The following is a 57,335-nucleotide window of genomic DNA, read 5'->3' as shown; positions in this document are numbered from 1 at the left end:
GCAAAACCGGTAGGAGCGGCTTTTGTGGGTGAAGACGTGAATGAACAGTTTGCCGTCCTCCCGCAGCCAACTGCGCGTCCTTTCAAACAGCGTGCGCCAGTTCGACATGTGTTCGAACATCTCGACGGAGACTATTCGGTCGTAGCTCCCAGATGGTGCAAAGTCATTCATGTCTGCTGTGATGACAGTCAGATTGCGGATGCCATGACGCTCCGCCTCACCAAGAATATAGGCGCGTTGTGACGCAGAATTGGAGACGGATGTGATGCGTGCATTGGGAAACTGGCGTGCCATGTAAAGCGAAAGCGACCCCCAGCCGCAACCCAGTTCCAAGATGTCCATGCCGTCGGTGAGATTCGCATGCTTGACGGTTTCGGCCAAGGCTGCCGTTTCAGCGTCGTCCAGCGTCGTGTTGGCGCTGGGGTAATAGCAGCAGGAGTATTTTCGCTGTTGTCCGAGTACCAGAGAAAAGAATTCTGCCGGTACCTCGTAATGTTGGCGATTGGCGTCGTCCGTGTTGGTCGCAACGGGAAAATCCGTCATCCTTTGCGTGAATGTCTGCTCTTCCTCTTGGGGAGATTTTTCCAGCTTCCGCTTGGTGCGGGCGCAAAGAAAATCGATGCCAGCCAGCGTCAAGCTGTCAGAAAGCGGTGCCCGTTCCGCAGCGTTGATGGCGAAAGCCAACATGTTCATCCTATTCCTCCTCTTTTCGTGGTCCAGGAAAGAACGCGTTCACGCGTCTTTGCAAGGATTTGAATTTCTCACCCCGCGAGCGCAGCATGTGCTCTTCCAGCGGCGGGATGCCTGACGCGTGCACGAGCAGCCAGTACATCAGCGCAGGTGCGAGCAACGAAGCCCAGCTCAATGGTGAGGGTCCCGTGAGGGCCATCAGCGGCCAAGAACACCAGAACAGCCACTCGAAAAAGTAGTTGGGATGACGAGAGTAGCCCCACAGACCTTCTTCACACACCTCGGTTTTCGCTTCGGGCGTTTTGCGGAAATGCGCAAGCTGCCGGTCCGACACGGCTTCGCCCGCAAGTGCGACGAGCGCAAGCATTATGGCGGTGATGTCCAGCCATGTGGGGAATGGTGATGGATTGGAGGCGGCGAGATAGATCGCCAACACGAGGATAAACCCTGCCAATGCCTGTATCTGTAGAAACTGGAACAGGCGTTTGCCAGCTTTGCTGCCCCAGTCTTCTACCAGCTTGGCATAGCGCGGGTCTTCGCCGCCGCCCTTTGTGCGGGTCCCGATATGACTACCAAGCCTGATCGACCATATGGCGATGATGATGAAAGCCGCTATGCGCCGCTCGAATGTGCCTTGCGCGGCCAAAGCGGCAACAAGTCCGCCGATCCCCACGGCGAAGGACCAGATGGTGTCGATCCAACCGCTGGCGCCGGTCTTTCGCTGTATGGCCCACGCGGACGTCATGGCAAGACTGAGCCCAATGGCAATCAAGATCATCAAACCGTAGTTCATCGGGACATTCTTCCGCACTGATATGTTTCTGCTTTCAACAGACTACGGCGAAGAACACCCCCTGGTTTGGTCGGGAAAGAAAAAAACCGATAAGACGTTTTCGGGTGATCCAATGAAACTTTTCCACCGTTCTAGCCTTCAGTACATCACGACACAGTCAAACTGTCGGAGGAGACGGTGATGAAAACAGCATTCCCCTACGCCATCTGCATGGTCCTTTTTTCTATGGGCGCCGCTTCGGCCGCAGACATCAACGGTCAGTGGTCGCGCGGCGATGGCAACGCCAAGGTTCGCGTCGCGCCTTGCGGCGGCGATATCTGCGCCACCAACACTTGGATCAAACCCGGTACGCCGACAGAGAAAGAGGGTGACAAGCTGGTCATGAGCATCAAGCCGACCTCTGACGGAGAGTATGCTGGAACCGCTTTCGACCCGCAGCGCGATCTGACCTACAAACTGACGGTGTCGGTCAAGGGCGATACGATGACAACCAAGGGCTGCGTTCTTGCTGGCGTTATCTGCAAGGGCGTCGAATGGTCGCGAATCAACTGATGATTTTCGGAAATTGGGGCTAAGATGAAGAAACGCGCTGTAGCTTATCTTTCGACGCTGGTGGTGTTTGTCGCCATCGATTTTGTGTGGCTGAGCGTGATGGCAGATGTGCTCTATCGGCCGACATTGGGGCCGATGCTGGCGCCGGAGTTTCGGCCCATCCCCGCTATCCTGTTCTACTTTATCTATGCCGCAGGACTGACCTTCTTTGCCGTGCGCCCGGGCCTTGTTACAGCCAAGCTGGGGACGTCAACGCTTTATGGCGCAATGCTCGGTTTCATGGCCTATGCGACCTATGACCTGACCAACCAGGCGACGCTCGTCACCTGGACGACAACGTTGACGGTTGCCGATCTGATCTGGGGCTCGCTGCTGTCGGGCGTTTCGGCTTGTGCAGGTCATTGGATCACCGAGAAGTTTGGCGGTCGCATCGCTCGTTGAAGGACGCGGATGTCTGCTTCACGCGACGTCGAGCCGACGGGTTCGTTTTTCGTCACGCCTCTCTATTTCAGGTTCATCATGGCATCTCGTTTAGTGACTGTGTTCGGAATTTCTATCGCAATGATGCTCGGAGGTGGGGCCTTGGCGTCGGAAAAGATAAAGTCTTCGGTCAAATCAGGCGAGGCTAGAGTCGACGTCGGTGGTTTCAAGCTCAACAGCATTCTCCTGCCAGCCAAGAAAGGCGCAACGCTTCCGCCTCTCGTCTTCATTCACGGCGCCAGCACTAGCCTTTATGACCCGATGTATGCGTTCCGTGAAAAGCTGGAGGGCAAAGCGACGTTGCTGTTCGTTGACCGGCCCGGTCACGGCCGCTCCGATGTGGGGCCGAAGGCAAATGTCTCACCCGATGCACAGGCAGATGCCATCGCGGAACTTATGAAAAAACGGGGCATCCGCAAGGCGATCATCGTCGGCCACTCCTTCGGCGGCGCCATCATCGCCGCCTTTGCCGTGCGTAATCCAGACATGGTAGAAGGCCTTGTTTTTCTGTCTCCGGCGCTCTACCCGTGGCCGGGCGGGGTTTCCTGGTATTACGATGCAGCACGGCTACCCTTCGCCGGGGTTCTGTTTAGCACGCTCATCGCGCCTCCAGCCGGCGCATTCGCCATGGATGCCGCTGTTAAATCTGTCTTTGATCCCAACCCACGCCCGTCGGATTATATATCGAAAACAAAGGCGTATCAGGCGTTGCGGCCCATCGCCTTCCGTCACAATGCGCAGGAAGTGGGTGGCTTGAACGCATGGGCAAAGACGGCGTCTCCAGCATTTCGCGACATCAAGGCAAAGACCGTCATCATTGCGGGCGATGCCGACAAGGTTGTCTCAACCGATATCCATTCGCGCCATCTCGCGCGTGATATCAGAGGCGCCGAACTCATCGTCGTCCATAATCTCGGCCATAAATCCGATTTTGTTGCAAGCGAGCTCGCCATTGCAGCCATGGAAAAGATTGCGGGCAAAAAGCGGAACCTCAAGGCCATTGCGAAGTCGTTAGAGGCGAAGATCGCCAGTGACGGAAAATAATCTTCCGATCGGCTGGTGGCTACCAGGGAATGTCGCTGCCGTCATAAGCGATGAACGTCCCGGATTGCTCCTGATGCAATTTGTCCAGTGACGACAGCATCGCATGAGCGGCCTCTTCTGCAGAGACGGTATTGTGGCCACGCGAGTACGGATCTGACAGGCCGGTCCGCACCGTTCCCGGATGGATCGACACCACGACCGCCAAAGGGTGTGTGCGTCGGTACTCTATTGCGCAGGTGTGAACGATCTGGTTCAGCGCCGACTTTGCGGCGCGGTAGGACATCCACCCGCCCAGTCGGTTATCGCCGATAGAACCGACGCGTGCCGACAGGAACGCCGCGATGGAACGCTGTTGTCTGTCCAGCAGCGGCAAAAAATGCTTGGCGATCAGCGCTGGTCCCACTGCGTTCGTTCTGAATTGCTCCAGCATAATGTCAGGGTCCAGGTATTTCAGCGATTTTTCCGGCGATACGCCGTTCGTCGTCAGAATGCCGGTCGCGCAGACAATAAGATGAACGGGACCGCCGGAGACCGCTGCTGCCGCTGCCTCGACGCTTTTCTCGTCATGCAGATCAAACCCGTCAGCCCTGCGTGAAAACGTGAAGAGTTCGCCAAGCTGCGGCTGTTGCTCCACCAGACCAGCAATTGCTGACCCTACGCCTCCACTTGCCCCTAGGACAATGGCGCGGAAGTTTGGTGGCAGGGAGGATAGAACGGGCGAGGGCAATGTTTCCATGTGTTATAAACACCCAGCGCAGCAAGAGGTTCACGTGATTGCTGATGGGTATTAAAGTAATTCATTCATGCCTCTCGGCAAGGCGTATCTTTGTGATCCCGATGGAAACAATCTGACTGTGCGTACGTTTTCGCCAAACTGATCTCACCATTTGGGGCGTAGGTCGTTTTAACGATAGAATATTCTGGAATAGCAGATGGCAAAACATCGCGACAAATCAAACCTGCCTTCAAAGATTTGTCCGGTTTGCGGCCGGCCGTTTTCATGGCGAAAGAAGTGGGAGAAGAACTGGGACAGCGTCAAATTTTGTTCGCAACGGTGTCGGGAGACGAAAGGAAGATCGTGAGGCCATCACGATAACGGAGGGCGTCAATTGAGCTGGTGTTGCAGGGCTTCTATCGCAGCTTTAGTGTCGCCATGATGGCCCAGCACGATGTGTTCGGCCGAGGTAGGGAGGGGGTGCTCTTGTCTCAGGACGCACTCTCTCAATCTCCATTTTCTAGAGAGGACTACTGAAGGTGTTTTCGGAAAGCCCGCGCCCGGTACCAGCGTCTTTCTACTTGTGTTCTCGTAATCTCAGGAGCCAAGAAGGGTCGTCGTTTCGATTGATCGCGCCGCTGATTTAATTTTATCTGGTGGCAACCGGAGGCGATGATGGATGATTTGAAGAATGCGCTTAAGGCGATGAAAGCGGCCCACGATTCGGCTTCGGCAGTCAATGGAGACATGCTTGCACATCTGATTGAGATGGCGATCCGTCAAGCTGACTAAGAAATCATGCAGGAGAAGAAAACGAAGGTACGGCCTTGAGGAAGATCAAAAGACAGCCAGAGCGTAAGCGCCGCATATGGCCGTGGCTGGTTTTGTTCGCTGTTACGCTTATGACAATTTATGCCTATGGGACGGCCGTCACGGCTTGGGAAGATATGTCGAGGACTTGGCGGGATCTGGTGCAGCTTTTCTGGTGGATTATACCCGATGAAAAAACTTGACGGCTAGCGGTGGGATCGCGTGGCTGTAGGCATGGGCGCAAAATAGGGACCGATAAAGACCCAGCGTTAAGCCGAGAGTTTTAGAGCCCAATTGAAAACATTTGCGCAATTTCTCTCTCGATATGACTTTTTTAAAGGCAAGGCCATTGTGGTGCCGAGATAGAACAAGCTTCCCAACCTGATGCTCGCAGCGCTATTTCAAGCTTATAAAACTACTGAACCTGTCAACAACGGCATCTTGGTAAATTGCACCCAAGGCACCAACAACGAAAAAGCCAAAAATAGATATTGCTAGAAATCGCCTTCTCGCAGCAGCTCTTTTGCCTCTTCCTATTTGAATTTCGTATTTAGGAAGTAGGTAGCCGATCAAATTAATTGCAATGAAGATAAAGCCGAGCGTGATTAACACTGACGCCAACGCGTCCTGTGTGTGCTCATATGCGGCGAGCCCGAACACTGCGATCACCGCTCCGCCAACGTGACCGCAGTACCGTTGTGAGTGCAGCGGCGCAATGTACGTTTTGATGGAGCTTGTAAGGGCCAATATCTCCCTTTCGAGCAAGATGCACCGCTCGCGCTGCCCCGAGATCTGCAGTGCAACCCTTCGAAACAAAAAGTCAGAAAACCTCAGTTGCACGCAAGTGTCGCCATAGGCACCGCTGTCAATAACGATGCTGTTAACAGTATGAGCTAGGAGCCATGGACTCCCCAAGAATTCGTTCTCATCGGAATAACGCTCTTTGTGCCCCGTCGAGTATTCAGCGGTCAATGAAACTGGCTTCTCTGTAGCTTTTCTAATTCGTTCGCAGAACTGTTGCAGGAATTCGCTAGTCACTGCATAGGATCCGCTTAGCAAGTTCTCGATGATGTACGGAGATGTCATTGATTGCCGCTCGCGCCCGCTTCCTATGTGCTTTCTGTGAAGAAAATCTGAGACTTCAAAGCGTCAACAATTTACTGAAAACTATGGCGCACCCGACAGGATTCGAACCTGTGACCTTTGGAATCGGAATCCAACACTCTATCCAGCTGAGCTACGGGTGCATCCGTGCGGGCAATGAATCGCCGCTGGTTGTGATTGGTTCTTAGCCTAGCTTGTCCTGCGCATCAATGCGTAAAATTAGAGTGGGGATTGGGATAGGGGATCATCTTTCTCCAGACGCATCTGCATGTGCACTTTCATTCTCCTAAAACGTGTGCATTTGCTCGCGAAATGAGCGCTTCCGCTCCACAGTTCATCATCGTGTCTGCGACTTTTTTTGGGATGCACGACAGTCGTTGAACCGTCATTCCAGATGGAAAAAGATTTTTCCTGGCTCTTAAAACATGACTTGGAACGCTAAGTCGTTGCAACTTATCCTTTATTTTGATCACCATTTTAATGGCGATTAATTAGGAGTGGAAAGTTTTATATCGTTGCTTTATATATTATTAAATCTTGTTCTAATACACCTAATTCGGTAGTTTACTACAATCTTGGAACGAATCAATGGAGGCTATACGTGACTGAAGGTCTCGCATTCGACTATCGCGTTGATGAAACAAAATATATGTATGCCGCTGCCGCGTCCTCAACACCAAAGGTGGATATCGATTACTCGATCCTATCTGACGCCGTCGTCTACAGGCTCCGACGAGCACAGCTTTCGGTTGTGTCCGAATTCAACGATAGTCTGTTGACGCTCGGTTTGCGACCAGCCGATTTTTCGGTTCTCATCCTCGTCGCCAACAATAGCGGCTTAAAACAGAGCGATGTCGCAGAAGCACTCGGTATCCAGCGTGCCAACTTCGTGGCCATCATTGATGGTCTTGAGGACAAGAAGCTCATTCAAAGACGTCGATCCATGTCAGACCGTCGCGTTCACTATCTGGATATGACGCCTGAAGGTCATGTTGTGGTGGAAGAGGTGTCCCGTCTCTGGCAGGAGCACGAAAACAAGCTGATTGATCGCTTGGGCGGCGAAAAGGCGCGCGATCAACTGGTGAAACTTCTGCGACGCATCAAGGACTGAAGATCGATCTTACGATGTGTGGGCGTCAGCCGTCTGCACACCGTGTTTCATTCCTAAAGATCCAAGGGTGCGTTTGGCTGCACCCTTGGGATGGATGATCAGGGCCTCATTGCGCCTGGGCCGGGCGTTGCTCCTTCGGGTACCTTGCCCAGAATGATCATGCCCAGCACTTCGTCCTTGGTCACGTCCTGCGTTCTTGCATGGCCGACGACCTTGCCGTTTTTCATCACGAACACACGGTCTGCGAGATCGAAGACGTCGTGAATGTCGTGGCTGATGAGGAAGATGCCGATTCCTTCTTTCTTGAGCTCCTTTACCAGATCACCCACCTGCGCGGTTTCCTGCGGTCCAAGTGCGGCAGTGGGCTCATCCATGATGAGAATGCGGGCATCGAACAGAATGGCGCGTGCAATGGCGACGGATTGCCTCTGTCCGCCGGATAGCGCCTTCACCGGCTCCTTGAAGCGCTTGAAGTTGGGGTTGAGACGGCCCATCACTTCGCGAGCGGAGGCCTCCATGGCCACATCGTCCAGCGTACCCCAAGGGGTTCGTAGCTCACGGCCGAGATAGAGGTTGGCTGCGGCATCGACATTGTCGGCGACGGCCAGGGTCTGATAGATGGTCTCGATGCCGAATTTCTTGGCGTCGCGCGGATTGCGAATATCGACGTCCTCGCCGTTGATCAGGATATCTCCGCCATCGCGACGATAGGCGCCGGACAGAATCTTGATCAGCGTTGATTTGCCTGCGCCATTGTGGCCGAGCAATGCCACGACTTCGCCGCGATGGAGATCGACAGAAGCATTTTCCACCGCGTGGATGCCACCGAAGGAAATGGAAATATTGCGCATTTCCACAAGCGGAGTGGATTGGTCCGTCATATCGGAAACTCCTCTTATTCTTACTTGGCTCTGGCGCGGTAAACGGTATCCAGCCAGACAGCCAGAACGAGTACCATTCCGATGACGATGCTTTGCAAGGGCGTATCCATGCCCAGCAGCACCATGCCGGAATTGAGCGATTGCATGACAATGGCGCCCAGAATGGCGCCGGCAATGGTGCCAGCACCACCGGCAAGCGATGTGCCACCGATGACAGCTGCGGCTATCGTGTAAAGCTCGTCCAGTGTGCCCTGAGCGTTTGTCGCAGCGTTCAGACGCGCGGTGGAAATAGCGGCTGCGATGGCGCACAGGGCTCCCATCAGCGCAAAAATCCGCACCGTCACCCAGCGGGTCTTGATACCTGCGAGAACCGCTGCCTCCGGATTGCCGCCGATGGCAAAGACATAGCGGCCGAAGCGGGTGCGATTGGTGATGAAGTTCATGACGATGGCGATGCCGAGCGCGATTAGCACCGGTATGGCAACGCCCAGCGAGATTTCGAGGCCCGCATCCGGCCAGACCATATTGTTGGCTTCGGCGTATTTTCGCGCGAGATTGACCGGCATGTAGTAGCTATTCAGAACCTTCACAGCTCCCAGCACGATACCGCAGCCAACGAGGCCCATGAAAAACTCGGCCCAGATGGGCTTGAGCGGAAAACCGAAACGCTTGCGTTGTCTGCGTGAATTGATGATCGACAGGACAATGAGGACGCAGGCTATGATGCCCACGATCCAGCTGGCCGTTGCGCCGATCGATCCATCTGCACCGCCGCCCATCAGGCGAAAGCGGGTGTCCATGGGTGCAACTGTTGCGCCACTCGTCACCATCCATGCCGCACCGCGCCAGACAAGCAGGCCACCGAGCGTGACGATGAAGGATGGCACGTTCATAAAGGCGATGATGACGCCCTGAAAAGCCCCGATGGCAGCACCCAGCGCAAGACCGACGCTGAGCGCGAAGACCCAGGACATGGGGTGGTCGTAACCCAGCCAGCCGGGCAGAAAGCGTGTTTGTGTCACCGCCATGATCATGCCGACGAAGCCGAGGATTGAGCCGACCGAAAGATCGATATTGCGGGTCACGATGACCAAAACCATGCCGGTTGCCATGACGGAAACCGATGCAGCCTGAACGGACAGATTCCACAAATTGCGCGATGTCAGGAAGAGGCCGCCGGAGAGGATGTCAAATCCGACCCAGATGGCAAACAACGCAACCACCATGCCCAGAAGCCGAGTGTCGACTTCCGTCGCGTTTATGAAACGTCGAAATGGGTTGCCCTGTTCTGCCCGTGCGCCGGGTGACGATGCGACAACGGTTTGGTCCGTCATGTGTCCTGTGCTCCCTGAAACCTATCATGCCTCGCATATGCGGGACCGTCGCAAGCTTGCCTGCGGCGGCGCCGTCAAAGACGAGGTGAAACGTTGACTTTGCGGCCTTTTCGTTTCACCACGCCAAATGCGGGGTTATTTGCAAGCGGCGACGGTTCCGCCCTTCACGCCTTGGCAAAGTTCGCTCTTGGTGATCCACTTTGCGTCCAGAACCACGTTGAGGTTGTCTTTTGTGATGGCCTGCGGCTCAAGGAAATAAGAGCTCATCTCGACACCATTGGTGCCTCCCTTGAACTTGATGGTGCCTTCCAGCGTTTCCATCTTAGTTCCCTTGGCCAGCGCGACAGCGACTTCGCCGGCCTTTTTGCCCAGCTTGCGGCTGTCTTTCCATACAGAAACCGTCTGGGTGCCGAGCGCTACGCGGTTCAAGGCAGCCTTGTCGCCATCCTGACCGGAAACAGGAACGGAGCCGGCAAGCCCCTGTGCTTCCAGTGCTGCAACTACGCCGCCTGCCATGCCGTCATTGGACGAGACGACGGCATCGACCTTGTTGTTGTTGGCGGTCAGAAACTGCTCCATATTCTTCTGGGCAATTTCGGGCTTCCAGCCATCGGTATAGGCTTCACCGACATTCTTGATCTTGCCGGAATCGATGGCGGCTTTCAGCACCTCCATCTGGCCGGAAAACACGAAGTCCGCATTCGGGTCGGTCGACCCGCCCTTGATGAAGACGTAGTTACCCGTCGGCTTGATCTTGAAGACTTCCTTTGCCTGCAGGCGGCCGACTTCCTTGTTGTCGAAGGTGATGTAGTAGGTGCTGGGGTTTTCGATCAGACGGTCGTAGCCCACGACAGGAATGCCTTCGGCGGCAGCCTTTTCAATGGCGGGACCGATGGCGCTCGAGTCCTGGGCCAACACGATCAGCGCGTTCGCCCCCTGTGCGATCAGGCTTTCGATGTCGGTCAGCTGTTTCGCGGCCGAGGTCTGAGCATCAGCGGAGATGTATTTTGCGCCAGACGCCTTGAGCGCGTCCTTGATCGCGGCTTCGTCGGTCTTCCAGCGCTCTTCCTGGAAGTTGGACCAGGACACGCCGACGACGAGATCGGCAGCGACAGCCACCGTGTGCAGAGAAACGAGTACGGCTGTACCCGCCAATAGCTTGGCAAAAGAATTCATGAAGTCCTCCCGGGTAACGACGAAGCGCGAAGCACCTCCATGCCCCTACGATCGCCACGAAACCTGCCAAGCAACGCCAAAAGCATTTTTTCTCGACAGTCGAGAAATTAAATGTCAGAGAATCCAGAGGCTGTCAACAGAACTCGGCGTGGCTTTCTACAGGGTTGGTTGCGGCCTGATCCCTTAGGGTCTATGGCGGTGAAAACAGGCGAAGGAACTGAATTGCAATGTCGGGCATAGCGAGCACAGAGCTGGTCCGGCAGCAAAACAGTTTACGGGTTTTGAGCGCGTTGCGACGCCACGGTAATCTCTCGCACACCGACCTTGCGGGATTGACTGGCCTTGCCTCCGCAACCGTGTCGGCCATTACCGCAGATCTTGAACGTTTCACCCTCATCGAGCGCACCGAGCAGCAGGCAGCATCGGGCAGAGGTCGACCGCGGGTTCTGTTTCAGCCAAACAGGCATTTCGGCTATGTGGCGGTGGTCGTCATATCCTCGGATGCGGTTCAGTATTCACTCGTGGACTTCACCGGCAAGCTGATGGACCGATTCGGGGAGGCGCGCACGTCCGGCAAGGCGGAGGATTTTGCGCTGTCGGTCTTGAGCGGCTTGCTTCGTCTCGTTAACCGCTCCAAGATCGTTTCCAATTCAGTGCTGCATATCTCCATCAGCAGCAAGGGGTTGGTCGATCCGGCCAGTGCCATGCTTGTATGGTCACCGGTACTGGGCGAAGGGCAGGTCGATTTTCGACAGATATTATCACCGCATTTTCGCGCCCGGATTTATCTCTATAATGAGACGTTACTGGTCGCCGAGGCCTTGTGGATGCGCCAACGGTCTGAGACACCGCCGCCCTCCTCGCTTGCCGCCCTCTCGCTCGGCCACAGCATCGGCCTGGGCGTTGCGCGCGACATGGGGGAGGGCCGCGCGGCGGTTGAGGCACCCAATTTCGGGCATATGCTGCATATGCCGGATGGTGCGCTGTGCCGCTGCGGTGCGAAAGGCTGCGTCGAGGCCTATTGCGGTTTTTACGGTATTTTGCGCACGGCATTCGAAGTGCCGACCAATACGATACCCGCGAAATTCGTGCCGTTAGCGGAGGTCGACAAGATCGCAGCATCCGCCCGTTCGGGAAACCGCATGGCGGCTTTCGCATTCCGGCAGGCGGGACTTGCTTTGGGCAATGGGCTTTCGAGGCTGTTCAGCCTGCATGGTCCGATGCGCGTTTTTGTGACAGGACCAGGAACGCGGTTTTTCGATCTTCTCAAGACCAGCATTCAGGACGGCATGGTACAGACAAATGCCATCCGTATTGGTGGGATGCCACAGATCACAATCGAGCCAGATGAGCAGAGTCTGGTGTTCGATGGGCATATGGGACTTGCATTATCGCGTCTGGACGGAGATATCCTGACGTCTGGTACGGCTACAGCACAAACATAATCGCAGCCGAAGACGCGCAGGGAGACACTATGCTGTTTATCGACACCAATCATCCGATCTATCAGCCTTTGTGGGTAAGGCTGTTGATTGTCGGTCTCTGCGCGGGCTGGGCCATCATCGAATTCGTCAATCACGAGATTTTCTGGGCAACCCTCATCGGCGGCATCGCAGCGTATTCTGCCTACGTCTTGCTGATTACCTTCAAGCCAGCGCCCGAAAAGACCGAAGAAACGATAGTGCCGACCTCACAGGACGACGCTTGATCACCGCGTGATGAAGCGGATTGCCTGATCGATCAACAGATTGGCGGCCGTCATGCGCAGATTGGCATTTTTGCGAAACTGCGGGCTCACCATATCCGGGTGGTTAAACCGCGCAAAGTTGCGGCGCTTCTCGCTCAATGTCTCCACGGTATCCCTATCGTTGATCGCCAGTTCGTCAGACACGTCGGAAAGTGCCGTTCTCTCCAAATGCGGTGGCATGATCTCCGGCTCTGGCTCAGGCGCAGCGTGGGCAACTGGATGCTCTACAAACCCCAGATACGATTCAAGATGGCGATTGGCCGCCAAAGGGTCGTGAGTTGCGGTCTCGAAAACGAGGCTGGCACTGAAACTGTTGATGTTGGATCCGGATCGCGGTGTTTCCTCGGGCAAATCGCTTTCATTTTCACGCTCCAGGCGCTCCACGACGGATTGAAAGACGGATTGTCCAAACAGCATGCGACGGTCCCTGATGATGGGGTTACACGATCATATCAACATGGCGTCTGGCTTGCGCCTCTCAATTCCATGTCAGATTGCGGCTCTCCTCCAGAACGAGGTCGTAGAGCAATTGGGCGCTTGGCGGCAAAGCCCGGTCTTTCGTGATGATCAGGCTGTAGGGTTTGACGCTCAATTCGAAATCTGTCGGAAGAATGCGGATATCGCCCATCGGCGAATGCTGACCGGAAACGAATTGTGCCATTTCGAATGCAAGCGGAGCGATCGCGTTGGTTTGCGTAACGATCGCGAGTGTCAGAACGACGGATGGCGTATTGATGACGTTTCGGGGCAGCGCTACGCCCTGTGACAGAAAGACATCTTCCATCGTGCGCCGCAAGAGGGCACCCGGCGGCTGGAACACCCAATCATACTGCGATAGATCCTCGAGCTGGGCCGGGGAACCATTCAACAGCGGATGGTCCTTGCGGACGAGAAGGCAAGCCGACTCGATGCCGATTTCATGCGCGCTGAAGAGTGCGGGATCGAGATCATCAGGGATGCGACCGATCACGAAATCATGCCGGGCGGCCAGAAGTTCGCGTGCCAGCACATTGCTTGTTTCAACCTGCACATTGATCTCGATGCCGGGATAGGTGTCCATCGCTTTGTGCAGGGCAGGGACGACAAGGCTGATGGCAGGCGCCGTCACCGAGCCGATGAAAACTGAACCGCCATTGCCCGATTTCATCTGCGCCAATTCGCGACTGGCTTCGCGAAGCTCCAGAAGAATCTTCTTCGCGCGCTTGGCAAGTGCTTCGCCAAATTCGGTCAGGACGACCCCGCGCGAGGCGCGTTGGCAAAGAGGGCTTTTAACAATGGCCTCCATTTCTGCCAGCATGCGCGAAGCGGCGGGTTGCGTCATGTTGAGTGTGGCAGCGGCGGCGCTGACCTGACCATGCTCTTCGATCGTCACCAGCATGCGCAGATGAGCCATTTTAAGCCCAGCGCGTAGCAGGGGATTGTCTTCTGTCAACGAGAGAAATTCGAATGTGTTCGTTCCATTTCGTTCCATGGATGTTTCCATTTGCACCGTGAAAAAAGTGGTCGGGCGATAATATCGATTTAATATACCAAAAATGACATAGGAAAAGCCGCATATTCTATTTGACAGTTATATGATTTCAGAACAGTTTGCGCCTGTGCCGAGGGGGAGTGGCGAAAGATCGGATTGTATTCGCGGTCCAGTCGAGTAAGCTAAAACTCCATTGCTCGGGCAGTGGATTTGAAGGCGGATTGTCGATAGACAGCGCCGGCAAGAGGGTTCAAGGGAGAGAGTTTATGAAATCCATCATTTCGTTGGTTGCGGCCTGTGCCATCGGCGCTGCAGCATTTGCGTCGCCGGTCTGGGCGCAGGATAAGGGCACAGTTGGTATCGCGATGCCAACGAAGTCGTCTGCACGCTGGATCGATGACGGCAACAACATCGTAAAGCAGCTTCAGGAAGCTGGTTACGCGACAGATCTGCAGTACGCTGACGACGATATTCCGAATCAGCTGTCCCAGATTGAGAACATGGTTACCAAGGGCGTAAAGGTCCTCGTGATCGCATCGATCGACGGCACCACGCTTTCGGACGTGCTAAAGCAGGCTGGTTCGCAGGGCATCAAGGTAATCGCTTATGACCGCCTGATCCGTAACAGCGGCGACGTCAGCTACTACGCAACCTTCGACAACTTCCAGGTTGGCGTGTTGCAGGCAACATCCATCACCGACAAGCTTGGCCTGAAGGACGGCAAGGGCCCGTTCAACATCGAGCTGTTCGGCGGTTCGCCAGACGACAACAACGCGTTCTTCTTCTACGACGGTGCGATGTCTGTTCTGAAGCCTTACATCGACAGCGGCAAGCTGGTCGTGAAGTCCGGCCAGATGGGCATGGACAAGGTCGGTACGCTACGTTGGGATCCTGCAACGGCTCAGGCCCGTATGGATAACCTTCTGTCTGCATACTACACAGACGGTAAGGTCGATGCGGTTCTGTCGCCTTACGACGGTATCTCCATCGGTATCATCTCTTCGCTCAAGGGCGTTGGTTATGGTTCTGGCGACATGCCGCTTCCAATCGTTTCCGGTCAGGATGCTGAAGTTCCGTCCGTCAAGTCGATCATGGCTGGCGAACAGTACTCCACGATCTTCAAGGACACACGCGAACTCGCCAAGGTTACCGTTGGCATGGTCAATGCAGCGATGCAGGGCAAAGAGCCTGAAGTTAACGACACAAAGACCTATGAAAATGGCGTCAAGGTCGTTCCTTCCTACCTCCTGAAGCCAGTTGCCGTGACCAAGGACAACGTCAAGCAGGTTCTGGTTGACAGCGGTTACTACAAAGAAGACCAGCTGAAGTAATTTTATGATCGTGGCGGGGATGGATACTGTATCCATCCCCGCTTCTTCAAATAAGAACGCCGGATTGTACGGCGCTGGATTGCGATATGGACAATACCATTCTCGAAATGCGGAATATCACCAAGACCTTCCCGGGCGTGAAAGCGCTTGAGAATGTGAACCTCAAGGTTCGCCAGGGTGAGATACACGCACTCGTCGGCGAAAACGGTGCTGGAAAGTCGACCCTTATGAAGGTCCTTTCAGGCGTTTATCCCGCCGGCACCTATGACGGCGAAATTCACTATGAAGGTCAGTTGCGGAACTTCCGCGCGATCAACGATAGTGAAGACGTGGGCATCATCATCATTCACCAGGAACTGGCCCTCGTGCCGCTTCTGTCGATTGCTGAAAACATTTTCCTCGGAAACGAGATTGCCACCAATGGCGTCATCAGCTGGCAGCAGACGTTCAACCGTACGCGCGAGCTGTTGAAGAAGGTCGGCCTCAAGGAATCGCCTGAAACGCTGATCACCGACATTGGTGTGGGCAAGCAGCAGCTCGTGGAAATCGCCAAGGCGCTCTCCAAGAGCGTCAAGCTGCTCATTCTGGACGAACCCACCGCGTCCTTGAACGAAAGCGATTCGGAAGCCCTCCTCAATCTTTTGATCGAGTTCCGCAAGCAGGGTCTGACGTCCATCATCATCACGCACAAGCTCAACGAAGTGCGCAAGGTGGCAGACCAGATCACGGTTCTGCGCGACGGGATGACCGTCAAGACGCTGGACTGTCATAACGAAGAGATCAGCGAAGACGTCATCATCCGCAACATGGTGGGCCGCGATCTCGAAGACCGTTACCCACCACGCGACGTGCCGATCGGCGAAACCATTCTGGAAGTGAAGAACTGGAACGCCTATCACCAGCAGCACCGCGATCGCCAGGTATTGCACGATATCAACGTCAGCGTCCGCAAGGGCGAGGTCGTGGGTATTGCGGGTCTGATGGGTGCGGGGCGCACCGAATTTGCGATGAGCGTGTTCGGAAAATCCTATGGTCACAAGATCACCGGCGACGTTCTGATCCATGGCAAGCCCGTTGATGTCAGCACCGTGCGAAAGGCCATCGACGCCGGTCTCGCTTATGTGACCGAGGACCGCAAACATCTGGGCCTCGTGCTCAACGACAATATTTTGCACAACACGACACTTGCCAATCTGGCCGGTGTGTCGTCTGCCAGCGTCATCGACGATATCAAGGAAATGACGGTCGCGAACGACTTCCGCAAGCGTTTGCGTATCCGCTCTTCCGGCATCTTTCAGGAGACGATCAACCTTTCCGGTGGTAACCAGCAGAAGGTTGTCTTGTCGAAATGGTTGTTCTCCAATCCTGACGTCCTCATTCTTGATGAGCCGACACGCGGCATCGACGTCGGTGCAAAATATGAAATCTACACCATTATCAACCAGCTCGCCGCCGAAGGAAAAGGCGTTCTGATGATCTCATCGGAAATGCCCGAACTGCTTGGCAATTGCGACCGCATCTACGTTATGAACGAAGGACGGATTGTCGCCGAATTGCCGAAGGGAGAGGCGAGCCAGGAAAGCATCATGCGCGCTATAATGCGCTCAGGGGAGAAGAACTGATGAGTTCGGCCAACACATCCACCGAAGAGAGCAACGTCGTATCCGTCGGCTCGTATATCCGGGCCAATATCCGCGAATACGGCATGTTGATCGCGCTCGTCGCCATCATGGTTTTCTTTCAGTTTTACACGGGCGGTATTCTGTTTCGCCCTGTTAACCTGACGAACCTGATCCTTCAGAACTCGTTCATCGTCATCATGTCGCTCGGCATGTTGCTGGTGATCGTGGCGGGACATATCGACCTTTCGGTCGGCTCCATCGTCGCCTTCGTCGGCGCGGTCGCGGCAATTCTGACCGTGCAATGGGGTATGAACCCGTTGCTGGCAGCACTGATCTGCCTTGGCGTCGGGGGTCTGATCGGGGCTGCACAGGGTTACTGGATCGCCTATCACCGCATCCCGTCATTCATCGTGACGCTGGCTGGTATGCTCGTGTTCCGCGGTCTGACGCTGTTCGTTCTCGGCGGCAAGAATATCGGTCCGTTCCCGGTCGATTTCCAGGTCGTTAGCACCGGCTTCTTGCCTGATATCGGCGGTATCGCCGGTTTCAATACGACGTCCATGGTTCTGACCGTTGCTATCACCGTTGTCCTGTTCGTGTTTGCGCTGCGCCGCCGCAAGGTGAACCAGAGTCACGGCATCGATGTCGAGCCTTTCGGTTTCTTCATTGCTCAGCACGCCCTGATTTCGCTTGCCATTGTCTTTCTGGGCTACCAGCTGTCGACGTATCGCGGCCTTCCGAACGTCTTGATCGTCATGCTCGTGCTGATCGCTGTTTACAGCTTCGTCACGCGCCGCACGACCATCGGTCGTCGCATTTACGCCATGGGTGGCAATGAAAAGGCGACGAAGCTGTCCGGCATCAACACCGAACGCTTGAGCTTCCTGACCTTCGTCAACATGGGTGTTCTCGCTGGTCTTGCTGGCATGATCATTGCGACGCGCCTGAACTCGGCAACGCCTAAAGCGGGTGCTGGCTTCGAACTGGACGTGATCGCGGCCTGCTTTATCGGTGGCGCATCGGCATCCGGCGGCGTTGGCAAGATCACCGGCGCTGTTATCGGTGCCTTCATCATGGGTGTCATGAACAATGGCATGTCGATTGTCGGTCTCGGCATCGACTTCCAGCAGATGGTCAAGGGCCTCGTGCTGCTGGCTGCCGTGTTCTTCGATGTCTACAACAAGAACAAGGGCTGATCGCCAGATCGCCGCCAGATTTTGACAAGAACAAGTGGCCGGTTTCCGGCCACTTTCATGAGATGCAGGCGTCAGATCGTCTTTGAAAGGAACTACCGTGCTGATTTCTCAAATCAAGGATGCGAGCGGAAACATCATTGTCGCCGTTCGTGAAGAGGGTGGCCAGGCGCGCACCGTCAACAATGCCGGATCGGTCTATGCGCTGGCCATGGAAGCTGCCAACACCCAGAAGTCGTTGGCCGAAGTGATCGAGGCCAAGGGCTACGGCGAGGCGGTCGATCTTGAGGAAGTCTATGCCGAAGGCCGCTTTCTGCCGCCGATCACGCATCCCGACCCTGCGCATCTGCATCTGACCGGCACCGGGTTGACCCATCTGGGTTCGGCCGCCACACGCGATAGCATGCACAAAAAGACCAGCGAGACATCTGACGAGAGCCTGACGGACTCGATGAAAATGTTCAAGATGGGTCTCGAAAACGGCAAGCCGAAGCCCGGCCAGACCGGTGTCCAGCCTGAATGGTTCTACAAGGGCAACGGCAATGTCGCCGCTGCACCCGGTGCTGCGCTGCTGTCTCCGTCTTTCGCGCTGGACGGTGGCGAAGAGCCTGAGATGGCTGGTATCTATGTCATCTCTGAGACGGGCGAAGCCGTCCGTGTCGGCTTTGCGGTCTCCAACGAGTTCTCCGATCATGTTACTGAACGGATGAACTACCTGTATCTCGCCCACTCCAAGCTGCGTCCGGCAAGTTTCGGTCCGGAAATCCGGGTGGGTGAACCGCCCTCCGACATTCGCGGGACATCCCGCATTCTACGCGATGGTAAGGTCATCTTCGAAAAACCGTTTCTGTCGGGTGAGGACAACATGTCCCACACCTTCGCCAATCTGGAATACCATCACTTCAAATATGGTTTGTTCCGGGCCCCCGGCGAAGTGCATGTCCACATGTTTGGCACTGCCACGCTGTCCTTTGCCGATGGTGTGAAGCCGGAAGCCGGCGACGTGTTCGAGATTGAGGCGACCGGTTTCGGTCTGCCGCTGCGCAACACGCTCAAGGTGGAAATGGAAGAGACTATTTCGGTCCGCCAGCTCTAAGCGTATCAAATCGTTCAAATCAAAAAAGGCCCTGAACCTTGTGGTTCAGGGCCTTTTTTGATTGAGGCGTCAATCAAGAACGATCAACATTCCAACGAGGGGAGAGGGCGTCTTGTAAAGAGCGTTCCTGCGGTGACCTGGATATGACCATGGTAATGTGTTTCTGCTTGGCTTGGCGCGATCGCATACGGTGAGTCAAAAAATAAAAAAACGGCGCGGGGTGAACCGCGCCGTTTCAATGTCGAGATGTCTAACTTTGGTTATCAGACGTTGTTGTATGCAGTGATCACTGCGTCCACCTGTGCGCTGTCGAGTGCTTGCACCTGCTGTGTGGTGAAAGCATCCAGTGTCGTGTCGCTCAACCCTACGATGGCAGAGGTCGTAAGACCAGCAAGCGCCTTGATGTCCAGAGCGGCAATCTCGGCCGTTTCGAAGCTGTTGAGTTCGGCAGAGCTCAGTGTCAGCACCTGTGCTGCAGTGAGGGCAGCGGCCTGCTTTGTCGTCAGCGCAGCAATGTTGTCCGAGCTAAGTGACTGGAACTGATCGCTGGTCATGGCAGCGATCTGTGTTGGAGCGAATGCTGCAACCTGAGTGCTGTCGAGTGCGGCCAGAGCCGATGTTGTGATCGTCATGATCTGTAGTGCGGTCAGTCCGGCGATCTGGCCTGTGGTCAGAGCGTCAAGCTGTGTGGATGTGACGGCACCGATCTGTGCTGTGGATAGCTTTGCGACCTGAGCGGCGCTGAGGGCTGCAAAGTTGGCTGTCGAGAGGCTTGCCAGTGTCGAGGAGTCGATACCGGAGAGGGACGCGACGTTGAGGGCTGCAATCTCGGCTGTTTCGAAGCTGTTGAGTTCGGCAGAGCTGAGGGTCGCGACCTGTGCGGCGGTCAGGGCAGCGGCCTGCTTTGTCGTGAGAGCTGCGATGTTGTCGGAGCTGAAGGACTGAAGCTGGTCGGTGGTCATGGCAGCGATCTGGGTTGGAGCGAATGCTGCAACCTGCGTGCTGTCGAGAGCGGCCAGAGCCGATGTTGTGATGGTCTTGATCTGTGCTGCCGACAGTCCGGCGATCTGGCCTGTGGTCAGAACGTCAAGCTGTGTGGATGTGACGGCACCGATCTGAGCTGTCGAGAGCTTTGCGACCTGAGCGGCGCTGAGGGCTGCAAAGTTGGCTGTCGAGAGGCTCGCCAGTGTCGAGGAGTCGATACCGGAGAGGGACGCGACGTTGAGGGCTGCGATCTCGGCTGTTTCGAAGCTGTTGAGTTCGGCAGAGCTGAGGGTTGCGACCTGCGCTGCGGTGAGAGCGCCAGCCTGTGAGGTGGTGAGGGCTGCGATATTGCCCGAGGTGAACGCCTGCAGTTGATCGGTGGACAATGCGACCAGTTGCTTGTTGGAGAGCGCAGCGACCTGCTCTGTCTTCAAGGTTGCGATAGAGGATGTGGTGATGGCCGCAACCTGATTGGCGGTGAGGGCCTTGATCTGGTCGGTTGTGAGTTCCTGGATCTGGTCGGACTTGAGCGAGGCGATCTGTGCTGTGCTCAGTGTTGCGACCTGTGTTGCACTGAAGGCGGTCAGGGCAGCCGTGGTGAGGCCTGCGACGGCATCGGTTGTCATGCCGGACAGAGCGCCTGCGGTCAGAGCCTTGATCTCGGCTGTTTCGAAGCTGTTGAGTTCGGCGGAGCTGAGGGTTGCGACCTGTGCGGCGGTGAGAGCAGCAGCCTGCTTTGTCGTCAGCGCAGCGATGTTGTCGGAGCTGAAGGACTGAAGCTGATCGGTGGTCATGGCAGCGATCTGGGCTGGAGCGAATGCTGCAACCTGAGTGCTGTCGAGTGCGGCCAGGGCCGATGTTGTGATGGTCTTGATCTGTGCTGCAGACAGTCCGGCGATCTGGCCTGTGGTCAGAACGTCAAGCTGTGTGGATGTGACGGCACCGATCTGAGCTGTCGAGAGCTTTGCGACCTGAGCGGCGCTGAGGGCTGCAAAGTTGGCTGTCGAGAGGCTCGCCAGTGTCGTGGAGTCGATACCGGATAGGGACGCGACGTTGAGGGCTGCGATCTCGGCTGTTTCGAAGCTGTTGAGTTCGGCAGAGCTGAGGGTTGCGACCTGCGCTGCGGTCAGGGCAGCGGCCTGCTTTGTCGTGAGCGCTGCGATGTTGTCGGAGCTGAAGGACTGAAGCTGGTCGGTGGTCATGGCAGCGATCTGGGTTGGAGCGAATGCTGCAACCTGCGTGCTGTCGAGAGCGGCCAGAGCCGATGTTGTGATGGTCTTGATCTGTGCTGCAGACAGTCCGGCGATCTGGCCTGTGGTCAGAACGTCAAGCTGTGTGGATGTGACGGCACCGATCTGTGCTGTGGAGAGCTTTGCGACCTGAGCGGCGCTGAGGGCTGCAAAGTTGGCTGTGGAGAGGCTCGCCAGTGTCGAGGAGTCGATACCGGAGAGGGACGCGACGTTGAGGGCTGCAATCTCGGCTGTTTCGAAGCTGTTGAGTTCGGCAGAGCTGAGGGTTGCGACCTGTGCTGCGGTCAGGGCACCAGCCTGTGTGGTTGTGAGGGCTGCAATGTTCGTCGAAGTGAAGGCCTGCAGTTGATCGGTGGACAATGCGACCAGTTGCTTGTTGGAGAGCGCAGCGACCTGCTCTGTCTTCAAGGTTGCGATAGAGGATGTCGTGATGGCCGCAACCTGATTGGCAGTCAGTGCCTTGATCTGGTCGGTTGTGAGTTCCTGGATCTGGTCGGATTTGAGCGAGGCGATCTGTGCTGTGCTCAGTGTTGCGACCTGTGTTGCACTGAAGGCAGTCAGGGCAGCCGTGGTGAGGCCTGCGACGGCATCGGTTGTCATGCCGGACAGAGCGCCTGCGGTCAGAGCCTTGATCTCGGCTGTTTCGAAGCTGTTGAGTTCGGCGGAGCTGAGGGTTGCGACCTGTGCGGCGGTGAGAGCAGCAGCCTGCTTTGTCGTCAGCGCAGCGATGTTGTCGGAGCTGAAGGACTGAAGCTGATCGGTGGTCATGGCAGCGATCTGGGCTGGAGCGAATGCTGCAACCTGAGTGCTGTCGAGTGCGGCCAGGGCCGATGTTGTGATGGTCTTGATCTGTGCTGCAGACAGTCCGGCGATCTGGCCTGTGGTCAGAACGTCAAGCTGTGTGGATGTGACGGCACCGATCTGAGCTGTCGAGAGCTTTGCGACCTGAGCGGCGCTGAGGGCTGCAAAGTTGGCTGTCGAGAGGCTCGCCAGTGTCGTGGAGTCGATACCGGATAGGGACGCGACGTTGAGGGCTGCGATCTCGGCTGTTTCGAAGCTGTTGAGTTCGGCAGAGCTGAGGGTTGCGACCTGCGCTGCGGTCAGGGCAGCGGCCTGCTTTGTCGTGAGCGCTGCGATGTTGTCGGAGCTGAAGGACTGAAGCTGGTCGGTGGTCATGGCAGCGATCTGGGTTGGAGCGAATGCTGCAACCTGCGTGCTGTCGAGAGCGGCCAGAGCCGATGTTGTGATGGTCTTGATCTGTGCTGCAGACAGTCCGGCGATCTGGCCTGTGGTCAGAACGTCAAGCTGTGTGGATGTGACGGCACCGATCTGTGCTGTGGAGAGCTTTGCGACCTGAGCGGCGCTGAGGGCTGCAAAGTTGGCTGTGGAGAGGCTCGCCAGTGTCGAGGAGTCGATACCGGAGAGGGACGCGACGTTGAGGGCTGCAATCTCGGCTGTTTCGAAGCTGTTGAGTTCGGCAGAGCTGAGGGTTGCGACCTGTGCTGCGGTCAGGGCACCAGCCTGTGTGGTTGTGAGGGCTGCAATGTTCGTCGAAGTGAAGGCCTGCAGTTGATCGGTGGACAATGCGACCAGTTGCTTGTTGGAGAGCGCAGCGACCTGCTCTGTCTTCAAGGTTGCGATAGAGGATGTCGTGATGGCCGCAACCTGATTGGCAGTCAGTGCCTTGATCTGGTCGGTTGTGAGTTCCTGGATCTGGTCGGATTTGAGCGAGGCGATCTGTGCTGTGCTCAGTGTTGCGACCTGTGTTGCACTGAAGGCAGTCAGGGCAGCCGTGGTGAGGCCTGCGACGGCATCGGTTGTCATGCCGGACAGAGCGCCTGCGGTCAGAGCCTTGATCTCGGCTGTTTCGAAGCTGTTGAGTTCGGCGGAGCTGAGGGTTGCGACCTGTGCGGCGGTGAGAGCAGCAGCCTGCTTTGTCGTCAGCGCAGCGATGTTGTCGGAGCTGAAGGACTGAAGCTGATCGGTGGTCATGGCAGCGATCTGGGCTGGAGCGAATGCTGCAACCTGAGTGCTGTCGAGTGCGGCCAGGGCCGATGTTGTGATGGTCTTGATCTGTGCTGCAGACAGTCCGGCGATCTGGCCTGTGGTCAGAACGTCAAGCTGTGTGGATGTGACGGCACCGATCTGAGCTGTCGAGAGCTTTGCGACCTGAGCGGCGCTGAGGGCTGCAAAGTTGGCTGTCGAGAGGCTCGCCAGTGTCGTGGAGTCGATACCGGAGAGGGACGCGACGTTGAGGGCTGCAATCTCGGCTGTTTCGAAGCTGTTGAGTTCGGCAGAGCTGAGGGTCGCGACCTGTGCGGCGGTCAGGGCTGCGACTTGTTTGGTGTTCAAAATTTCGATTTCATCAGACGACAGGGCGCTGAACTGGTCCGTGCTCAATACGGAAATCTGGCCTGCTGTAAGGCCAGTCATTTGCGAGGACTCGATGGCTTGTAGCTGGCCGACCGTCAGGCCGATCACCGCTTTGGCGGTGATGGCGCTGATCTGCCCGCTATCGAACGAGTTGATCGCGCTTGTCGAGAACGCGTTGAGTTGCGCTGACGAGAGTGCGGCGATCTGGTTGCTCTTCAGAGCATCCACGTCCGTGGATTTCAGAGTGGCAATGGAGGCGGTCGAAAGTGACGCGATTTGTTTTACAGATAGCGAAGAGATAATAGAAGTCATGGACACGTGCCCCCGTTGATAACTGGCCAAAGTGCCATTCACCACCCCAATTGCGCAGCGCAGCCCTAAGGCCGCATCCGATCCCCCGGATGCGCTTTTGCGCGAATTGACGCAGTGCCTCATTCGTTCGATGTACACACCGACCGGTTGAGCGTCCGTTCTGGACAATAGCAATATTTAAGCAGGACATGGCTCGAGAGAGCCGGCGCATCGGAAGGGCATCATGCGTACAGAACCTTGGACAGTTCTGATCCCCACGCCATTGGACATTAGAGCTTCGTTTTTAGCACGAGACTTTTGGTAAAAGCGACGCACCGGAAAGGCACATCACGCGCACCTCACATGACCTGTGTCACTATCATCCATGAAGTGTAAAATTTTGATTAACAGTGGCCTCGGTCTTATGTCTCGTTGAAGTTAGCACGGAGTCTAAATCCGTCACATATTCTTAATATGAAAAATAGCCACTGGTTGTAATGGATCGTTTCGAACGGCTTTCTTGATATATGGGCAAGACTTGAGGTTTTTATTTGCCTTCCAAGAAAAGAAGGGGGAGCGCTTCGTCGCTCGCGACTTTTTTTGGTTTTTCATGGATTTTGGAGCCGAAGTCGACCGATTAATAGTCGCATTGACAAGCATCACCAGCAGCTCCGCAATTTTTTTATATCCATATCGCTGTGATTTGAGTCTCGCAACAATATGAACTTGAGGCCGCAAGTTCTTCTGGGTATTCACAAGTACTGTCAAATATGGAATTGAGGCATTCTTAATACAGCTGTCGTTTCGCTTCGATCGCTCGATATGACGATATTAGCTTTGGGACTGAGACTGGCTGTGCGTTTCTTGAACCGTCACCGATACGGTAAGGCTTTCGCCGGAGAGCCCAACGCGCATGCCTGAGACGGGAGCGCAGTCCCGATAGCACAGTCCGCTGGCGATACGCACATAGCGTTCGTCCGGGCAAAGTTTGTTAGCTGCATCGAAGCCAACCCAGCCAAGCCCCGGAACATGGACTTCTGCCCAAGCATGGGTGGCGACCTGTTCGGCGACATCTTCCATCATCAGGTAACCGGAAATGTAACGCGCAGGGAGCCCCATTTGCCGCGCGGCTGAAATGAGAATGTGGCTGTGGTCCTGACACACTCCCTTGCCTGCTTCCAGTGCCTGTTCAGCCGTGGTTGCCGTTCCCGTCGATCCTGTCACGTATTCGACTTCAAGGTGAACGAGGGCCATCAATTCATGCAGGCGCTCAAGCGGCGTATCACCCGTCGCCTGTCGTGCCAGCTCACGAATGAGTTTTCCCGGCTTTGTCAGAGGCGTTTCACGCATGAAGAGCCACAGCGGAGCATTGCCGATATGGGGACCAAAAACGCCGGCTTTGTCTATCGTTTCCACTTCGCCGCGGGCGATGACCTTCACCGCGCTGCGCGGTCCCTCGGTCTCGACCAGCTCGACACGGTTGCCAAAATGGTCGTCGTAGCGCACTTCGAGCTTGGCACCATCGACGGTCACGTCCCAGTCGGTTACCGTCTGCGTGGGACCGCTGGCCGGCGTCAGTCTCAACCGTTGCAGGGAGTATGGCACCGGCTCGTCGTAGAGATACTCGGTCGTGTGGTTGATGTTCAGACGCATACCGTATCCTCGTCTCACCGCTTATTGGTAGAAGCGGTAGCCTTCCGTTATTTCCTGCCCCAACTGTCCGTTCTTGTGAATGAACAGTTCGAGGAATTCGTGCAGGCCCTGATCCATGACACGGCTTATCGTCGTTTTCTCAAGCGTCGCCCTGATGGCCTCAGCCGTTTCATGCGCCTTATGGCGGTCTTCATATTCGTGCGCCAAATAGCCGAGGTTACTGACGATCTTATGATAGCAGTAAGCAAGTGAGCGGGGCATACGGCCGTTGAGAATGAGAAAATCTGCGATGTTGGATGGTTTGTACTCCGCGTCATAGACCCAGCCATAGGATCTGTGAGCAGAAACAGAGCGCAGGATCGATTCCCACTGCGCGTTGTCGAGCGAAGAACCCACTTGTACCGCCGCTGGCAACAGGACGTAATACTTCACATCCAGAATGCGGGCCGTGTTATCGGCGCGCTCGATAAAGGTGCCGATGCGTGAAAAATTGTAGAGATCGTTGCGCAGCATCGAGCCATGAAACGCACCGCGTACCAGCCCGGCTCTGTGTTTGATCGCATCGATAACCTGGGGCAATTCAGCGGCTTTTTGCTTTCGACTGAAGATCGTCTTGAGTTCCATCCAGAACTCATTTGTTGCTTCCCACGTCTCGCGGGTGAGCGCGGTGCGCACCATGCGGGCGTTGTTCCTGCCGAACTCGATGCAGGACATGACGCTTGATGGATTGGTCTTGTCACGCAGCATGTAGTCGATGGCATCCGCCGTCGTGACCTTTTCGTGCCGTTCGAGAAATTCTTCGCGCGCGCCTGCGCTCTGCAGCACGCCATCCCAATCTTCGTCAGCGCTTCCGCTGCGGGTCAGCGAAACCCGCATTCCGGCATCCACCAGCCGGGCAATGTTTTCCGCACGTTCGATGTAGCGGAACATCCAGTAGAGTCCGTTCGCCGTTCTTCCCAGCATGGCTTAGTCCTCCAGTACCCACGTATCCTTGGTGCCGCCGCCCTGGCTGGAATTCACCACGAGCGATCCCTGTTTGAGGGCAACGCGTGTCAGCCCGCCTGGGATGATCTTGACCTTATCCGAAACCAGAACATAGGGGCGAAGATCGACGTGACGCGGCGCAATTCCATTTTTCACCATGATCGGCACCGTGGACAGGGAAAGCGTGGGTTGTGCGATGTAGTTAGAAGGTCGAGCGCGCAGTTTGTCTGCAAACAATGTGCGCTCCTTCTTCGATGCCGTAGGTCCGACAAGCATTCCATAACCGCCGGATCCGTGAACCTCCTTCACGACCAGTTCGGCCAGATTGTCCAATACATATTTCAGGCTGTCCGGCTCCGAACACCGCCATGTTGGCACGTTCTCGAGCAGCGGCTTGCGGCCCGTATAGAACTCGACGATCTCAGGCATGTAGGAATAGATCGCCTTATCGTCTGAAATTCCTGTTCCCGGCGCATTGGCAATGGTGATGTTGCCGGCACGGTAGACATCCATGATGCCGGGAACACCAAGAGCGGAATCCGGGCGGAAGGTGAGGGGATCGAGGAAGTCGTCGTCGACGCGGCGGTAGAGAACGTCGATAGCCTCGTAGCCGCGGGTCGTCCGCATCTTAACCTTGCCGTCCATGACGCGAAGGTCGGAACCCTCCACCAGTTCCACGCCCATCATGTCGGCCAGGAATGAATGCTCGTAATAAGCCGAATTGTGTATGCCGGGAGTGAGGACCGCAACGCGTGGCTTGCCTTTACATCCCGGAGGCGCAAGCGATGCGAGCGATTGACGAAGTTGATAAGGGTAATCCTCGACCCTCTGCACCTTGTTTTCGTGAAACAGTTCCGGAAACATCTGCATCATTGTTTCACGGTTTTCCAGCATGTAGCTGACACCGGACGGCGTACGGGCGTTGTCTTCCAGAACGTAGAACTGGTCTTCACCGGTTCGCACGATATCCGTGCCGACGATGTGTGTGTAGACGCCGCCAGGAGGTTTGAACCCGATCATCTCGGGAAGAAACGCCTCGTTGCGCTCAATGAGTTCACGAGGAATACGCCCGGCACGGATGATTTCCTGCTTATGATAGATATCGTCGAGAAACGCGTTGAGAGCAAGGACACGCTGTTCGATACCCTGTGCCAGTTTGCGCCATTCGCGACCGGAGATGATGCGGGGGATAATATCGAAGGGGATGAGCTTTTCGGCGCTGTCGGCGTGGCCGTAGACGGCAAAGGTAATACCCGTCTTTCTGAATATGTTCTCAGCGTCCCTCGATTTCTGGATCAGGTGCGCTCGGTCCTGACGACTATACCAGTCGTTGTATTTCTCATATGGGCTTCGCGGCGTTGAGTCCGCATCTATCATTTCGTCAAATGCCAACTTGTGGTTCCCCATTTTTGTCCATTTGAATACAATGGCGACAGCAATGCAAGAACCATGCGTCACCTCGCAGCAGATTTTTTGAAAGTATGATGTTGCTAAATATCAATAAAATAAGCATTTTTCCGCACTCATGAGTAAAAATGCGCCAGAGACGGAATGGTTTCATCGCTAGCGGGTTTTGAAAGGGTGTTTTTCCTTCTTCTAAATTCAAACTCTGGACAATTACGCCGTTTTTTGAGGCAAGACAGCTCAACCTATTTATTCGACTGGATGGTGCCTGGGTTAATAGGTGCTCTCCGCAATTTAGGGTTTGTTAACTATAAAATTATACCTGTTGTTAATCTAAGGATTTTCGACCGGGGGTCATATGTCTATTTCGCGTCGTGGTGTGCTTTTCGGAATGCCACTCTTCCTCGCTGGCTGCGCGAGTACCAATTTCGTCCAGCAGAGACAGAATTACGCAGCCGTGCCTGACGAGAAATTCCCGCTCAAGGCCATGGAACTGGAAAAAATCAAGCCGGAACTGCGCCGTCAGGAAGTCGCCTATGAGACCACACATCCGGCAGGCACTGTGGTTGTCGATACACCGGCGCGGCGTTTGTATTATGTGATGGGCAATGGTCGGGCGATGCGCTACGGCGTTGGCGTCGGACGCCAAGGTCTCGCCTTACGGGGCAACGCCTATATCGGTCGCAAGTCGGAATGGCCGAGCTGGACACCGACACCAAACATGATCCGTCGCGAACCGCATAAGAATCTGAAATACGCCGGTGGCATGCCCGGTGGTCCGAACAATCCACTCGGCGCGCGCGCACTTTATCTCTACCGCGAGGGCAACGACACGATGTTCCGTCTGCATGGTACCAACCAGCCGCAGTCCATCGGTCACGCCATGTCGAGCGGCTGCATTCGCATGCTTAACCATGACATTATCGACCTCTATGAGCGTGTGCCGGTCGGCGCGCGTGTCGTTGTTCTGCAGGCCTGACGATCTTATAAATGCCCAGATCCGGCGCTTTCGTGCCGGACCACAACCCGCTTCAACGGTGTCCGCATGTGTCGTTTTCTCGCCTATTCCGGTGCTCCCGTCTGGCTCGATTCGCTTTTGATCGAGCCGGAAAGTTCACTCATCACCCAGTCGCTTGCGGCGCGGGAGGCGAAGACGGTGGTGAATGGAGACGGGTGCGGCATCGGCTGGTACGGGGAGAGGGGGGAGCCCGGCATCTATCGCGGCATTCTTCCCGCATGGTCGGATAAAAACCTCACATCCCTGTGTCATCAATTGCGCTCCGGCATGTTTCTGGCCCATGTCCGCTCGGCAACGACAGGCGGCGTTTCCATGGCCAATTGTCACCCGTTCGGATTCGGTCGCCATCTGTTCATGCATAACGGCCAGATCGGCGGGTATGAAAAGGTGAAGCGCGCGATCGAGGCGCATATTCCCGATGAGGTCTACTGCTCGCGTGCGGGAAATGGCGATAGCGAAGCCATCTTCCTTATCGCTGCCGGCTTCGGACTGGATCGTGATCCTATTGGTGCGTTGAAGAAGACGTTGCAGACATGCCTCGATGTTGTCGAGCGCTCCGGCGTGGATCAACCCATTCGTTTCAGCGCCATCCATTCCGATGGTGAGACGCTGCACGCTTTCCGTTGGTCCAGCGACGAGCGTCCGCCGACGCTCTACTGGCGCAATGTGGGCTTGGGCATTGCGGTCGCGTCCGAGCCCTTCGGTACGGGTGCGGAAAAATGGGAGACCATACCGGCCAATGCGGTTGCGACCGTGGTGGGTGCCGACATTACCTTCCAGCCGTTTAACCCCCTAAGCCAGACATCGGTTCGAATGTCCGCCTGATATCTGCAACAGATCACTTCGGGACAGGCACTTGCTTTCTTTTTTACGCGGAAACAGCCGCTGGCTCGGTGCGGGCTTTACGGTGCTGTTTGCTTCTTCGTTCGGCCAGACATTTTTCATTTCGCTATCCGGCGGAGAGATCCGTCGCGAATTCGGGCTGAGCGATGGAGACTTTGGCCTCCTTTACATGGGCGTCACGCTCGCCTCCGCCATCAGTCTGGTCTGGCTCGGCAAGCTTGCGGATCGCTGGTCTTTCCGCCAGATCATAGCCTTGGCCATACCCGCTCTGGCGTTCGGCGCCCTTTGTCTGGCTTACGCGTTTTCGATCGCGACGCTGATTGGCGGACTTTATCTTCTGAGGCTGTTCGGCCAGGGAATGATGGTGCATGTTGCCTATACCAGCCTCGGTCGCTGGTTTGCCGGGGAACGTGGGCGCGCGGTGTCACTTGCCGCACTCGGCCTCAATGCCGGGCAAGCGGTGCTGCCAATGCTCGCCGTGGCAGGAATGGCGGCGTTCGGTTGGCGGAACGTCTGGCTACTCGCTGCCATTTTTCTCGTTGCACTCATTCTTCCCATGGTTCTGACGCTGGTGAAGATCGAGCGGGTGCCTACGACTGGATCCAGAACAATGGTTTCCAACGGTAATCGCAACTAGACGCGGCCGCAGGTCATTCTCGATCCATGTTTTTACCTTCTGATGCTCGGAATGCTGCCACCCGCCTTCATCAGCAACACGATCTTTTTCCATCAGTTGCATCTGGCGCAATCGAAAGGTTGGCCCGTTGAGTTGCTGGCGTCGTCATTTTTTCTTTATGCCGCCGTGGCGGTCGCAAATTCACTATTGTCGGGGTATCTGGTTGATCGATTTTCCGCTTTGAGATTACTGCCGTTTTATCTCATTCCGTTCGGCGTCGGATGTGTTTTGCTGGCGGTGGTCGATGCGCCTTGGGCCGTTTTTGCCTTCATGGTTCTCTACGGAGTTTCCGATGGTTTTTCGCTGACACTGTTCGGCAGCGTCTGGCCTGAGGTTTACGGTGTGCAATTCTTAGGCGCCATTCGCGCGGTTATCGTCGCCATCATGGTGTTCGCCTCGGCGCTTGGGCCGGGCCTCGGCGGTTTGCTGATCGATAACGGCGTGCCCTTCACGTCCCAGATTTTCGCCATGGGTGTCTATTGTCTGCTGATTTTCACAGTGCTTCTGCCTGTGTCCCGCCGTGTCATGACAAGATCCCTAGATTGGTCGCAACCCGTTTGAATATAAGCACTTCCGAGTTTACGCACAGATAAGTGATCTTATATTCTAGATATTGTTTTCGGCAGTAAAATGTGATTTTCACTACGAAATATAGGGTTTTTCAGTCAGGTTTTGACCAATCGAGTCGAACCTATTTTACGGGGACTAAACATATGGCATTTTTTGACAAACTGTCGCGATACCAGCCTTACGCTCTTGCAGCGTTGCGTATCATTGCGGCACTTTTGTTCATCGAACACGGAACACAGAAGCTGTTCGGATTTCCTGCATCAACGATGGAGGGTTCGCTTCCACCCATGCTGATGGTTGCAGCGCTTCTTGAGACGATCGGCGGCATTCTTATCCTGATCGGTCTTTTCACGCGTCCGGTCGCATTCGTTCTTTCGGGTCTGATGGCTTTTGCCTATTTCATGGCGCATTCGCCAAAGAGCTTTTTCCCGGTCCTTAACGGCGGTGACGCAGCCATTCTGTTCTGCTTCGTCTTCCTCTACCTCGTCACGGCTGGTCCTGGCGCTTTGTCGGTAGATTCGGCTCGTCGCCGTTAATTCCAGGCCTTTTCGACGTATTGCAAACGCCGCGTGTGACCTTGTCCTCGCGGCGTTTTCAATTCGACTTCGATTTCGTCGCGTCATCGGCGCGCCGCAACAACCATTTGTCGATTTTTGCCCGAAGCAGTTCCGGGCTGATCGGCTTGGATAGGTAATCATCCATGCCGGAGGTAAGGCACAGCTCGCGGTCGCTGTCCTGCGCATGTGCTGTCACGCCGATGATGGGAGTGCGAGCGGTACTTTTTTCCTCAGCGCGGATGGTCTGCGTCGCCTGAAGCCCATTCATGACCGGCATGGAAACGTCCATGAGGATAATGGATGGATTATAGTCTCTCCACGCCTCGACAGCTTTTTTGCCATTGCTGACGATGTGGAAGCGCAAGCCGGTTTCCTGAAGGATCTGAGTGAAGACGATCTGGTTGACGTCGTTGTCCTCTGCGATCAGGACATCGATCAACGCCGTTCTGGATGTCTGTTCTGATCCGGTAGAGGGCTTGGTGACGACCACCGGCTTGGTTTGTGTGGTCTTCTCAGCTAAGTGTTCCGGCGTGTCCGATGTCTTGCGCAGAGCTCGCTTCGAGCGTGATGTCCGCACCACATCTGTCAGCGTCTTGCGCAAAAGTCGGGCGCGAACGGGCTTCATCAGATGTGCGTCGAAGCTGATGTCGCAAGGCTCGCTGTCCTGGTGGATGGCGTCCATTGATGTCAGAAAGATCATCGCCGTTTCGTTGAAGCTCGGATTTTGCCTCACGCGGCGCGCAACCTCCAGCCCATTCATGCCGGGCATATCGTCATCGAGGATGACAGCATCGATTTCAAAGCCTAATCGAGTAGCCTCTTCAAGAATAGCCAGCCCTGTGGGACCACTTTCTGCGGCGTAGGCGTCGATGTCCCAACTGGATAGCTGTTCGCTGAGGATTTGACGGTTTGCACTGTTGTCGTCGATGATGAGGACGCTGACTTTTTTACGGTCGATGGCGCCGCTCGTCTGTTCGCTGGTTTTTGCCACGACGCGAAGGGGAAGGGCCACGGTGAAGGTTGAACCTTCACCGATTGTACTTTCGACATCGACTTTGCCGCCAAAAATGCCGACCAAGCCCACGGTGATCGCAAGACCGAGGCCCGTACCTTCATGGCGGCGGGTGGAGGACGAATCTGCCTGATTGAACTTTTCAAAGATATGGTCGAGTTGATGGGGCGGTATACCAATGCCGGTGTCTTTCACCCGCAAAACCAGAATCACTTCGCTCTCGTCCACCGGTTCGGCGGATAGCTCGATGAGCACATGGCCTCTTTCGGTAAATTTGATCGCATTGCCGGTCAGGTTCGTGACGATCTGACGAAAACGACCGGCGTCACCACTCACCATTGTGTTGAATGATGGATCGACGCGCACGATGAGCTCGATGTTTTTGTTCTGCGCCTGCGAGGACAAGAGCGAGGCGACATCCTCAACAGCTTCGACCGCGTCAAAGGGTGCAGCCCGCAGCGTCATCTGACCCGCATCGATTTTCGAGAAATCGAGGATATCGTTGATGATGGTGAGGAGCGCATTGCCCGACTTCACGATCACGTCGGTGAAGGTTCTCTGACGCGTATCCAGATTGGATTTGGCCAGCAATTCCGCCATGCCGAGAACGCCGTTCATGGGTGTCCGGATTTCATGGCTCATATTGGCAAGGAATTCGGATTTTGCCCGGTCGGCGGCCTTGGCGCGCGCCAGCAGGCCTTCAAGCTCAACCTCGCGCTGCTTCATGTCCGTTACATCAGTGACGATGACAAGCCAGTAGTCGCCTGCGCCGATAGTCGCTTCCAGATTGAGCCATCGCCCATTGGCGAGGTGGATGAGCCAGGAAAAGGGTTTGATGGTTGCTACATTTTCGGTCCAGAGTGCCTTAGTTTTTGCAATCTGTTCCTCGCTCCCGAAATCTCCACGCGCGGCGCAGTAGGAGAAAAACGGTATCCAGCTTTCGCCTGCGGCAAGCAACGCCTCCGGTACTTCGAACAGGCGTACCATCGCGTCGTTTGACATGATGATACGGCCTTTTTCCACCAGAGCAAGACCCTGTGCCATGACGCGAGTCGCATCGCGCATATGCTCGCCAACGCGCTGCAATTCCTGTCGCGCATGGCTGATTTCCCTGTCGCGGGAGCGGACGTCTGTACTGTCGGAAAAGGTCAGCAGAATCTTGTTGCCAGCAATGCGACACTCGGAAATGATCGTGAACCGACCTGCCTTGCTTTCCACCTCGCGTGACGAGTAGCCATCGATCTGCGCCAGATGCGCTTCCCGGTCTCGAATGGCACTATCCACGTCGCTCGCACCGATATGATATTTCCCGCTTTTGTATCCAAGCTCAAGATAGCGACGATAGGGTAGTCCGATGAGATCGACCTGCTCGGTCGCCTCCCATAGTTCGTAAAAGTAATTGTTGGCGTATTCGATCGTGTAATCCGATCCCAGCAGCATCACGCCCACGGGCAAGGACTGAAGGATAGACTGGACTTCCGCGTGAAGCCGTTCTGCCTCATTGCGGGCGGCCTTCAACTCTTCCTTGCGCTTCATCAGCGGCGTGGCGTCTGTAACGGAACCAACGAGATAGGGTTCGTGCGCGGGTGTTATGATGCGACCAACCCGAATGATGGTCGGAATGATGGTGCCATCGTTCAAGACGATCTGTTCCGTCTTGTGCAGTTCCTCTCCGGTTTTCAGAACGTGAATGTTTTCCTGCCGGAACGCCTGGCCCTCATGAACGAAGATTTCCTCCTCCGTGCGGCCGTAATTCTTTTCTCGGGGCTCTCCCCACAAGGCTTCGTAGGAGGCGTTGGCATAGGTCAGGCGGCGTTGACCATCCAGCATGAAAACCGCGACCGGCAATTGCTCCAGCGCTTCGCGAAACAGCCAGTTTTCCCTGGTATGTTTTTCGAGCAATATTTCCTGTGTTCTGGCATCGGTCACGTCAAGAAGAAGCGCAACGAGCATGCCGCTTTCAAGCCGTCGCGAAATGCCACGGACCCAGTGGCCGTCACCCGTTTTCTGGGTGAATTCGGCAAACGGCTTCTGGGCATCGGCAAACATGCCATCAATCCACGCCTGCCTATCGGCCCCCGCCGTTTCAGGGCTGTCGTCGGCCGGCACGAAACAGTAGTCGTGGAAGGCAGCAATGACCGTTTTTAGTTCAAGGCCGGGTCTCCAGACGACGGAGAGGTCGCCGCACAGACTTTCAAGTCTGGCATTTGCATAGACTAGCGTATTATCTGGGCCATAGATGCCGATTGCGACATCAAGCAGATCCAGTGTGGCCGACGGAATCGAAATGGTCTTTTCAACCAGCCCCGCGCCCACATCCACCATAGACGATGGCATGGTTTCAAACACTTCGTAAAGGAACATACCGCCGTCTTCGGTTTCGAAGCGTTCGCATTTTATGACGTGCGTCGCACCGGAAACAGGGCTTTTCCAGATTGTGGTTTCATCGGTCGCAAAGACGAGGCATCGCTTTTCCTTGTCTTCACGTTCCAAATCTTCGGTCGTGCCGAACAACTCATGGCTTGTTTTGTCTTGGAAATCGTCGATGGCGCGCCCGGCAAAACGCGCATAGGCGGCATTGGCGCAAACATAACGCAACTGACTGTCCTTGACGCAGGCAGGACGTTCCAGCGTCAGGACGCCTTCACATGCTTTTTCAAGCAAACCGCCTTCTGTGTTCAAGACATTCTCCGTAGTACTGTACCGCCCATAATAGAATCAAATTACTTAAGAATATTCTTGCGAACTAGAATATTGTAGCGATGCGGCGTTGGCTATCCACCACACCGGGTTATAACAATTTTTTAACCATGATTATCCCCTGTTTTCGCGCTTTTTCAGTTCGCCGAGACGTCGTCGCAGGCGGATATGCGTTGGGTGCAAACCCGCCATTTCAAAACATTCACTTGACTTTGCTTTCCAAAAGGACGAAATCCCGTCCAAGCTTTCACCTTTGGCGGCCGCGTGAGCTGCAGCGTCAACGAAATAATACGACGCATGAAGGAAAAGCGCATTCATGCAGGAGACGGCGAACTCGCCGCACTGAAGCGCAGAAAGTCATTCCAACCCACAAGTTCCCAATTCACGCGGGGTTCTTGACGCCAAGACAACCGGACAGCAAGGCTGATCCGGGTTCAAGCGTTTTGGCGCCCCGAAAGGTATACTATTGACCAGTTTTAGCGAACTCGGCCTCTCCGAAAAAATCGTGGCCGGCGTCACCCAACTCGGTTACACCACTCCGACCCCTATCCAGGCAAAAGCGATTCCGCTTCTTCTGGAAGGTCGCGACATGATCGGTCTTGCGCAGACCGGCACGGGCAAAACGGCGGCTTTCGGCCTGCCGATCATCGAAATGCTGCTGAAGCAGCCGGATCGTCCTGCAAACCGCACCACCCGCACTCTCATTCTGGCACCGACCCGCGAGTTGGTGAACCAGATCGGCGAAAGCCTGCGCGGTTTCGTGCGCAAGACGCATTTGAAGATCAACCAGGTCGTTGGTGGCGCGTCCATCAACAAGCAGCAGCTTCAGCTGGAAAAAGGCACAGACATTCTCGTTGCCACACCAGGCCGCTTGCTCGACCTCATCTCGCGCAACGCAATCTCCTTGTCCAAGGTGACTTTCCTTGTGCTCGACGAAGCCGACCAGATGCTGGACCTTGGTTTTATCCATGACCTGCGCAAGATCTCCAGAATGGTGCCTGCCAACCGTCAGACTCTTTTGTTTTCGGCCACCATGCCGAACTCGATCGCTGATCTCGCCAGCAGCTATCTGACCAATCCTGTCACCGTTCAGGTCACGCCTCCGGGCAAGGCCGCAGACAAGGTCGAGCAGTATGTTCACTTCGTCGTCGGCAAGAATGACAAGACCGAACTTCTCAAGAAGACGCTCAACGAGAACCCCGATAGCCGTTCTATCGTGTTCCTGCGCACCAAGCATGGTGCTGAAAAGCTGTCCAAGTATCTCGAACACATCGGTTTCAAGGTTGCCTCGATCCATGGCAATAAGAGCCAGGGCCAGCGCGAACGCGCGTTGAAGGGCTTCAAGGACGGCGAATTCAAGGTTCTGGTTGCCACTGACGTTGCCGCGCGCGGTATCGACATTCCGGCTGTAACGCACGTCTTCAACTACGATCTGCCTGAAGTTGCCGATGCTTACGTTCACCGTATCGGTCGTACGGCTCGCGCGGGTCTCGATGGTATCGCAATCGCTTTCTGCGCACCGGATGAAACCCGTCTGCTGCATGACATCGAAAAGCTGATGAAGATCGAAATCCCGGTTCTGTCCGGCGAACGTCCTGCTGGTCTTGCCAGCCCATCGCGCGGTAACAACAACAACCGTGGCGCAGGTAACCGTGGCAACGCCAACGCCAACGGTCCTCGCCGTCAGAGCGGAGAACGTGGCGAACGAGCACATGGTGATCGTCCACAGCGCGGGCCGCGCGAAGGTGCGCCACGCGATGCAGGACGCCGCAACGGTGAATTCCGTGGTCAGCGCGCTGGTGAATTTGCGCCTGTTGAACGTGACAACGATCTGGAAACAACGTCTGACTTCAAGCGCGGCGGCGTTGAGGGTGCGGGCAAGCCCGCTGCCAGCCGCAACCACCGTGGTGGCCAGGGGCGTCCTGCTCGCAAGGCTGGTTCGTTCGCTCCGGCCGGTCAGGGTCGCCCGGCTGGCAACGCCGGTCGTGGTCGCAAGCGCGGCTGATCAGATCTGATCTAACGTGAGAAACGCCCGGACCTGTGTCCGGGCGTTTTTGTTTGTTCTTATTGTGCAGGCTTTACGCCGCAAAGCATTTCCCGTTTGCCCGCAAAGCCTGGCCGGCGTTCAACCGCGAAACCAGCCGAACCTAGATTTCGGCGCACGAAACCGGCGGCCGCAAATGTCGCGAAGGTTCCGCCGGGAGCGGTCTTTTCAAACAACGCCGACATGATGTCCTGCGACCACATGTCCGGGTTCTTTGAAGGTGCAAAGCCATCCAGGTACCAAGCATCGAAGGTGTCGGTGCTCTGGATTATTCCTTGCATGGCGTCGCCGCAGAAGACGGTCAGGCGTGTCTGCTCATCCAGAGTTATGTCAATCCAGCCTTCTGGGTCTGACGGCCACTGTGCGACAAACGCTGTGCGTTCGGCCTCCAGTTGAGGCCAGTGGGACAATGCGCGGTCCAGTTCATGCGCCGTCATCGGGTACAATTCGAAAGAGACAAAATGCAGCGTCGCTTGGGCGGGGCGGTGCAGTTTCCACTGTCGCCAGGTCTCGCACAGGTTCAATGCGGTGCCGAACCCGAGTTCACCGATGCGGAAGGTTCCTTCCGCCGTTTCCCAGCGCTGCGGCAGGCCATTTCCGGCGAGCGAGACGTGGCTACATTCCTGCCGTCCATCCGTCTGGCAATAAAAATGGTCGCCAAAGGCCAGCGAATAGGGCATATCGCCCTCTCGCCAATCCAGCATATTTGAGCCGGCTCTTACCGGCATGTTTTCGTTGGGATGTGTCATGGTTCAAGCCGATAGTCTTCCCCGGCAAACAGGTCAATCACCTTTGCCATCCAGCGTCTCACTGTTGATCGTCGGCGGCGGCATCATGGGGCTATGGGCGGCTGTAAAAGCGGAGCGGTTGGGTATCGACACGCTTCTGGTCGATGCCGACACGATTGGGAGCGGTTCGAGCGGTGGTCTTCTGGGCGCTTTGATGTCGCACGTCCCGGATCGCTGGTCCGACAAGAAGCAGTTTCAGTTCGACGCCTTGCTTGGGCTGGAAGCGGAAATCGCTGCGGTGGAAGCCGAGACAGGGTTTTCAGCCGGTTACCGCAGGTGCGGACGGATTATTCCACTCCCCAAGCCGCATCTGCGGCCCATTGCCGAGCGCCATCGAAACGACGCACGTTCCAACTGGAAGACAGGGACGGAGCAGTTTCACTGGCATCTTCTTGATAAACCTCCCGTGGACGGGTGGGTAGACGCTGCAGCGGGCGAGGCCGGTTTCGTTCACGACACCTTCGCCGCTAAAGTTTCTCCGCGAGCTTTCATTGCCACGTTCCGAGCATATTTGCGGCAAGCCAAGCATGTGCAGGTGGTGGAGAAATGCAGCGTATCCACGCTGGAACCCAGCGGCACTGCCACATTGGTAAGCGGAGAAAACATTCGCTTCGGTCATGCCATGGTGTCGGCGGGTCATGATTCCTTCCCGCTCCTCAGTCAAACGTTCGGTTTGCCTGCCGTTCCAAGGTTCGGTCAGCCGGTGAAGGGGCAGGCGGCTCTGCTGCGCGCCAATGTCGATCCGTCGATGCCTGTTGTGTTTCTCAACGGCCTCTACGTGGTGCCACATGAAGATGGAACGGTCGCTATTGGTAGTACCAGCGAGGAAGAATTCGACGACGCGTTTGCCACTGATGAGAAGCTTGATGCCCTGATTGCACATGCGCGGCAGATCGTTTCGTTGCTTGCACATGCCCCCGTCATCGAACGCTGGGCTGGTTTGCGTCCCAAGGCGATCGGACGGGATCCGATGGTTGGGCGTCATCCCGATCATTCCCGTATCATCGCGCTGACGGGTGGTTTCAAGGTCAGTTTCGGTCTGGCGCATCGTCTGGCGGACGCTGCCCTGGATGCTATGGTTGGGAAAACTATGGATGTGCCCGAGAGTTTTACACTCGAAGATCACATCCGCGTTCTCAACGCGAAGATGTGACGAAGCAGCGTTTCTAGTCGTTAATCTGTCACGCAAATCACCTAACAGCTTAGCGCATGCAATAGAGCTGACGAAAACCGTTTCGGACGGCGAGGTGACGACGCATGCGGTACGCCATTCATTTTACGCCTTCTCCGAACGATCCGCTCACCCACGTGGCTGCGGCCTGGCTGGGACGTGATATCTATTCTGGTCAGACGGTCGAGCCGCCTCCGGTTTCGAGCCTCGGGATGCAGGAAATTTCCTATCACACGGCGCTGCCGAGGCGTTACGGTTTCCACGGTACGATCAAGGCGCCGTTTCGCCTGATGGATGACATCGGCGAAGCGACTTTGCTCCGTGCGCTGATGCATTTTGCCGGAACACACCAACCCTTCAGTTTGCCACCACTCGAGATCGCAAAGCTTGGAAATGTTTACGGGCTGGTGCCATCCTGGCCATCGGAAACATTGAATTTTCTGGCCGCAAGCGTCGTTCAGGAGTTCGACCACTATCGTGCACCCTTGTCCGATGCCGACATCGAGCGTGCCGACCCTGATCGTCTCTCCGCCACCCAATTGACCAATTTGCACCGCTGGGGCCACCCTTATGTGATGGACGAGTTTCGCTTTCAGATGATGTTGACGGGCGGCGTGGTGCCGGGAGACTGCGCAAGGGTCGAGAGAGCCGTCCGTGCGGTCTTTGCCCCTGTCCTGGAACGGCAGATCGAATTTTCCAATCTGGCGCTTTTCGTGGAAGACGAACCGGGAGCACCATTCCGTGTTCATTCTTTGCATCCCATGGGGCGGGTATCTGCCCGCAAGATTGCTTAGTCCACTTCCGACATTGCTCTCGACTTTCCGGTTTGCGATGGTACCGTTCACGAAATTTGCGTGAAGGTGATTTGATGATTTCCGCTGACTATCCCCGTAATCTTTTAGGTTACGGTCGCAACACCCCTGATCCAAAATGGCCCGGTGAAGCGAGAATTGCCGTGCAATTCGTCATCAACTACGAAGAGGGCGGCGAAAGCAGCATTCTCGACAACGACAAGGCGTCTGAGTCGCTCTTGTCGGAAATCGTGGGTGCACAACCATGGCCCGGTCAACGGAATCTCAACATGGAATCGATCTACGAATATGGTTCGCGCGCCGGGTTCTGGCGACTGTGGCGCATGTTCACCGATCTGGGCGTCACGACAACCGTCTATGGTGTTACTGCCGCCATGGCGCGGAACCCGGAAGCGGTGGTCGCCATGAAGGAGGCTGGATGGGAAATCGCCAGCCATGGTTATCGCTGGCTGGAATATAAGGATTTTTCCGAAGAGGAAGAGCGCAAGCATGTGCTGGAAGCCGTGCGTCTGCATACGGAGCTGACCGGCGAACGGCCCTATGGCATGTATCAAGGCAAGCCTTCCGACAATACATTGCGGCTTGTCATGGAAGAGGGTGGTTTTCTCTACTCCTCCGACAGCTATGCCGATGATTTGCCTTACTGGGTGAAGGGTCTGAAAAAAGACCCCTTCTTGATCATTCCATACACGCTTGACGCCAACGACATGCGGTTTGCAACGCCGCAGGGTTTCAATTCCGGCGATCAGTTCTTCGCCTATCTGAAGGACAGTTTTGACGTTCTCTATCAGGAAGGCGCAGAAGGCGCTGCTAAGATGATGAGCGTCGGCCTTCATTGTCGCCTTGTTGGACGACCGGGAAGGGCGGCAGCGCTGCGACGCTTTATCGAATACGTGCTTGGCCACGAAAAAGTCTGGATACCCCAACGCGTCGAAATCGCCCGTCACTGGCATGAACATCATAAGCCAGGGGCGTTGTGATGGTGGATCGCGGCGAGTTTATCAACGGTTTTGGTGGCGTCTTCGAGCATTCTCCGTTTATCGCAGAGCGTGCGTATGATGCTGGCGCGGTGACTGAACCGTTGACGGCAAGTACTGTTCATGCCGCGCTCACGCAACAGTTTCGTGCCGCCTCACATGAAGAAAGACTTGGCGTCTTGCGCGCCCATCCCGATCTTGCGGGAAAGCTTGCCATCGCCGGGGGGCTGACCGAAGACAGCCGAAAGGAACAGGCCGGGGCTGGTCTCGATCGTCTGTCGCCGCAGGAGCATGCGCGCTTTACCGAACTCAACGCTGCCTATGTCGAGAAGAACGGCTTTCCCTTCATCATCGCGGTGAAAGGCCTGACCAAGGATGATATTCTGCGAGCTTTCGAAACTCGTATCGATCATGACGCGCAAGGCGAATTCGCCACTGCGACGGAGCAGGTCGAAAAAATCGCTCTGCTCCGTTTGTCTGCTCTGTTGCCGGAGGGCTGAGAGTATTGCTCCAACAATCGTCTTTCCACGTGTGGGCTTGCACTCTATATTATGTCTCAGGAGATCGGCCATGAGACCCTCAGAAGCACTGGAAAAGAACCGGGAGGCGATCCGCGAAGCGACAAAACGCTTCAACGCGGCCAATCCCCGTGTGTTCGGTTCTGTCGCACGCGGCGAGGATCGACCGGATAGTGATCTCGATATTCTGGTGGATGCGTTGCCGGGGACGACATTATTTGACCTCGGTGGCTTGCTGGAAGAGTTGAAAGCATTGCTCGGAGTAAAAGTAGATGTTCTTACCTCAGGTGGCCTTCACCCCGCCATCAAGGATCGCATCTTGCTGGAAGCCAAGGCCGTATGAGCTCCGACCGCCTTCTCCTCTATCTCGAAGAAATAGATTTGGCGGCATCCCGAGTGCAGAGCTTTATTCAGGGCATGGACGAGCCAGCTTTTTGTTTGGACGAGCGCACGCAGATGGCCGTGATGATGGGGCTTGCACTCATCGGCGAGGCTGTGGCGAAGATCGATAAACATAGTCCCGAGTTTATCAGCGAATACAGCGAAGTGCCTTGGATGAAAATCAAGGGCATGCGCAATCTCATCGTTCACGATTATTTCCGAGCAGAACTGCCTGTCGTCTGGAAGACTGTGACCGAAAGTATCCCCGATTTGCAGGCGCGTATGGCTTTGATCAGAAACTGGCATGCCCAAGGTGAATGAATTTTGACGGAATTTCTGGACATATTGCCTCTGACACGACAGGCATTTGCGCCGTTTGGCGATTTGATTGAGACGGATCCTGCCCGTGTCAAGCTCATCAATGGTGGTAATACCGAGCGGCATCACGCGTTGGCGGCACCTGATGTGTTGGGCGAGGGTGCTCGTATCGTGTTGAATATTTTTCGCGGCAAGCCGCGCCTGTTTCCCTATGCCATCGACATGATGGAGCGACACCCGTTTGGCAGCCAGAGTTTTACGCCTTTATCGGGCCATCCGTTTCTGGTGGTGGTGGCCGAGGATGAGAAGGGCAAACCGGGAATACCCAAAGTGTTTCTCGCGCGTCCCGAGCAGGGCGTGAACTATCATCGCAATGTCTGGCACCATCCTTTGATGACGCTTGGCTCTGTCAGTGATTTCCTCGTTGTGGACCGGGATGGGCCGGGTAACAATCTGGAAGAGTTCTTTTTCGATCAGCCCTATTTCATTGCGGAGCCAAAGCCATGACCGGCCTTACCACCCACGTCCTCGATGCGGCACACGGTACGCCTGCGCAGGGTTTGAAGATCGACCTTTACCGGCTGGACGGCGATAGCAGAGAGAAGCTGAAGACGGTTGAAACCAATAGCGATGGCCGCGTCGATGGTGGTCCTCTGCTCATCGGTGACGATTTCCGGGCAGGGCAATACGAACTGGTGTTCCACGCTGGCGATTACCTTCGCACAAAGGGTCTGGTCCTGCCGGCGCCTGCCTTTCTCGACATGATTCCCATTCGCTTCGGCATAGCGGACGAAAGCGGGCACTATCATGTGCCGCTGCTGCTTTCGCCCTATAGTTATTCAACATACCGTGGAAGCTGACCTTTATGATTTTTGCCGCTATTGCCGATATCCATGGAAACTGTGTTGCACTGGAAGCCGTGCTCGAAGATATCGAAAAGCTTGGGATTGCCGATATCGTCAATCTTGGTGATTGCTTCAGTGGTCCGCTGGAGGCCGGCCGGACAGCTTATATTCTGGTGGGCCGGAACATACCGACCGTTCGTGGCAATCATGATCGCGCCTTGATCGATCGTCCCTTCGAGCTCATGGGCGATTGGGAAAAACCAGCCCATATGCAGCTGTCTTCAGAACATTTCGATTGGTTGCAGGCTTTACCGTTCGACTTGGTTTTCAAGGATGTCGCCTATTGCTGTCACGGCTCGCCGAAGGATGATCTGGGTTATTGGCTGGAGCAGCTTGCGCCGGAGGGTTTTCTCCACCAGCGTTCGCTTCCTGAAATCGAAGCATTGGCGGAAGGGATCACGCAACCGCTAATGCTGTGTGGGCACACGCATATCGCACGCACCGTTCAGCTTTCGGATGGTCGCCTGATCGTCAATCCCGGCAGTGTCGGCTGCCCCGGCTGGAAAGACGATGAGCCTTTCTACCACCAGGTGGAAGCGGGCCACCCTCTCGCCAGCTACGCGGTACTGGAGGAAACATCTAGAGGATGGCAGGTCTACTTGCGGCAGGTCCGTTACGACAGCACAGCGATGGGTGAACTCGCCAGCACGAATGGCATGCCGCGACTCGGAAAGGCTATTGCCACCGGCTGGCTTGGCTAGGTCGTCTCAGCTCTCATTAGCCATGACGACGCAGGAATAACTCTGAGCTTTGAGATCCTTGCAGGCCGATAGGGCCGCTGCCTGACTGTCGAAGCCGGTAAAACGTGCGCGATAGAGCGTGGCCGCGCCGCTTCGAACCGCTTCCGTGTAGGGTGCTATCCCGGAATAGCTGGAAGAGATGGCGGGGCGGGCATTGCGCAGCAGGGAAAGCGCTGCTCCTTGTGAATCCGCCGCTGCGATCTGCACCTCCCAGTCACTCCGCTCGGACACCGTGGCACGCACAGCCGAGGTCTGTATCATATCCGGCATCACGTTGTTTGCCGTGGCGATCTGCATCGCGATCGGGTCACGGCGCTCCCGGAACATGGGCAGTGGAATTGCGGCAGGCGCGACATCGAAAGTGCGGCTCGTGCTGGCGCTGGCGATCAGTTGTTGGCTGCTGCCGCCTCTCGACGCTTTGGGCATTGTCCTGTCCAAAAGCGATGCCATCTGGTTGTCACGGCTGCGGGCCGTCTTCCCACCCAGCACAACGCCGACGACGCTACGGCCGTTGTGGTTGACCGCGCTGACCAGATTGAAGCCGGATGCGTTGGTGTAGCCGGTCTTGATGCCGTCGACGCCGGTATAACGCGCCATCAGGCGGTTATGCCCTCGGATCGTCTTGCCGCGAAACTTGAAGGACTGCATGGCGAAGAGTTTGTATTCTTTCGGGAAATCACGTTGGAGGGAAAGGCCCAGCTTTGCCATGTCACGCGCAGTGGTGACCTGGGCTTTGTTGGGGAGGCCGGACGCATTGCGAAACACAGTTTTCGTCATACCGAGCTGGCGTGCTTTGCGGGTCATCATCTGCGCGAACTTCGCTTCCGAGCCGCCGATGTGGTCGCCCATGCCTTCTGCCATATCGTTGGCGGACTTCACGATCATGCCGTAGACCGCCTCGCGAACCGTAAACGTCGTACCTGCCTTGACCCACAGCTTCGACGGTATGACGGACGCGGCGTGTCTCGACATGGTGATGCGTTGGTCCCACCGCAGTCGCCCCTCATTCAGGGCTTCGAACACCATGTAGAGCGTCATCATTTTCGTCAGGGAAGCAGGATAATTTTTCGTATCCGCGTTTTGAGCGGCAAGGACCTTGCCGGTCTTGGCATCCATCACGAAATGGGCGTAACCCGCCTGCGCCTCAGACGCCTGTAACGATATGACCGCACACAGGAAAGCCAATGCAAACATCCATGCGCCGGCCATTCCTCGCCTGATCATTCTCAACATCCATTCACCCCTTGGTCCATGCACTCGTCGCTCGTTAAGCCTACCGATAGTTTGAGGCAACGAAACCGCTCAAACTTTAAAGACCGTTTTCATCCCTAATTAAGTATGAAAATCGACCCTGACTGATGGCGGGTTATTTTCTTGAAAAGAAACCAACCGACCGGTATGTTTTGAGTCATGAAACTATCGAACGAACGCAAGAAACAGCCAGACTTGGTCCGTAAGAATCTGATCGAGTGCGCGGCCAGATTTGCGGCAGAGCAGGGCTTCTCGGCGGTCTCGGTGCAGGCCGTGGCATCGGCTGCGGGTGTCACGAAAGGCGGTCTTTTTCATCATTTTGCATCCAAACAAGTTCTGCTGGAAGCGGTTCTCGATACTCTTCTCCAAGCACTCGACACAGACATCGATCTGTTGATCTCACGGGATCGTGACGACTACGGATGCTTCACGCGGGCCTATGTGAATGCCTTTTTCGCCGATCGTGGTCGCGAAACCTATGCGCAATGGTCGGCAATCTCCGTTGCGCTGATCAGTGAACCATCGCTCAGACAGCGGTGGGACAGCTGGATCGGTGGACGTTTGGCACGCCATAAAAAGACGGATGGCGACATCGGTCTGGAACTGGTCCGGCTAGCGGTCGATGGCGTCTGGCTTGCGGATATGATGAGCGAAGAGAGCGTTTCCGGCGGGGACAGGGAGCTACTTCGCAAACGGCTCATCCTTGCGACACGAAAGGACAATATTGCATGAGTGGATCGATCATGACCTATACTGCTCTGTTTGCAGCCATCGTTTGCGAGGTTATCGGAACATCCTTCTTGCAGCAATCTCAACAGTTTACGCGGTTGGTGCCAACGTTGTTGATGGCTGTATTCTACGGCGCGGCTTTTTATCTGCTGTCGGTCACGCTGCGGACCATGCCGGTCGGTGTGGCCTACGCGATCTGGAGCGGATTTGGCATCGTGCTGATCTCAGCCGTGGGCTACCTATTCTTCAAGCAAACGCTCGACCTCGCTGCGATGATCGGTTTGGGATTGATCATCGCAGGCGTGGTTGTCGTGAACGTCTTTTCGAAGACGGTGGGGCATTAAAGGAGGGGCATTACCCTGTCACTGCACCAGAATGTCGCTGTTTACATCGGTCAGCAATCGCTTGCCGCAGAGCGCCATGGTGATATCCATTTCCTTACGAATGATTTCCAGCGCCGTCGTCACGCCAAGTTTGCCGCCCGCCCCGAGTCCATAAAGGAATGGACGACCGATGTAAGTGCCTTTGGCGCCGAGCGCGATGGCCTTCAAAACGTCCTGGCCAGAGCGGATGCCGCCATCCATGTGGATTTCGATCCTGTCGCCGACCGCATCAACGATCTTCGGCAGCATCTGTATCGACGAAAGGGCGCCATCGAGCTGGCGTCCACCGTGGTTGGACACGATGATGGCGTCTGCACCGGTATCGGCTGCGGCGCGCGCGTCTTCTTCATCCAGGATGCCTTTGAGGATGAGTTTGCCGCCCCAGCGTTCCTTGATCCACTCTACGTCCTTCCAAGACAGGCGCGGGTCGAACTGCTCTGCCGTCCAAGATGATAGTGAAGACAGATCAGAGACGTTTTTGGCGTGGCCAACGATGTTGCCGAAACTGCGGCGCTTGGTCCGTGCCATGTCAAGGCACCATTGCGGGCGGGTTGCCATTTGCCAGATGTGCTTGGGCGTAAATTTCGGCGGGGCAGAGAGACCGTTGCGTAAATCCTTATGCCGTTGGCCAAGAATTTGCAGATCGAGCGTCAGCATCAGTGCCGAACATTTCGCTGCCTTTGCACGGTCGATCAGGTTGTTGATGAAATCGCGGTCCTTCATGACGTAGAGCTGGAACCAGAATGGCCGCGCTGTAACGGAGGCGACGTCTTCGATAGAGCAGATGCTCATCGTGGAAAGCGTGAAGGGGACACCAAATTCCTCCGCCGCTTTAGCCGCGAGCATTTCGCCATCGGCATGCTGCATGCCCGTGAGACCCGTTGGAGAAAGCGCGACCGGCATAGACACGTTTTCACCGATCATCGTCGTTGCCAGCGAGCGGTCCGTCATATCGACCAGAACACGCTGGCGCAGTTTGATCTTGGCAAAATCATCTTCATTTGCGCGGTAGGTGCTTTCGGTCCATGCGCCACTGTCTGCATAGTCGAAGAACATTTTCGGCACGCGCCGTTGTGCCTGTTTCTTCAAGTCAGCAATGGTCAGTGCTTTGCTCATGGATGGGGCCTTCAAATCTGAATAACATCTTCACCTACCATGTGAGTGTGACTTGGGACATCGGAATTCGCAGCGTGTCGGGTCAAAATTTGCGCAAAACCCTGTTGGCATCCGCCGGGACAAAGTTCTGAAGCTGGATGCCTACTTTCGCGAACGGGTAATGCGGAACGCGGCAAACTTTCGCCACAAAATCTCCTTTTACGTGTCATGGAAAGATAAAATAGAAATAATTCTACCGAGGATGGTTTTAAAAGCTGATCGGAGCTGTTGATGATTACAGTTTATTTTTGGGCGCCAGATATGTCTCGCAATAACATTGGTCATATCTCACTTTCTATTGGTGCAGGGCAAGGCAAGGGTCTTGAGAGATATGTGAGCTGGTGGCCCGGTGCCGGTGACAAAAAGTCGTTTGTGGGTAAGCCGATATCCTCGCGAACATATGACGGCGATGTAAAAGCTGAGGGAGGTTCTCCCACTGCCACGTTGTCAATCTCCGGCCTCGATGAAGCGCAGATGAAGCGTGCGTGGGATAACATGCTCGCCAATAACCCGCGTTATTTAGTGTACCGAAAAAATTGTGCTTGGACTGTCAAAAGTATCCTAGACGTCGGTACGGGTTACGATTTTGGTGCTGCCGCTTCTGATTTTATCAATTTGCGGGTGTCTGGTGGTGTGTGGACGCCAAGAGCGGTGTTCGAGTATGCCAGGCTGCTGAAAAGTCGCTATGACAGCAAGGCCAGGAGGTTCGAAAACGCGACGAACGATGCCTATAATCTGCGGATCAGCTAGCATCTCGAGCCTATTTTTATATTCCCATAAACAGAAAATGGGCGGCCAAAGCCGCCCATTTCCAATCGCTCTGAGTTTTAAGCTCAAAACTCTTCCCAGGTATCCTGCGCTACGGCTGCGGACGAACCGCCACCAAAGGCGCCTGCGATCTTGCGACCCAGCGCGCGTGCCGGAGACGGTGCTGGTCTGGACGCGTTGGACGCAGTCCGGACTGGGGCGGCTGAGGGTGCTGCCCGGCTTGCGCCTTCGCCATTTCCGAGATTGAAGCGGGATAGCAATTGGTTGAGAGAGGCCGCTTCCTTGGCAAGGCTGTGGCTGGCCGCCGTCGATTGCTCTACCATGGCGGCGTTCTGCTGCGTGCCCTGGTCCATGGTGTTGACGGCGGTGTTGATCTCCTGAAGGCCGACGGACTGCTCTCGCGATGATTCCACGATGGCGGTGATATGACGGTTGATCTCCTGAACTTCGGTGACGATGACTTCAAGTGCCTTGCCGGTCTCACCCACCAGGGTAACGCCAGAGCGAACATGCTCTCCGGAGGTGGTGATCAGGGCCTTGATTTCTTTCGCTGCCTTGGCGGATCGCTGGGCGAGTTCACGAACCTCCTGCGCAACGACGGCAAAACCCTTGCCGGCTTCACCGGCACGTGCGGCTTCCACACCTGCATTCAGGGCCAGAAGATTGGTCTGGAACGCAATTTCATCGATAACGGAGATGATATTGGTGATCTCGCCCGATGAGCGTTCGATCTCGTTCATGGCCGTTACGGCCTGACGCACGACGCCGCCTGACTTTTCGGCGCCATCGCGGGCTTTTGCCACGAGATGTCCGACTTCTTCTGCGCGGCTGCTGCTATCCTTGACCGTCGTGGTGATTTCTTCCAGAGCAGCGGCCGTTTGCTCGACGGAGGCTGCTTGCTGTTCGGTGCGTTTGGACAGGTCGTCGGCAGCGGAGCGGATTTCGTTGGCACCGGCATCGATACCCCGGGCATTCTGGCCGACCGCACGCAGGGCTTCGTTGAGGTTACCAACAGATCCATTGAAGTTCGAACGCAGCGTATCAAGATGGGCGACGAATGGTGTCTCGATGCGGTATGCGACATCGCCATCCGCGAGGCGACCGAGACCCTTGGCCAACTGATCGACGGCAAACGCCGTATCGGCTGCTTCCTGTGCCTTTTGCGCTTCGCGTTCGATGCGTTCCTTTTCGGACATGCTGCGGTTTGCATCGGCCTCGGCTTCGATACGGATGCGTTCCAGCGCATTCTCACGGAATACGGAAACGGCTTTCGCCATCTGGCCGACTTCGTCGTTGCGATCCTGGCCCTCAACCGGAGCATCCGTCTGACCTGCAGCAAGCGTCATCATGCGTTCGCGCAGATTGGCAATTGGAGTTGTAATGCCTTTGGCAGCAACAATCAAAGCCGCGATGATGCCGAGTGCGAATGTCACACCGACAATCGTCAGAGACCACAGAATCGTTGCGTTCGTCTGGTCTGTGAGTGCGTCACTTCCTGCATCGACATTTTTCAGAACCTTGTCCAGGAATTGCGCCGAATCTGCTGCCAGCGGTGCAATCAAATCGTCAGCCTGTGCCAGCAAAGCCTTCGCAGGCACATCCTGATCGATCTGGCCAAGCCTGACAGCCTCATCCGTCAAGCCAATGACAACTTTTGACCGGGCAATAAAGTCGTCAATCGCGGGCTTTTCGTCAGGCAAGAGCTGAGCGGTGGTCTGCAGCCGGTCAAAAAGCTTGGTCTTGCTCTCACTGTAAAGAGCCAGTGCCCTTTTTATGCCTGGGGTTTCGCTGGGATATACAAGGGTTTGATAAGCGCCGTAGGCAGCAGCAGCCAGATTTCTGTTCGCGCGCGCCATCGCCGTCGCACCAGCCGTGTCGTTGGCGATAAAATCGCTGTAGCTGTCGTCGGCATCTTTAAAGCTGTGTGACATGAAGACGGTCGCGCTCAGCCCGACAACACACAAGGGAAGAACAAGCGAGAGTATTTTTGTGCGGATGCTCGCGTTTTTCAGAAATGACATATGTCCTCACGATTGATGTGGAGATGCGAACACGGTGCATCTGAAGGGCGCGACGTGGGACGCCGTTCACCAAGCCGTTTCAGAGGAACGTTAATTCGGAATTGGAGCTTCATCACAGAAAGAGCGTGCCGTCATGGCAGCTGGGGCAATGTCTGTGACGCAAATACTAAATCATTATGGTTTAAATATAAGTAAATCCCGATTGATCGGTTGTCATATTTTACAGCCTTACAACAATCAAATGGAACTCTTTGCAGCCGTACCTGAAATATAGGTTTCTGTCACCGTACGGTCGTCTCCCATGGTCAGCATGAGAAACAGCTCTTCCGGAAGGCTTCTGACCACCTCCATCTTCAGCGCCATTGCTGGCGTGGCAGACGCATTCAGCACGGTCATATCCGCATCTGTACCGATTTCCAAAGTTCCGATTTTGTCGACCATCGACAACGCCTCCGCATTGCCGCGCGTCATCAGATACCAGCTTTCCAGTGGGTTCAGACGTTCTCCCAAAAGTTGCTGGATTTTGTAGGCTTCATCCATGGTCCGCAGCATGGAATAGCTCGATCCTCCGCCGATATCGGTTGCCACAGCAATGCGCACCGGTTTTTCGCGCCGTTGAAGCTTCTTCATCGGGAAGAGGCCAGAGCCGATAAACAGATTGGATGTCGGGCAATGGACGGCGACCGCACCCGTTTCCGAGAGCACATCCGCTTCTCGATCCGACAGGTGAATGGCGTGCCCTAGCAGGGTCTTGTCACCCATCAGGCCATAACGGACATAGATATCCGTGTAGTCGATGGCGTCGGGATAGAGTTCGCAGGTGTATTTGATTTCGTCCAGATTTTCGGAGAGATGCGTCTGGATGAAAAGGTCGGGGAATTCCTGCGCCAGTGCCTGCGCCGCCTCCATCTGTTGGGGCGTGGAGGTGATGGCAAAGCGCGGTGTGATGGCGACGTGGTTGCGGCCTTTGCCGTGCCAGTCGGCAATTACCTGACGCGTTTCGTCGTAGCCGAGTTGCGGCGTGTCCAGCAGGCCTTGCGGGGCATTGCGGTCCATCATGACCTTGCCGCCGACCATCAGCATGTTGCGCTTCATGGCCTCGGCAAAAAAGGCGTCGGCAGAGGTCTTGTGAACGGAGCAATAGGCGACAGCCGTCGTGGTCCCATGGCGGACTAATTCGTCGTAGAAATGCGTGGCAATGCGTTGGGCATGCGCACTTTCCACGAAGCGGCATTCCTCCGGGAAGGTGTAGGTTTCGAGCCATTCCAGCAGATTGGCAGCGTAGGAGCCGATGACCTGCATCTGCGGAAAATGCAGGTGCATATCGATCAGACCCGGTACGATGAGGTGAGGGCGGTGGTCTGTTTCGTTCACACCCTCGGGTGCCTGAGCATGAATATCCGCATACGCGCCGATGGCGCTGATCTTGCCATCCTCGATCAAAAGACCACCGTCTTCGATATAGAGATAGCTTTCCGTATCATCAATGGCGTTTGGTGCGCGGTTGAAGCTTAGAATTCGTCCGCGCAGCAGAAGCATGCTCATTCCGTTTTTCCTTGGGACACGGCGCTCTCATACCAAGCGGTCAGCACCTTGCGCTCTTGCGGCGTAATCGCCGTGATGTTGCCGGGCGGCATGGCATGGCTGCGGCCCGCCTGTAAATAGATTTCCCGCGCATGGGCCGCAATTTGCGCATCGGTTTCGAGTTTTACCGATTTCGGCGTGAACGGTACACCCTCCCACACGGGCTCTGCCGCATGGCACATGGAACAACGGCTTTGGACAACGTCGCGTGCGGATGCGAAATGAACATCGGTGGCAAAGAGCTGCTGTGTTGGGGAAAGCGTTGCCGCTTTCTCCTCCTGTTTGCCGGTCAGTACCTTTGGCACGGTGGAGAGCCACATAATGACGATGAAGATGAGCACCGTGACCAGCCATGTCCATGTTGGCCTGCCCTTTCGGGCATGGGTGGTGTTGAACCAGTGGCGGATGGTGACGCCCATCAGAAACACGAGGGCCGCGATGACCCAGTTGAACTGCGTCGCAAAGGCCAGTGGATAATGGTTCGACAGCATGAAGAAGATGACAGGCAGCGTCAGATAATTGTTGTGCAGCGAGCGCTGCTTGGCGATGCGGCCATATTTGGGGTCCGGCGTACGACCCGCAATCAGGTCGGCCACGACAATCTTCTGGTTGGGAATGATGATCATGAAGACGTTGGCCGACATGATAGTCGCGGTGAATGCGCCCAGATGCAGGAAGGCGGCACGGCCTGTAAAGACCTGCGTATAGCCCCACGCCATCGCGACCAGCGCGATGTAGAGCACGGCCATCAGGCCCCAGGTATTGTTGCCGATGGGCGATTTGCAGAGCAGGTCATAAAACACCCAGCCGATGGCGAGCGACGCCAGCGACAGACAGATCGCTTGGAACTGCGTCAGTGCCAGCACGGAATGATCGATGAGAAATAAGTCCGCGCCGCCATAGTAGACGATGCACAGCATCGCGAAACCGGAGAGCCATGTCGCGTAGCTTTCCCATTTGAACCATGTGAGATGCTCCGGCATTTGCGCAGGTGCAACCAGATATTTCTGGATGTGATAGAAACCGCCGCCATGCACCTGCCACTCTTCGCCATAAGCGCCGGGCGGCAAATGCGCGCGTTTTACCAGACCGAGATCAAGCGCGATGAAATAGAAGGACGAGCCGATCCAGGCTATGGCGGTAATAACGTGCAACCAGCGGACGGCAAAGGCCATCCATTCCCACGCAATGGCGTATTCGTACATTCTGTTCCCCTGCTTTGCATCGCACTGTGCGAAATATTTACCGATCAGAAAAGGGGCGATGTGCGAAACGCGCAGATATTCTTGCCTTGCATCAGGCTTCGGTTGGAAACTCCTCCTGCATCCAATCCGTGAAGGCCCTGATTTTGGTCACGTTGCGGCGGGCCTCGCTGTGGACGATCCAATAATCATGGCCATCATTGCAAACGAGCTCGAAGGGCTGGAGCAGGCGACCGGATGCGAGGTCCTCCGCAAAATGAACGGGATTGACGATCGCCACGCCATGGCCTGCAATTGCGGCCTGCGCTTCGAGGTTCTGGATGCCGAAGTCGCTGCCGGTGCGCTTGTCGAGATCCGTTTCCGTCACACCCGCTTCGGCGAACCAGTGTTTCCACCAGCGGTCATTGGGGCTGATGATCGGCAATTTGAGAATGTCGGCTGGATGATTGAGCCCTCCGATGGTTGCCGCAAGCTTAGGGCTGACGACCGGTGCAAAATCCAGCCGCATGATGCGGCGGCCGACGAGCCCCGGCCAATCACCTTTGCCCCATCGAATGCCGATATCGACATTCGTGCGCGAGAAATCCACGATCTCGTTCGTCAATGCCAGTTGCACCGAAATCTTGGGATGTCTGGCCTGAAAGACGCCCAGTCGTCTGGCTAGCCATTGATGCGCGAATGTGGTGGTGCAGGAAATGATGAGAACATCCGCCGTTCTGGTACGTGCCTCGTCAAGCGCTGTCGCCAGGATGCCAAAGGCCTGCGAGGCCCGGCCCGCCAGCAACTCGCCGGTCTGGGTTAGTGCGACCTGCCTTGGCTTGCGCAGGAACAACGGCGCACCGACGAAGTCTTCCAGCAATTTGATCTGGTAACTCACCGCCGTCTGCGTCATGCCAAGCTCATCGCCAGCCTTGGTGAAGCTCAGATGACGGGCAGCACTTTCCAGCACGCGCATGGCATTCAAGGGGACGTTACGAGACAGCTTCATGGATAAGTTCTCTTTATCCATTTGGTCGGAAGTTTCATTGGTTTTTCCATAAAAACAGGAGCATTTCTATTTCATAGCATCAATAGAGCTTTGGAGAAATGAAATGGGTTCAGTCGCTTTCAGCGCCTGGCTGCGGCCTTTTGCGTGGTTATGGAGTGCGGATTGGTTTTCCCCCAGCACAGTCCAACTGGATGGCCTTCAGGAAGATGAACTGCAGGATCATCTCAAGCGCGATCTTGGCCTGCTGGATGGTCGCGATCAGATAGGGCCGGGGCGGGTGCGGCAAAGCGATGAATTGCGTGAAGCACTTCGGCAGATGCCAAGGCCGCTATGACGGCGGGGCGTTTGTCCCTGACCGATTGCCCTCCGATGGGCAGCACAAGTCGTTCCGGTGCGGACGCTGGAACACCCTCGCGCTCCAGCCAGTGCGCGAAGGTGGCACGCTTCGTCTTGGAGCCGATCATGCCGACATAGGAAAGATCAGAGCGAGCGAGGGCTTCTTTCGCGATCAGAAAATCCAGCGCGTGGTCATGGGTGACGATGAGGACCGCGCCACCACACGGGATGTCCTTGACTTTGGCTTCCGGCATGGGCGTGAGATACGCCGACACCGATGACGGCAACCCCTCAAGCTCTTCACGCCGCGTCTCGATGACGGTGATGGACAGCGGAAGCAGAGCGAGCGCCTGCGCCAGGGCCTTGCCGACATGGCCCGCGCCAAAGATGAAGACGGCGGGCTGTAACTGATGTTCCCGCGCCACCCGGTCCGTCAGTTCGCCCGATATCGCGGGCGTCACCTCGGTGAATGTCAGCAATGTGCGCCCGCCGCAGCACTGGCCGATTTCGGGACCCAGCGGGATGTCCAGCGTTTGCTGCGAGGTTTTTCCCTGCAGCATGGCGCGGGCATGATCGATCGCCATATATTCGAACTGCCCGCCGCCAATGGTTTCCCAGATGCCGTGTTGCGAGACCAGCATGAAGGTGCCCGCCTCACGCGGAGACGAACCTTTGACGGACGTGATTTCGATGAGGATGGCTTCGCCCGCTTGCTCTATGAAGTCTGTCAGGGAGGCAATGGTCATGTGATCATGCCTACACCTTCTTCAACCGCTCCACCGCCATCAACACCCGTTCCGGCGTTGCAGGAGCGTCCAGCCGCGGGCAGACCTTATAGTCTGCAACGCTCGCCACCGCCATCGACAGGGCTTCCAGCACCGAGTTTGCCAGCATGAAGGGCGGCTCGCCGACGGCTTTGGAGCGGCCGATGGTGGGTTCGGCGTTTTCGGACCATTCTGCCAGCTTGACGTTGAAGATTTTCGGACGGTCGGAGGCAAGCGGGATCTTGTAGGTGGAGGGAGCGTGAGTGCGGAGGCGCCCCTTGGCGTCCCACCACAATTCCTCTGTCGTCAGCCAGCCCATGCCTTGCACGAAGGCACCTTCGATCTGGCCGATATCAATGGCCGGGTTCAGGGATTTGCCGACGTCGTGGAGAATGTCGGTGCGCTCCATCATATATTCGCCGGTCAGTGTATCGATGGAGACTTCCGAGACCGATGCACCATAGGCGAAATAATAGAAGGGCGTGCCTTTGCCTGCGGCTCGGTCCCAATGGATTTTCGGCGTCTTGTAGAAGCCTGCGGCAGAGAGTTGAACGCGGGCAAGATATGCCTGTTTTATGAAATCGTTAAAGGCGATTTCTTCCGTTCCAACCCGAATGCGGTTCGGCAGAAACGTCACTTCATCTTCGCCTACGGTCCATTTTTCCATGGCAAATTTGATCAGCCGTTCCTTGATCTGGCGTGCTGCGTCATATGCGGCCATACCATTCAGATCGGTGCCGGAGGATGCGGCCGTGGCGGATGTATTCGGCACTTTGCCCGTGGTGGTCGCAGTGATCTTGACCCTGTCGATATCCACCTGAAAAGCATCTGCGACGACCTGAGCGACCTTGGTGTAGAGGCCTTGCCCCATCTCGGTGCCGCCATGGTTCAGGTGGATCGAGCCATCATTGTAGATGTGGACAAGGGCTCCGGCCTGATTGAAGGCGGTCATGGTGAAGGAGATGCCGAACTTTACCGGCGTCAGCGCGATGCCTTTGCGGATGATTGGGCTGGTCTTGTTGAATTCGATGATCGCCTGTCGCCGTGCCTGATAGTCGCTGGAGGTTTCCAGTTCTTCGACGACACGGGCGATGATGTTGTCTTCGACCTCCTGATGGTAGGGGGTAGTCGTTCGCCCCGAGCCATGCTGACCGTAAAAGTTCAGCTTGCGGATTTCCAGCGGGTCTTTGCCCACCGCATAGGCGATTTCCTCGATGAAGCGTTCTGCACCCAGCATGCCCTGCGGGCCGCCGAAGCCGCGGAAGGCGGTGTTGGAAACCGTGTGGGTTTTTAACGGCTTGGATTGCAGTTTTACATGCGGATAGAAATAGCTGGAATCGGCGTGGAACAGTGCGCGGTCGGTGACCGGCCCGGACAGGTCTGAAGAGAATCCGCAGCGGGCGGCATAGGTCGCGTCTACCGCGTGAATGCGGCCTTCGTCATCGAAACCCAGTTCGTAATCGACGCGGAAATCGTGGCGCTTGCCGGTGGCGGTCATGTCCTCATCGCGGTCGGGACGCATTTTGACGGCACGGTTCAGCTTTTTGGCGGCGATGGCACAGAGGGCTGCAAACTGGTTGCCCTGCGTTTCCTTACCGCCGAACCCGCCGCCCATGCGCCGCACCTGCACGGTGACGGCATGGGATGGGACCTGCAGAATATGACTGACGATGTGCTGAATTTCGCTGGGGTGCTGGGTGGAACTCCACACCGTTACTTCATCGTCTTCACCGGGTACGGCCATCGCGATATGGCCTTCCAGATAGAAATGTTCCTGCCCGCCGATGCGCATGGTGCCCGTCAGTCGACGCGGCGAGACGTCCATCTCGAGTTCAGCTTCGCCACGCTGCAAAATCATGCCAGGTGTCACCAGCGGCTCACCGTTTTCCATGGCGCCATCGATATCGCTCCAGTGCGGCAGATCATTGTAGGTGATCTTGGCCTTGCGCACCGCTTTTCGGGCGATGTCGCGGGTTTCGGCAAAGACGGCAAAGATCGGCTGGCCGTGAAATTGCACCAATTTCTCCGCCAGCAA

General features: G+C 56.0%; 52 protein-coding genes and 1 tRNA gene (2 of these 53 only partly in view). 29 read left to right on the top strand and 24 right to left on the bottom strand.

Going from position 1 to position 57,335, the window contains the following annotated elements:
- Both RMR21_RS11035 and RMR21_RS11030 read right to left on the bottom strand, forming a co-directional pair.
- Positions 1-693, bottom strand: the 5' portion of a protein-coding gene (locus RMR21_RS11035; protein ID WP_498668064.1) for an SAM-dependent methyltransferase. 339 nt of this gene lie to the left of the window's left edge; 693 of the gene's 1,032 nt are visible here — the first part of the coding sequence; it begins with the start codon at positions 691-693; the stop codon falls past the left edge of the window.
- 1 nt (position 694) lies between these two features.
- Positions 695-1,483 carry a DUF1295 domain-containing protein gene (locus RMR21_RS11030; protein ID WP_498668063.1) on the bottom strand — a complete coding sequence of 263 codons (789 nt, stop codon included), beginning with the start codon at positions 1,481-1,483 and terminating at the stop codon, positions 695-697.
- A gap of 180 nt (positions 1,484-1,663) precedes the next feature.
- Between RMR21_RS11030 and RMR21_RS11025 the strand changes: the two genes are divergently transcribed.
- The 3 genes from RMR21_RS11025 to RMR21_RS11015 all read left to right on the top strand — a co-directional run bounded on the left by RMR21_RS11025 (position 1,664) and on the right by RMR21_RS11015 (position 3,559).
- Positions 1,664-2,035 (top strand): DUF2147 domain-containing protein, encoded by a 372-nt coding sequence (locus RMR21_RS11025; RefSeq protein ID WP_498668062.1) that lies wholly within the window; start codon positions 1,664-1,666, stop codon positions 2,033-2,035.
- Between the two features lie 24 nt (positions 2,036-2,059).
- On the top strand, positions 2,060-2,476 hold the full coding sequence (locus RMR21_RS11020) for a DUF2177 family protein (RefSeq protein ID WP_498668061.1): 417 nt from the start codon (positions 2,060-2,062) through the stop codon (positions 2,474-2,476).
- Between the two features lie 123 nt (positions 2,477-2,599).
- Positions 2,600-3,559, top strand: coding sequence for an alpha/beta fold hydrolase (locus RMR21_RS11015; RefSeq protein ID WP_498670141.1), 960 nt, complete (start codon positions 2,600-2,602; stop codon positions 3,557-3,559).
- 19 nt (positions 3,560-3,578) lie between these two features.
- On the opposite strand, the gene RMR21_RS11010 is transcribed toward RMR21_RS11015, so the two are convergent.
- Positions 3,579-4,295, bottom strand: coding sequence for an SDR family NAD(P)-dependent oxidoreductase (locus RMR21_RS11010; protein WP_498668060.1), 717 nt, complete (start codon positions 4,293-4,295; stop codon positions 3,579-3,581).
- Positions 4,296-4,491: 196 nt separating this feature from the next.
- On the opposite strand from RMR21_RS11010, the gene RMR21_RS11005 reads away from it, so the two are divergent.
- On the top strand, positions 4,492-4,641 hold the full coding sequence (locus RMR21_RS11005) for a DUF2256 domain-containing protein (RefSeq protein WP_498668059.1): 150 nt from the start codon (positions 4,492-4,494) through the stop codon (positions 4,639-4,641).
- 839 nt (positions 4,642-5,480) lie between these two features.
- Here the strand turns inward: RMR21_RS11005 and RMR21_RS11000 are convergent.
- Both RMR21_RS11000 and RMR21_RS10995 read right to left on the bottom strand, forming a co-directional pair.
- Positions 5,481-6,122, bottom strand: coding sequence for a hypothetical protein (locus tag RMR21_RS11000; RefSeq protein ID WP_498668058.1), 642 nt, complete (start codon positions 6,120-6,122; stop codon positions 5,481-5,483).
- Positions 6,123-6,254: 132 nt separating this feature from the next.
- A tRNA-Arg gene (locus RMR21_RS10995) sits at positions 6,255-6,331 on the bottom strand.
- Between the two features lie 458 nt (positions 6,332-6,789).
- On the opposite strand from RMR21_RS10995, the gene RMR21_RS10990 reads away from it, so the two are divergent.
- Entirely contained in the window at positions 6,790-7,299 is a 510-nt protein-coding gene (locus RMR21_RS10990; RefSeq protein WP_498668057.1) for a MarR family winged helix-turn-helix transcriptional regulator, read from the top strand.
- 98 nt (positions 7,300-7,397) lie between these two features.
- Here RMR21_RS10990 and RMR21_RS10985 read toward each other — a convergent pair whose 3' ends face one another.
- The 3 genes from RMR21_RS10985 to xylF all read right to left on the bottom strand — a co-directional run bounded on the left by RMR21_RS10985 (position 7,398) and on the right by xylF (position 10,690).
- Positions 7,398-8,180: an ATP-binding cassette domain-containing protein gene (locus RMR21_RS10985; RefSeq protein ID WP_498668056.1), complete on the bottom strand. Its 783-nt coding sequence runs from the start codon at positions 8,178-8,180 to the stop codon at positions 7,398-7,400.
- 20 nt (positions 8,181-8,200) lie between these two features.
- Entirely contained in the window at positions 8,201-9,514 is a 1,314-nt protein-coding gene (locus RMR21_RS10980; RefSeq protein WP_498668055.1) for a sugar ABC transporter permease, read from the bottom strand.
- Between the two features lie 135 nt (positions 9,515-9,649).
- Entirely contained in the window at positions 9,650-10,690 is a 1,041-nt protein-coding gene (gene xylF, locus RMR21_RS10975) for a D-xylose ABC transporter substrate-binding protein (protein ID WP_498668054.1), read from the bottom strand.
- A gap of 227 nt (positions 10,691-10,917) precedes the next feature.
- Between xylF and RMR21_RS10970 the strand changes: the two genes are divergently transcribed.
- Together RMR21_RS10970 and RMR21_RS10965 are read left to right on the top strand one after the other, a co-directional pair.
- Positions 10,918-12,135: an ROK family protein gene (locus RMR21_RS10970; RefSeq protein ID WP_498668053.1), complete on the top strand. Its 1,218-nt coding sequence runs from the start codon at positions 10,918-10,920 to the stop codon at positions 12,133-12,135.
- Between the two features lie 29 nt (positions 12,136-12,164).
- Positions 12,165-12,398, top strand: a complete 234-nt coding sequence (locus tag RMR21_RS10965; RefSeq protein ID WP_498668052.1) for a hypothetical protein — start codon at positions 12,165-12,167, stop codon at positions 12,396-12,398.
- On the opposite strand, the gene RMR21_RS10960 is transcribed toward RMR21_RS10965, so the two are convergent.
- Together RMR21_RS10960 and RMR21_RS10955 are read right to left on the bottom strand one after the other, a co-directional pair.
- Positions 12,399-12,854: a hypothetical protein gene (locus tag RMR21_RS10960; RefSeq protein ID WP_498668051.1), complete on the bottom strand. Its 456-nt coding sequence runs from the start codon at positions 12,852-12,854 to the stop codon at positions 12,399-12,401.
- A 61-nt stretch (positions 12,855-12,915) separates the two neighbouring features.
- Complete coding sequence (locus tag RMR21_RS10955) at positions 12,916-13,908, bottom strand: LysR family transcriptional regulator (protein WP_498668050.1); 993 nt, start codon at positions 13,906-13,908, stop codon at positions 12,916-12,918.
- 266 nt (positions 13,909-14,174) lie between these two features.
- Between RMR21_RS10955 and chvE the strand changes: the two genes are divergently transcribed.
- From chvE to araD1, 4 genes are all read left to right on the top strand, one after another.
- Positions 14,175-15,239 (top strand): sugar ABC transporter substrate-binding protein ChvE, encoded by a 1,065-nt coding sequence (gene chvE, locus RMR21_RS10950; RefSeq protein ID WP_498668049.1) that lies wholly within the window; start codon positions 14,175-14,177, stop codon positions 15,237-15,239.
- An 86-nt stretch (positions 15,240-15,325) separates the two neighbouring features.
- Complete coding sequence (gene gguA / locus RMR21_RS10945; protein WP_498668048.1) at positions 15,326-16,861, top strand: sugar ABC transporter ATP-binding protein GguA; 1,536 nt, start codon at positions 15,326-15,328, stop codon at positions 16,859-16,861.
- Entirely contained in the window at positions 16,861-18,057 is a 1,197-nt protein-coding gene (mmsB, locus tag RMR21_RS10940) for a multiple monosaccharide ABC transporter permease (protein ID WP_498668047.1), read from the top strand. The genes gguA and mmsB overlap by 1 nt, the downstream gene beginning before the upstream one ends.
- A gap of 97 nt (positions 18,058-18,154) precedes the next feature.
- On the top strand, positions 18,155-19,150 hold the full coding sequence (gene araD1, locus RMR21_RS10935; RefSeq protein ID WP_498668046.1) for an AraD1 family protein: 996 nt from the start codon (positions 18,155-18,157) through the stop codon (positions 19,148-19,150).
- Positions 19,151-19,413: 263 nt separating this feature from the next.
- On the opposite strand, the gene RMR21_RS10930 is transcribed toward araD1, so the two are convergent.
- From RMR21_RS10930 to RMR21_RS10915, 4 genes are all read right to left on the bottom strand, one after another.
- Positions 19,414-24,069, bottom strand: coding sequence for a beta strand repeat-containing protein (locus RMR21_RS10930; RefSeq protein WP_498668045.1), 4,656 nt, complete (start codon positions 24,067-24,069; stop codon positions 19,414-19,416).
- Positions 24,070-24,879: 810 nt separating this feature from the next.
- Positions 24,880-25,701, bottom strand: coding sequence for a transglutaminase family protein (locus tag RMR21_RS10925; protein ID WP_498668044.1), 822 nt, complete (start codon positions 25,699-25,701; stop codon positions 24,880-24,882).
- A 21-nt stretch (positions 25,702-25,722) separates the two neighbouring features.
- Entirely contained in the window at positions 25,723-26,664 is a 942-nt protein-coding gene (locus tag RMR21_RS10920) for an alpha-E domain-containing protein (RefSeq protein WP_498668043.1), read from the bottom strand.
- Between the two features lie 3 nt (positions 26,665-26,667).
- Complete coding sequence (locus RMR21_RS10915) at positions 26,668-28,077, bottom strand: circularly permuted type 2 ATP-grasp protein (protein WP_498668042.1); 1,410 nt, start codon at positions 28,075-28,077, stop codon at positions 26,668-26,670.
- A 370-nt stretch (positions 28,078-28,447) separates the two neighbouring features.
- Between RMR21_RS10915 and RMR21_RS10910 the strand changes: the two genes are divergently transcribed.
- The 5 genes from RMR21_RS10910 to RMR21_RS10890 all read left to right on the top strand — a co-directional run bounded on the left by RMR21_RS10910 (position 28,448) and on the right by RMR21_RS10890 (position 31,732).
- Positions 28,448-29,068, top strand: coding sequence for a L,D-transpeptidase (locus tag RMR21_RS10910; RefSeq protein ID WP_498668041.1), 621 nt, complete (start codon positions 28,448-28,450; stop codon positions 29,066-29,068).
- Positions 29,069-29,134: 66 nt separating this feature from the next.
- Entirely contained in the window at positions 29,135-29,932 is a 798-nt protein-coding gene (locus RMR21_RS10905; protein WP_498668040.1) for a class II glutamine amidotransferase, read from the top strand.
- Between the two features lie 31 nt (positions 29,933-29,963).
- Complete coding sequence (locus RMR21_RS10900) at positions 29,964-30,587, top strand: MFS transporter (protein WP_498668039.1); 624 nt, start codon at positions 29,964-29,966, stop codon at positions 30,585-30,587.
- 51 nt (positions 30,588-30,638) lie between these two features.
- Positions 30,639-31,187: an MFS transporter gene (locus tag RMR21_RS10895; protein WP_498668038.1), complete on the top strand. Its 549-nt coding sequence runs from the start codon at positions 30,639-30,641 to the stop codon at positions 31,185-31,187.
- A gap of 152 nt (positions 31,188-31,339) precedes the next feature.
- Positions 31,340-31,732 carry a DoxX family protein gene (locus RMR21_RS10890; protein ID WP_498668037.1) on the top strand — a complete coding sequence of 131 codons (393 nt, stop codon included), beginning with the start codon at positions 31,340-31,342 and terminating at the stop codon, positions 31,730-31,732.
- Positions 31,733-31,790: 58 nt separating this feature from the next.
- On the opposite strand, the gene RMR21_RS10885 is transcribed toward RMR21_RS10890, so the two are convergent.
- Positions 31,791-35,447, bottom strand: coding sequence for a PAS domain-containing hybrid sensor histidine kinase/response regulator (locus RMR21_RS10885; protein WP_498668036.1), 3,657 nt, complete (start codon positions 35,445-35,447; stop codon positions 31,791-31,793).
- A 484-nt stretch (positions 35,448-35,931) separates the two neighbouring features.
- Between RMR21_RS10885 and RMR21_RS10880 the strand changes: the two genes are divergently transcribed.
- Positions 35,932-37,470, top strand: coding sequence for a DEAD/DEAH box helicase (locus RMR21_RS10880; protein ID WP_498668035.1), 1,539 nt, complete (start codon positions 35,932-35,934; stop codon positions 37,468-37,470).
- Between the two features lie 59 nt (positions 37,471-37,529).
- Here RMR21_RS10880 and mnmC2 read toward each other — a convergent pair whose 3' ends face one another.
- The gene (gene mnmC2, locus RMR21_RS10875; protein ID WP_498668034.1) at positions 37,530-38,258 is read right to left on the bottom strand and encodes a tRNA (5-methylaminomethyl-2-thiouridine)(34)-methyltransferase MnmC2; all 729 of its coding nucleotides are present in this window, start codon (positions 38,256-38,258) and stop codon (positions 37,530-37,532) included.
- Here mnmC2 and RMR21_RS10870 point away from each other — a divergent pair.
- The 9 genes from RMR21_RS10870 (at position 38,257) to RMR21_RS10830 (ending at position 44,080) form a co-directional block, all read left to right on the top strand.
- A complete protein-coding gene (locus tag RMR21_RS10870; RefSeq protein WP_498668033.1) occupies positions 38,257-39,450 on the top strand; it encodes an NAD(P)/FAD-dependent oxidoreductase in 1,194 nt (397 codons plus the stop codon). The two genes, mnmC2 and RMR21_RS10870, sit on opposite strands and share 2 nt — an antisense overlap.
- A gap of 104 nt (positions 39,451-39,554) precedes the next feature.
- Entirely contained in the window at positions 39,555-40,262 is a 708-nt protein-coding gene (locus tag RMR21_RS10865; protein WP_498668032.1) for a DUF1045 domain-containing protein, read from the top strand.
- A 74-nt stretch (positions 40,263-40,336) separates the two neighbouring features.
- Positions 40,337-41,260 carry an allantoinase PuuE gene (gene puuE, locus RMR21_RS10860; protein WP_498668031.1) on the top strand — a complete coding sequence of 308 codons (924 nt, stop codon included), beginning with the start codon at positions 40,337-40,339 and terminating at the stop codon, positions 41,258-41,260.
- Complete coding sequence (gene uraD, locus RMR21_RS10855; protein ID WP_498668030.1) at positions 41,260-41,757, top strand: 2-oxo-4-hydroxy-4-carboxy-5-ureidoimidazoline decarboxylase; 498 nt, start codon at positions 41,260-41,262, stop codon at positions 41,755-41,757. The genes puuE and uraD overlap by 1 nt, the downstream gene beginning before the upstream one ends.
- A 70-nt stretch (positions 41,758-41,827) precedes the next feature.
- Positions 41,828-42,118, top strand: a complete 291-nt coding sequence (locus RMR21_RS10850) for a nucleotidyltransferase family protein (protein ID WP_498668029.1) — start codon at positions 41,828-41,830, stop codon at positions 42,116-42,118.
- The gene (locus tag RMR21_RS10845) at positions 42,115-42,477 is read left to right on the top strand and encodes a HepT-like ribonuclease domain-containing protein (RefSeq protein ID WP_498668028.1); all 363 of its coding nucleotides are present in this window, start codon (positions 42,115-42,117) and stop codon (positions 42,475-42,477) included. Before RMR21_RS10850 ends, RMR21_RS10845 begins: the two co-directional genes overlap by 4 nt.
- Before the next feature lie 3 nt (positions 42,478-42,480).
- On the top strand, positions 42,481-42,981 hold the full coding sequence (locus RMR21_RS10840; protein ID WP_498668027.1) for an ureidoglycolate lyase: 501 nt from the start codon (positions 42,481-42,483) through the stop codon (positions 42,979-42,981).
- Positions 42,978-43,334 (top strand): hydroxyisourate hydrolase, encoded by a 357-nt coding sequence (gene uraH, locus RMR21_RS10835; RefSeq protein ID WP_498668026.1) that lies wholly within the window; start codon positions 42,978-42,980, stop codon positions 43,332-43,334. Before RMR21_RS10840 ends, uraH begins: the two co-directional genes overlap by 4 nt.
- A 5-nt stretch (positions 43,335-43,339) precedes the next feature.
- Positions 43,340-44,080: a metallophosphoesterase family protein gene (locus RMR21_RS10830; protein ID WP_498668025.1), complete on the top strand. Its 741-nt coding sequence runs from the start codon at positions 43,340-43,342 to the stop codon at positions 44,078-44,080.
- A gap of 6 nt (positions 44,081-44,086) precedes the next feature.
- Here RMR21_RS10830 and RMR21_RS10825 read toward each other — a convergent pair whose 3' ends face one another.
- On the bottom strand, positions 44,087-45,328 hold the full coding sequence (locus RMR21_RS10825; protein ID WP_498670140.1) for a serine hydrolase: 1,242 nt from the start codon (positions 45,326-45,328) through the stop codon (positions 44,087-44,089).
- A gap of 237 nt (positions 45,329-45,565) precedes the next feature.
- Between RMR21_RS10825 and RMR21_RS10820 the strand changes: the two genes are divergently transcribed.
- Both RMR21_RS10820 and RMR21_RS10815 read left to right on the top strand, forming a co-directional pair.
- Complete coding sequence (locus RMR21_RS10820) at positions 45,566-46,102, top strand: TetR/AcrR family transcriptional regulator (RefSeq protein WP_498668024.1); 537 nt, start codon at positions 45,566-45,568, stop codon at positions 46,100-46,102.
- Positions 46,099-46,443 (top strand): DMT family transporter, encoded by a 345-nt coding sequence (locus RMR21_RS10815; RefSeq protein ID WP_498668023.1) that lies wholly within the window; start codon positions 46,099-46,101, stop codon positions 46,441-46,443. Before RMR21_RS10820 ends, RMR21_RS10815 begins: the two co-directional genes overlap by 4 nt.
- Before the next feature lie 18 nt (positions 46,444-46,461).
- On the opposite strand, the gene RMR21_RS10810 is transcribed toward RMR21_RS10815, so the two are convergent.
- Positions 46,462-47,598, bottom strand: coding sequence for an alpha-hydroxy acid oxidase (locus tag RMR21_RS10810; RefSeq protein WP_498668022.1), 1,137 nt, complete (start codon positions 47,596-47,598; stop codon positions 46,462-46,464).
- Positions 47,599-47,868: 270 nt separating this feature from the next.
- Here RMR21_RS10810 and RMR21_RS10805 point away from each other — a divergent pair, with 270 nt between their 5' ends.
- Positions 47,869-48,387 (top strand): hypothetical protein, encoded by a 519-nt coding sequence (locus RMR21_RS10805; protein WP_498668021.1) that lies wholly within the window; start codon positions 47,869-47,871, stop codon positions 48,385-48,387.
- Positions 48,388-48,470: 83 nt separating this feature from the next.
- On the opposite strand, the gene RMR21_RS10800 is transcribed toward RMR21_RS10805, so the two are convergent.
- The 6 genes from RMR21_RS10800 to xdhB all read right to left on the bottom strand — a co-directional run.
- A complete protein-coding gene (locus RMR21_RS10800) occupies positions 48,471-50,426 on the bottom strand; it encodes a methyl-accepting chemotaxis protein (protein ID WP_498668020.1) in 1,956 nt (651 codons plus the stop codon).
- A gap of 237 nt (positions 50,427-50,663) precedes the next feature.
- Entirely contained in the window at positions 50,664-51,971 is a 1,308-nt protein-coding gene (gene guaD, locus RMR21_RS10795; RefSeq protein WP_498668019.1) for a guanine deaminase, read from the bottom strand.
- The gene (puuD, locus tag RMR21_RS10790) at positions 51,968-53,215 is read right to left on the bottom strand and encodes a urate hydroxylase PuuD (RefSeq protein WP_498668018.1); all 1,248 of its coding nucleotides are present in this window, start codon (positions 53,213-53,215) and stop codon (positions 51,968-51,970) included. Before puuD ends, guaD begins: the two co-directional genes overlap by 4 nt.
- 91 nt (positions 53,216-53,306) lie before the next feature.
- Complete coding sequence (locus tag RMR21_RS10785; protein WP_498668017.1) at positions 53,307-54,200, bottom strand: LysR substrate-binding domain-containing protein; 894 nt, start codon at positions 54,198-54,200, stop codon at positions 53,307-53,309.
- Between the two features lie 224 nt (positions 54,201-54,424).
- The gene (gene xdhC, locus RMR21_RS10780) at positions 54,425-55,276 is read right to left on the bottom strand and encodes a xanthine dehydrogenase accessory protein XdhC (RefSeq protein ID WP_498670138.1); all 852 of its coding nucleotides are present in this window, start codon (positions 55,274-55,276) and stop codon (positions 54,425-54,427) included.
- A 16-nt stretch (positions 55,277-55,292) separates the two neighbouring features.
- A protein-coding gene (gene xdhB, locus RMR21_RS10775) for a xanthine dehydrogenase molybdopterin binding subunit (protein WP_498668016.1) crosses the window boundary here: on the bottom strand, positions 55,293-57,335 show its 3' portion. It continues 297 nt past the right edge of the window; 2,043 of the gene's 2,340 nt are visible here — the last part of the coding sequence; its start codon lies off the right edge, out of view — the gene reads right to left on this strand; it ends in the stop codon at positions 55,293-55,295.

Origin of the sequence: Agrobacterium sp. rho-8.1 (assembly GCF_033957725.1) — a bacterium.
GTDB lineage: Bacteria > Pseudomonadota > Alphaproteobacteria > Rhizobiales > Rhizobiaceae > Agrobacterium.
This window is presented reverse-complemented; position numbering and strand designations above follow the sequence as displayed.

What these genes read in the sequence shown, in the direction of transcription:
- RMR21_RS10955 (WP_498668050.1), bottom strand. Translation starts at nt 13,908, where the DNA reads ATGGAACGAAATGGAACGAACACATTCGAATTTCTCTCGTTGACAGAA.
- RMR21_RS10910 (WP_498668041.1), top strand. Translation starts at nt 28,448, where the DNA reads ATGTCTATTTCGCGTCGTGGTGTGCTTTTCGGAATGCCACTCTTCCTC.
- chvE (WP_498668049.1), top strand. Translation starts at nt 14,175, where the DNA reads ATGAAATCCATCATTTCGTTGGTTGCGGCCTGTGCCATCGGCGCTGCA.
- RMR21_RS10985 (WP_498668056.1), bottom strand. Translation starts at nt 8,180, where the DNA reads ATGACGGACCAATCCACTCCGCTTGTGGAAATGCGCAATATTTCCATT.
- uraD (WP_498668030.1), top strand. Translation starts at nt 41,260, where the DNA reads ATGGTGGATCGCGGCGAGTTTATCAACGGTTTTGGTGGCGTCTTCGAG.
- RMR21_RS11020 (WP_498668061.1), top strand. Translation starts at nt 2,060, where the DNA reads ATGAAGAAACGCGCTGTAGCTTATCTTTCGACGCTGGTGGTGTTTGTC.
- RMR21_RS11010 (WP_498668060.1), bottom strand. Translation starts at nt 4,295, where the DNA reads ATGGAAACATTGCCCTCGCCCGTTCTATCCTCCCTGCCACCAAACTTC.
- RMR21_RS10965 (WP_498668052.1), top strand. Translation starts at nt 12,165, where the DNA reads ATGCTGTTTATCGACACCAATCATCCGATCTATCAGCCTTTGTGGGTA.
- RMR21_RS10800 (WP_498668020.1), bottom strand. Translation starts at nt 50,426, where the DNA reads ATGTCATTTCTGAAAAACGCGAGCATCCGCACAAAAATACTCTCGCTT.
- uraH (WP_498668026.1), top strand. Translation starts at nt 42,978, where the DNA reads ATGACCGGCCTTACCACCCACGTCCTCGATGCGGCACACGGTACGCCT.
- guaD (WP_498668019.1), bottom strand. Translation starts at nt 51,971, where the DNA reads ATGAGCATGCTTCTGCTGCGCGGACGAATTCTAAGCTTCAACCGCGCA.
- mnmC2 (WP_498668034.1), bottom strand. Translation starts at nt 38,258, where the DNA reads ATGACACATCCCAACGAAAACATGCCGGTAAGAGCCGGCTCAAATATG.
- RMR21_RS10815 (WP_498668023.1), top strand. Translation starts at nt 46,099, where the DNA reads ATGAGTGGATCGATCATGACCTATACTGCTCTGTTTGCAGCCATCGTT.
- RMR21_RS11005 (WP_498668059.1), top strand. Translation starts at nt 4,492, where the DNA reads ATGGCAAAACATCGCGACAAATCAAACCTGCCTTCAAAGATTTGTCCG.
- RMR21_RS10890 (WP_498668037.1), top strand. Translation starts at nt 31,340, where the DNA reads ATGGCATTTTTTGACAAACTGTCGCGATACCAGCCTTACGCTCTTGCA.
- RMR21_RS10960 (WP_498668051.1), bottom strand. Translation starts at nt 12,854, where the DNA reads ATGCTGTTTGGACAATCCGTCTTTCAATCCGTCGTGGAGCGCCTGGAG.
- RMR21_RS10825 (WP_498670140.1), bottom strand. Translation starts at nt 45,328, where the DNA reads ATGGCCGGCGCATGGATGTTTGCATTGGCTTTCCTGTGTGCGGTCATA.
- RMR21_RS10930 (WP_498668045.1), bottom strand. Translation starts at nt 24,069, where the DNA reads ATGACTTCTATTATCTCTTCGCTATCTGTAAAACAAATCGCGTCACTT.
- RMR21_RS10850 (WP_498668029.1), top strand. Translation starts at nt 41,828, where the DNA reads ATGAGACCCTCAGAAGCACTGGAAAAGAACCGGGAGGCGATCCGCGAA.
- RMR21_RS10980 (WP_498668055.1), bottom strand. Translation starts at nt 9,514, where the DNA reads ATGACGGACCAAACCGTTGTCGCATCGTCACCCGGCGCACGGGCAGAA.
- RMR21_RS10830 (WP_498668025.1), top strand. Translation starts at nt 43,340, where the DNA reads ATGATTTTTGCCGCTATTGCCGATATCCATGGAAACTGTGTTGCACTG.
- RMR21_RS10905 (WP_498668040.1), top strand. Translation starts at nt 29,135, where the DNA reads ATGTGTCGTTTTCTCGCCTATTCCGGTGCTCCCGTCTGGCTCGATTCG.
- RMR21_RS10920 (WP_498668043.1), bottom strand. Translation starts at nt 26,664, where the DNA reads ATGCTGGGAAGAACGGCGAACGGACTCTACTGGATGTTCCGCTACATC.
- RMR21_RS10785 (WP_498668017.1), bottom strand. Translation starts at nt 54,200, where the DNA reads ATGAAGCTGTCTCGTAACGTCCCCTTGAATGCCATGCGCGTGCTGGAA.
- RMR21_RS10870 (WP_498668033.1), top strand. Translation starts at nt 38,257, where the DNA reads ATGGTTCAAGCCGATAGTCTTCCCCGGCAAACAGGTCAATCACCTTTG.
- RMR21_RS10865 (WP_498668032.1), top strand. Translation starts at nt 39,555, where the DNA reads ATGCGGTACGCCATTCATTTTACGCCTTCTCCGAACGATCCGCTCACC.
- RMR21_RS11030 (WP_498668063.1), bottom strand. Translation starts at nt 1,483, where the DNA reads ATGAACTACGGTTTGATGATCTTGATTGCCATTGGGCTCAGTCTTGCC.
- RMR21_RS11025 (WP_498668062.1), top strand. Translation starts at nt 1,664, where the DNA reads ATGAAAACAGCATTCCCCTACGCCATCTGCATGGTCCTTTTTTCTATG.
- xylF (WP_498668054.1), bottom strand. Translation starts at nt 10,690, where the DNA reads ATGAATTCTTTTGCCAAGCTATTGGCGGGTACAGCCGTACTCGTTTCT.
- RMR21_RS10925 (WP_498668044.1), bottom strand. Translation starts at nt 25,701, where the DNA reads ATGCGTCTGAACATCAACCACACGACCGAGTATCTCTACGACGAGCCG.
- RMR21_RS10895 (WP_498668038.1), top strand. Translation starts at nt 30,639, where the DNA reads ATGCTGCCACCCGCCTTCATCAGCAACACGATCTTTTTCCATCAGTTG.
- RMR21_RS10970 (WP_498668053.1), top strand. Translation starts at nt 10,918, where the DNA reads ATGTCGGGCATAGCGAGCACAGAGCTGGTCCGGCAGCAAAACAGTTTA.
- RMR21_RS10805 (WP_498668021.1), top strand. Translation starts at nt 47,869, where the DNA reads ATGATTACAGTTTATTTTTGGGCGCCAGATATGTCTCGCAATAACATT.
- RMR21_RS10845 (WP_498668028.1), top strand. Translation starts at nt 42,115, where the DNA reads ATGAGCTCCGACCGCCTTCTCCTCTATCTCGAAGAAATAGATTTGGCG.
- mmsB (WP_498668047.1), top strand. Translation starts at nt 16,861, where the DNA reads ATGAGTTCGGCCAACACATCCACCGAAGAGAGCAACGTCGTATCCGTC.
- puuE (WP_498668031.1), top strand. Translation starts at nt 40,337, where the DNA reads ATGATTTCCGCTGACTATCCCCGTAATCTTTTAGGTTACGGTCGCAAC.
- puuD (WP_498668018.1), bottom strand. Translation starts at nt 53,215, where the DNA reads ATGTACGAATACGCCATTGCGTGGGAATGGATGGCCTTTGCCGTCCGC.
- gguA (WP_498668048.1), top strand. Translation starts at nt 15,326, where the DNA reads ATGGACAATACCATTCTCGAAATGCGGAATATCACCAAGACCTTCCCG.
- RMR21_RS11015 (WP_498670141.1), top strand. Translation starts at nt 2,600, where the DNA reads ATGCTCGGAGGTGGGGCCTTGGCGTCGGAAAAGATAAAGTCTTCGGTC.
- RMR21_RS10810 (WP_498668022.1), bottom strand. Translation starts at nt 47,598, where the DNA reads ATGAGCAAAGCACTGACCATTGCTGACTTGAAGAAACAGGCACAACGG.